55 protein-coding genes and 2 other annotated features are annotated in these 57,671 nt (G+C 43.0%); of the genes, 42 read left to right on the top strand and 13 right to left on the bottom strand.

Annotated elements, in window-relative coordinates; translation table 11 throughout:
* Window positions 1-167: 167 nt before the first annotated feature.
* From H9631_RS04585 to H9631_RS04535, 11 genes are all read left to right on the top strand, one after another.
* On the top strand, window positions 168-1,505 hold the full coding sequence (locus H9631_RS04585) for a hemolysin family protein (protein ID WP_191810363.1): 1,338 nt from the start codon (window positions 168-170) through the stop codon (window positions 1,503-1,505).
* A 193-nt stretch (window positions 1,506-1,698) separates the two neighbouring features.
* Window positions 1,699-2,247, top strand: a complete 549-nt coding sequence (locus tag H9631_RS04580) for a transposase (RefSeq protein WP_191810361.1) — start codon at window positions 1,699-1,701, stop codon at window positions 2,245-2,247.
* A 69-nt stretch (window positions 2,248-2,316) separates the two neighbouring features.
* The gene (locus tag H9631_RS04575; RefSeq protein WP_191810359.1) at window positions 2,317-2,988 is read left to right on the top strand and encodes a GntR family transcriptional regulator; all 672 of its coding nucleotides are present in this window, start codon (window positions 2,317-2,319) and stop codon (window positions 2,986-2,988) included.
* 355 nt (window positions 2,989-3,343) lie between these two features.
* On the top strand, window positions 3,344-4,267 hold the full coding sequence (gene hpaI / locus H9631_RS04570) for a 2,4-dihydroxyhept-2-ene-1,7-dioic acid aldolase (RefSeq protein WP_191810357.1): 924 nt from the start codon (window positions 3,344-3,346) through the stop codon (window positions 4,265-4,267).
* Between the two features lie 223 nt (window positions 4,268-4,490).
* On the top strand, window positions 4,491-5,978 hold the full coding sequence (gene hpaE / locus H9631_RS04565) for a 5-carboxymethyl-2-hydroxymuconate semialdehyde dehydrogenase (protein ID WP_404801715.1): 1,488 nt from the start codon (window positions 4,491-4,493) through the stop codon (window positions 5,976-5,978).
* A gap of 21 nt (window positions 5,979-5,999) precedes the next feature.
* Complete coding sequence (gene hpaB / locus H9631_RS04560) at window positions 6,000-7,475, top strand: 4-hydroxyphenylacetate 3-monooxygenase, oxygenase component (protein ID WP_160705978.1); 1,476 nt, start codon at window positions 6,000-6,002, stop codon at window positions 7,473-7,475.
* A 13-nt stretch (window positions 7,476-7,488) separates the two neighbouring features.
* Window positions 7,489-8,472 (top strand): 3,4-dihydroxyphenylacetate 2,3-dioxygenase, encoded by a 984-nt coding sequence (hpaD, locus tag H9631_RS04555; protein WP_191810355.1) that lies wholly within the window; start codon window positions 7,489-7,491, stop codon window positions 8,470-8,472.
* Between the two features lie 34 nt (window positions 8,473-8,506).
* Window positions 8,507-8,965 carry a flavin reductase family protein gene (locus tag H9631_RS04550; RefSeq protein ID WP_191810353.1) on the top strand — a complete coding sequence of 153 codons (459 nt, stop codon included), beginning with the start codon at window positions 8,507-8,509 and terminating at the stop codon, window positions 8,963-8,965.
* 295 nt (window positions 8,966-9,260) lie between these two features.
* Complete coding sequence (locus tag H9631_RS04545; RefSeq protein ID WP_191810351.1) at window positions 9,261-10,052, top strand: fumarylacetoacetate hydrolase family protein; 792 nt, start codon at window positions 9,261-9,263, stop codon at window positions 10,050-10,052.
* A complete protein-coding gene (locus tag H9631_RS04540) occupies window positions 10,052-10,837 on the top strand; it encodes a fumarylacetoacetate hydrolase family protein (protein ID WP_191810349.1) in 786 nt (261 codons plus the stop codon). The genes H9631_RS04545 and H9631_RS04540 overlap by 1 nt, the downstream gene beginning before the upstream one ends.
* A gap of 19 nt (window positions 10,838-10,856) precedes the next feature.
* Complete coding sequence (locus H9631_RS04535) at window positions 10,857-11,240, top strand: 5-carboxymethyl-2-hydroxymuconate Delta-isomerase (protein WP_191810347.1); 384 nt, start codon at window positions 10,857-10,859, stop codon at window positions 11,238-11,240.
* A gap of 168 nt (window positions 11,241-11,408) precedes the next feature.
* Here the strand turns inward: H9631_RS04535 and H9631_RS04530 are convergent, their stop codons facing one another.
* The 3 genes from H9631_RS04530 to H9631_RS22810 all read right to left on the bottom strand — a co-directional run bounded on the left by H9631_RS04530 (window position 11,409) and on the right by H9631_RS22810 (window position 14,828).
* On the bottom strand, window positions 11,409-12,917 hold the full coding sequence (locus H9631_RS04530; protein ID WP_191810345.1) for a glycine betaine uptake BCCT transporter: 1,509 nt from the start codon (window positions 12,915-12,917) through the stop codon (window positions 11,409-11,411).
* A 220-nt stretch (window positions 12,918-13,137) separates the two neighbouring features.
* Window positions 13,138-14,724: a sodium:solute symporter family protein gene (locus tag H9631_RS04525; protein ID WP_191810343.1), complete on the bottom strand. Its 1,587-nt coding sequence runs from the start codon at window positions 14,722-14,724 to the stop codon at window positions 13,138-13,140.
* A complete protein-coding gene (locus H9631_RS22810) occupies window positions 14,721-14,828 on the bottom strand; it encodes a symporter small accessory protein (protein ID WP_404801714.1) in 108 nt (35 codons plus the stop codon). Before H9631_RS22810 ends, H9631_RS04525 begins: the two co-directional genes overlap by 4 nt.
* A 471-nt stretch (window positions 14,829-15,299) precedes the next feature.
* Between H9631_RS22810 and pxpB the strand changes: the two genes are divergently transcribed.
* The 6 genes from pxpB to H9631_RS04495 all read left to right on the top strand — a co-directional run bounded on the left by pxpB (window position 15,300) and on the right by H9631_RS04495 (window position 20,617).
* Window positions 15,300-16,007 (top strand): 5-oxoprolinase subunit PxpB, encoded by a 708-nt coding sequence (gene pxpB, locus H9631_RS04520; RefSeq protein WP_191810341.1) that lies wholly within the window; start codon window positions 15,300-15,302, stop codon window positions 16,005-16,007.
* Between the two features lie 2 nt (window positions 16,008-16,009).
* Window positions 16,010-17,023 carry a 5-oxoprolinase subunit C family protein gene (locus H9631_RS04515; RefSeq protein WP_191810339.1) on the top strand — a complete coding sequence of 338 codons (1,014 nt, stop codon included), beginning with the start codon at window positions 16,010-16,012 and terminating at the stop codon, window positions 17,021-17,023.
* Window positions 17,024-17,797, top strand: coding sequence for a LamB/YcsF family protein (locus tag H9631_RS04510; RefSeq protein WP_191810338.1), 774 nt, complete (start codon window positions 17,024-17,026; stop codon window positions 17,795-17,797).
* A 166-nt stretch (window positions 17,798-17,963) separates the two neighbouring features.
* Window positions 17,964-18,332, top strand: a complete 369-nt coding sequence (locus H9631_RS04505; protein ID WP_191810336.1) for a Na-translocating system protein MpsC family protein — start codon at window positions 17,964-17,966, stop codon at window positions 18,330-18,332.
* A gap of 120 nt (window positions 18,333-18,452) precedes the next feature.
* On the top strand, window positions 18,453-19,475 hold the full coding sequence (locus H9631_RS04500) for a Nif3-like dinuclear metal center hexameric protein (protein ID WP_191810334.1): 1,023 nt from the start codon (window positions 18,453-18,455) through the stop codon (window positions 19,473-19,475).
* Between the two features lie 17 nt (window positions 19,476-19,492).
* A complete protein-coding gene (locus H9631_RS04495; protein WP_191810332.1) occupies window positions 19,493-20,617 on the top strand; it encodes a hypothetical protein in 1,125 nt (374 codons plus the stop codon).
* Here H9631_RS04495 and H9631_RS04490 read toward each other — a convergent pair.
* On the bottom strand, window positions 20,609-21,073 hold the full coding sequence (locus H9631_RS04490) for a hypothetical protein (RefSeq protein ID WP_191810330.1): 465 nt from the start codon (window positions 21,071-21,073) through the stop codon (window positions 20,609-20,611). The two genes, H9631_RS04495 and H9631_RS04490, sit on opposite strands and share 9 nt — an antisense overlap.
* Before the next feature lie 164 nt (window positions 21,074-21,237).
* Between H9631_RS04490 and yyaC the strand changes: the two genes are divergently transcribed.
* Together yyaC and H9631_RS04480 are read left to right on the top strand one after the other, a co-directional pair.
* Window positions 21,238-21,816, top strand: coding sequence for a spore protease YyaC (yyaC, locus tag H9631_RS04485; RefSeq protein ID WP_191810328.1), 579 nt, complete (start codon window positions 21,238-21,240; stop codon window positions 21,814-21,816).
* Window positions 21,817-21,898: 82 nt separating this feature from the next.
* Window positions 21,899-22,579 (top strand): GntR family transcriptional regulator, encoded by a 681-nt coding sequence (locus H9631_RS04480; protein WP_191810327.1) that lies wholly within the window; start codon window positions 21,899-21,901, stop codon window positions 22,577-22,579.
* A 59-nt stretch (window positions 22,580-22,638) separates the two neighbouring features.
* Here H9631_RS04480 and H9631_RS04475 read toward each other — a convergent pair whose 3' ends face one another.
* On the bottom strand, window positions 22,639-23,436 hold the full coding sequence (locus tag H9631_RS04475) for an aspartate dehydrogenase (protein ID WP_191810325.1): 798 nt from the start codon (window positions 23,434-23,436) through the stop codon (window positions 22,639-22,641).
* A 268-nt stretch (window positions 23,437-23,704) separates the two neighbouring features.
* On the opposite strand from H9631_RS04475, the gene H9631_RS04470 reads away from it, so the two are divergent.
* On the top strand, window positions 23,705-25,153 hold the full coding sequence (locus tag H9631_RS04470; RefSeq protein WP_191810323.1) for a hypothetical protein: 1,449 nt from the start codon (window positions 23,705-23,707) through the stop codon (window positions 25,151-25,153).
* 224 nt (window positions 25,154-25,377) lie between these two features.
* Here H9631_RS04470 and H9631_RS04465 read toward each other — a convergent pair whose 3' ends face one another.
* Together H9631_RS04465 and H9631_RS04460 are read right to left on the bottom strand one after the other, a co-directional pair.
* Complete coding sequence (locus tag H9631_RS04465) at window positions 25,378-26,751, bottom strand: hypothetical protein (protein ID WP_191810321.1); 1,374 nt, start codon at window positions 26,749-26,751, stop codon at window positions 25,378-25,380.
* A 487-nt stretch (window positions 26,752-27,238) separates the two neighbouring features.
* On the bottom strand, window positions 27,239-27,571 hold the full coding sequence (locus H9631_RS04460) for a hypothetical protein (protein WP_191810319.1): 333 nt from the start codon (window positions 27,569-27,571) through the stop codon (window positions 27,239-27,241).
* Window positions 27,572-27,883: 312 nt separating this feature from the next.
* On the opposite strand from H9631_RS04460, the gene H9631_RS04455 reads away from it, so the two are divergent.
* The 10 genes from H9631_RS04455 to H9631_RS04410 all read left to right on the top strand — a co-directional run bounded on the left by H9631_RS04455 (window position 27,884) and on the right by H9631_RS04410 (window position 35,676).
* Complete coding sequence (locus H9631_RS04455) at window positions 27,884-28,216, top strand: 2Fe-2S iron-sulfur cluster-binding protein (RefSeq protein WP_191810317.1); 333 nt, start codon at window positions 27,884-27,886, stop codon at window positions 28,214-28,216.
* 36 nt (window positions 28,217-28,252) lie between these two features.
* A complete protein-coding gene (locus tag H9631_RS04450; RefSeq protein WP_191810315.1) occupies window positions 28,253-29,026 on the top strand; it encodes a creatininase family protein in 774 nt (257 codons plus the stop codon).
* A 150-nt stretch (window positions 29,027-29,176) separates the two neighbouring features.
* Window positions 29,177-29,905 (top strand): TenA family transcriptional regulator, encoded by a 729-nt coding sequence (locus tag H9631_RS04445; protein ID WP_120117355.1) that lies wholly within the window; start codon window positions 29,177-29,179, stop codon window positions 29,903-29,905.
* Between the two features lie 367 nt (window positions 29,906-30,272).
* Window positions 30,273-31,739: an aldehyde dehydrogenase family protein gene (locus tag H9631_RS04440; RefSeq protein ID WP_191810314.1), complete on the top strand. Its 1,467-nt coding sequence runs from the start codon at window positions 30,273-30,275 to the stop codon at window positions 31,737-31,739.
* Window positions 31,740-31,759: 20 nt separating this feature from the next.
* Window positions 31,760-32,263, top strand: a complete 504-nt coding sequence (locus tag H9631_RS04435) for a GlcG/HbpS family heme-binding protein (RefSeq protein WP_191810312.1) — start codon at window positions 31,760-31,762, stop codon at window positions 32,261-32,263.
* A gap of 111 nt (window positions 32,264-32,374) precedes the next feature.
* A complete protein-coding gene (locus H9631_RS04430; protein ID WP_191810310.1) occupies window positions 32,375-32,725 on the top strand; it encodes a 2Fe-2S iron-sulfur cluster-binding protein in 351 nt (116 codons plus the stop codon).
* Between the two features lie 310 nt (window positions 32,726-33,035).
* A complete protein-coding gene (locus H9631_RS04425) occupies window positions 33,036-33,296 on the top strand; it encodes a ferredoxin (protein ID WP_191810308.1) in 261 nt (86 codons plus the stop codon).
* Between the two features lie 12 nt (window positions 33,297-33,308).
* A complete protein-coding gene (locus H9631_RS04420; protein WP_191810306.1) occupies window positions 33,309-34,073 on the top strand; it encodes a TerC family protein in 765 nt (254 codons plus the stop codon).
* 86 nt (window positions 34,074-34,159) lie between these two features.
* Window positions 34,160-34,624, top strand: a complete 465-nt coding sequence (locus H9631_RS04415; RefSeq protein WP_191810304.1) for a RidA family protein — start codon at window positions 34,160-34,162, stop codon at window positions 34,622-34,624.
* 5 nt (window positions 34,625-34,629) lie between these two features.
* On the top strand, window positions 34,630-35,676 hold the full coding sequence (locus H9631_RS04410) for an NAD(P)/FAD-dependent oxidoreductase (RefSeq protein ID WP_191810302.1): 1,047 nt from the start codon (window positions 34,630-34,632) through the stop codon (window positions 35,674-35,676).
* Window positions 35,677-35,885: 209 nt separating this feature from the next.
* On the opposite strand, the gene H9631_RS04405 is transcribed toward H9631_RS04410, so the two are convergent.
* Both H9631_RS04405 and H9631_RS04400 read right to left on the bottom strand, forming a co-directional pair.
* The gene (locus tag H9631_RS04405) at window positions 35,886-36,512 is read right to left on the bottom strand and encodes a class D sortase (protein WP_191810300.1); all 627 of its coding nucleotides are present in this window, start codon (window positions 36,510-36,512) and stop codon (window positions 35,886-35,888) included.
* Window positions 36,512-37,567: a processed acidic surface protein gene (locus H9631_RS04400; RefSeq protein WP_191810298.1), complete on the bottom strand. Its 1,056-nt coding sequence runs from the start codon at window positions 37,565-37,567 to the stop codon at window positions 36,512-36,514. Before H9631_RS04400 ends, H9631_RS04405 begins: the two co-directional genes overlap by 1 nt.
* A 192-nt stretch (window positions 37,568-37,759) precedes the next feature.
* Here H9631_RS04400 and yhfH point away from each other — a divergent pair, with 192 nt between their 5' ends.
* Window positions 37,760-37,888: a protein YhfH gene (gene yhfH / locus H9631_RS04395; protein WP_191810296.1), complete on the top strand. Its 129-nt coding sequence runs from the start codon at window positions 37,760-37,762 to the stop codon at window positions 37,886-37,888.
* A 193-nt stretch (window positions 37,889-38,081) separates the two neighbouring features.
* Here the strand turns inward: yhfH and H9631_RS04390 are convergent, their stop codons facing one another.
* On the bottom strand, window positions 38,082-39,203 hold the full coding sequence (locus H9631_RS04390; RefSeq protein WP_191810295.1) for an IscS subfamily cysteine desulfurase: 1,122 nt from the start codon (window positions 39,201-39,203) through the stop codon (window positions 38,082-38,084).
* A 104-nt stretch (window positions 39,204-39,307) separates the two neighbouring features.
* Here H9631_RS04390 and nadB point away from each other — a divergent pair, with 104 nt between their 5' ends.
* The 4 genes from nadB to H9631_RS04370 all read left to right on the top strand — a co-directional run bounded on the left by nadB (window position 39,308) and on the right by H9631_RS04370 (window position 44,474).
* A complete protein-coding gene (gene nadB, locus H9631_RS04385) occupies window positions 39,308-40,897 on the top strand; it encodes an L-aspartate oxidase (RefSeq protein WP_191810293.1) in 1,590 nt (529 codons plus the stop codon).
* Window positions 40,866-41,702 (top strand): carboxylating nicotinate-nucleotide diphosphorylase, encoded by an 837-nt coding sequence (gene nadC / locus H9631_RS04380; RefSeq protein ID WP_191810291.1) that lies wholly within the window; start codon window positions 40,866-40,868, stop codon window positions 41,700-41,702. The genes nadB and nadC overlap by 32 nt, the downstream gene beginning before the upstream one ends.
* Window positions 41,703-42,126: 424 nt before the next feature.
* Window positions 42,127-43,233: a quinolinate synthase NadA gene (gene nadA, locus H9631_RS04375; RefSeq protein WP_120119358.1), complete on the top strand. Its 1,107-nt coding sequence runs from the start codon at window positions 42,127-42,129 to the stop codon at window positions 43,231-43,233.
* 401 nt (window positions 43,234-43,634) lie between these two features.
* Window positions 43,635-44,474 carry an SAM hydrolase/SAM-dependent halogenase family protein gene (locus H9631_RS04370; RefSeq protein ID WP_191810289.1) on the top strand — a complete coding sequence of 280 codons (840 nt, stop codon included), beginning with the start codon at window positions 43,635-43,637 and terminating at the stop codon, window positions 44,472-44,474.
* Window positions 44,475-44,693: 219 nt separating this feature from the next.
* Here the strand turns inward: H9631_RS04370 and H9631_RS04365 are convergent, their stop codons facing one another.
* Window positions 44,694-46,688 carry a penicillin-binding transpeptidase domain-containing protein gene (locus H9631_RS04365; protein WP_191810287.1) on the bottom strand — a complete coding sequence of 665 codons (1,995 nt, stop codon included), beginning with the start codon at window positions 46,686-46,688 and terminating at the stop codon, window positions 44,694-44,696.
* Window positions 46,689-46,786: 98 nt separating this feature from the next.
* Here H9631_RS04365 and H9631_RS04360 point away from each other — a divergent pair, with 98 nt between their 5' ends.
* The 4 genes from H9631_RS04360 (at window position 46,787) to trpE (ending at window position 52,032) form a co-directional block, all read left to right on the top strand.
* Entirely contained in the window at window positions 46,787-47,716 is a 930-nt protein-coding gene (locus H9631_RS04360; protein ID WP_191810285.1) for a manganese-dependent inorganic pyrophosphatase, read from the top strand.
* 578 nt (window positions 47,717-48,294) lie between these two features.
* Complete coding sequence (gene pheA, locus H9631_RS04355; RefSeq protein WP_120119363.1) at window positions 48,295-49,116, top strand: prephenate dehydratase; 822 nt, start codon at window positions 48,295-48,297, stop codon at window positions 49,114-49,116.
* Between the two features lie 46 nt (window positions 49,117-49,162).
* Complete coding sequence (locus H9631_RS04350) at window positions 49,163-49,891, top strand: DsbA family oxidoreductase (protein ID WP_191810283.1); 729 nt, start codon at window positions 49,163-49,165, stop codon at window positions 49,889-49,891.
* A 64-nt stretch (window positions 49,892-49,955) separates the two neighbouring features.
* Window positions 49,956-50,200: a binding site (T-box leader), on the top strand.
* A gap of 43 nt (window positions 50,201-50,243) precedes the next feature.
* Window positions 50,244-50,500 (top strand) — a binding site (T-box leader).
* Window positions 50,501-50,634: 134 nt separating this feature from the next.
* Complete coding sequence (gene trpE / locus H9631_RS04345) at window positions 50,635-52,032, top strand: anthranilate synthase component I (protein WP_225220857.1); 1,398 nt, start codon at window positions 50,635-50,637, stop codon at window positions 52,030-52,032.
* 177 nt (window positions 52,033-52,209) lie between these two features.
* On the opposite strand, the gene H9631_RS04340 is transcribed toward trpE, so the two are convergent.
* Window positions 52,210-53,232, bottom strand: a complete 1,023-nt coding sequence (locus H9631_RS04340; protein ID WP_191810461.1) for a YeiH family protein — start codon at window positions 53,230-53,232, stop codon at window positions 52,210-52,212.
* 226 nt (window positions 53,233-53,458) lie between these two features.
* Between H9631_RS04340 and H9631_RS04335 the strand changes: the two genes are divergently transcribed.
* The 3 genes from H9631_RS04335 (at window position 53,459) to H9631_RS04325 (ending at window position 56,494) form a co-directional block, all read left to right on the top strand.
* Window positions 53,459-54,346 (top strand): LysR family transcriptional regulator, encoded by an 888-nt coding sequence (locus H9631_RS04335; protein ID WP_191810281.1) that lies wholly within the window; start codon window positions 53,459-53,461, stop codon window positions 54,344-54,346.
* A 213-nt stretch (window positions 54,347-54,559) separates the two neighbouring features.
* Window positions 54,560-55,282 (top strand): WecB/TagA/CpsF family glycosyltransferase, encoded by a 723-nt coding sequence (locus tag H9631_RS04330; RefSeq protein WP_191810279.1) that lies wholly within the window; start codon window positions 54,560-54,562, stop codon window positions 55,280-55,282.
* Between the two features lie 144 nt (window positions 55,283-55,426).
* Window positions 55,427-56,494 (top strand): glycosyltransferase family 4 protein, encoded by a 1,068-nt coding sequence (locus H9631_RS04325; RefSeq protein ID WP_191810277.1) that lies wholly within the window; start codon window positions 55,427-55,429, stop codon window positions 56,492-56,494.
* 113 nt (window positions 56,495-56,607) lie between these two features.
* Here H9631_RS04325 and H9631_RS04320 read toward each other — a convergent pair.
* A partial coding sequence (locus H9631_RS04320; RefSeq protein ID WP_191810275.1) for an SH3 domain-containing protein occupies window positions 56,608-57,671 on the bottom strand: 1,064 nt, incomplete at its 5' end.

Below are 57,671 nucleotides of genomic sequence, written 5' to 3'. Positions count from 1 at the left end.
ACTTCAAGCCAGCCAAAAAAAACGGATGATAAGTGGCAGGGTAGTTCACTATATGCACTTGAGAAAACGTATAGTATAATATTTTATAAAAGGTGTGTTCGGCCGTCAGGTCGACAGGCAATCTTAATTCTTGGGAGGTGTACGCCTTTCTTTGAAAGGCGAACTATTTGGACGTTGCCAGTTTACTCTTAATCGCACTATTAATTGCAATGACCGCTTTTTTCGTAGCAGCAGAATTTGCTATTGTAAAAATTAGAAGTAGCCGTGTGGACCAGCTGATTGAAGAAGGAAAACCGGCGGCTAAGGCAGTAAAGCATGTTATTACACATATGGATGAATATTTATCAGCATGCCAGCTTGGGATTACGCTTACAGCCCTTGGAATCGGCTGGTTGGGTGAACCAGCAGTTAAATCATTGTTCGATCCATTATTTGAAAAGTTGGAGCTCGGACCGTCTGTCACTCAAATGTTGTCAATTACAATTGCTTTTTTGATCATCACTTTTTTACACGTAGTCGTTGGTGAATTAGCTCCAAAAACAGTGGCTATTCAAAAAGCAGAGGAAATTTCCTTGATGACTGCCAAGCCGTTGATTTGGTTTTACCGAATCGCGTTTCCTTTCATCTGGGTACTCAACGGTTCTGCTCGCTTACTGGCGAAAGTATTCGGCCTCCATTCGGTATCGGAACATGAAGTCTCCCATTCCGAAGAAGAGCTTAGAATCATACTGTCTGAAAGTTTTAAAAGCGGTGAGATCAATCAATCTGAGCTGACATACGTAACAAATATTTTTAAGTTCGATAACCGGGTAGCCAAAGAAATAATGGTACCGCGGACAGAAATGATCTCTTTTTCAACAGAAGAAGAAATTGAAGACTGGGTAAATGTCATCCAGGATGTAAAATTCACACGTTATCCGATATATGAGGGTGATAAGGACAATATTATCGGACTGATTAATATTAAAGATATTTTGCTGGAGCAAATTAAAAATAGGGATTCGGACAGCGAATTAGAAATATCGGCATTTATCAAGCCTGTGATTCATGTGATTGAGACGATCCCAATTCGGGATTTGCTGCTTAAAATGCAGAAGGAACATACACATATGGCGATCCTGCTTGATGAGTACGGTGGAACTTCGGGTCTTGTTACGGTCGAAGATATAGTAGAAGAAATTGTCGGGGAGATTCGGGACGAATTTGATACAGATGAGGTGGAAGATATCACAAAAGTAGGGGAAAACCACTTCATTTTCAGCGGAAAAGTCCTGATTCCAGATGTCAATGACCTTCTCGGGACCCATCTGTCTGATGAAGACGTTGACACACTTGGCGGATGGATCTTATCTAAGAAATTTGATGTAGTAGAAGGGGAAACTCTTCATTCGGATGACTTTGCTTTTAAAGTCACAGAGCTGGACGGACACCAAATCCACTTTATCGAAGTCTTCAAAGAAGAAAAAGCCGAAGTGGAAGAAGAAGCAGAACTGAATAAACAATGAAAAAAGCGCTGAGGCGCTTTTTTTTGATGTCTTAAGGGGGTCATCTTAAGGGGGTCTCTTAAGGGGGTCAGACCCCCAGTGCGTTAATGCGTCACAGTGTAGAAGAGATTCAAAAATAAAGCAGGAATTAGTTGAAAGGTGTCGAATAGCCTTAAATAGCAATAAAAAATTAAAGTAATAAGGGGTGTTGCCTATGGCGAGAAAAATAAGAGTTTGGTTTCCTGGCGCTGTCTACCATATAACCAAACGTGGAAATCGACGTACTTCCATTTTTTATGACGATTGGGATCGGCTTACCTATTTGAGAATGTTTAAAGAAGTCCGCTCTGAGTTTCCTTGTATACTCCATTCTTATTGCCTCATGTTTAACCACATTCATCTCCAGTTGGAAACAATAGACCACCACCCAAAGTATATCATGCAAAGACTCAATTCTCGTTACGCTATTTACTTTAACCAAAGACATTCACTGGATGGCCATTTATTTCAAGGTCGTTATGGATCAAAGCTGATACTTTCAGAAGATTATTTCCTCAAAGTGAGCAAGTATATTCACTTAAATCCTGTTGAAGCCAACATTGTCTCATCCCCCGAAAAATATAAATGGAGCAGTTGTTCAGCCTATTTTGTCCCTCAGGATAACCCATACATCGACAAAACTCGCACGCTATCGTACTTCCCTGCCCCTCCTGAAAAACACTACCAACGCTTTATTGAGCGGGAACAAGAGGAAAACCTTTAACGCGTTAAAGTGGTGGGGGTCAGACCCCCTCTTGACTTCATATATGATTTTACATATGATGTATGTATGATGAAGAAAGAGAATAAACAACAAAGAGCTTATCGAATTATTAAGTCAAGGATTGTAGAGAAGGTTTTTGGACCCGGACAAAGGATTGTGATTGATCAGCTGGCAAGGGAATTACAGACGAGTTCTATCCCGATCAGGGAAGCGATCCGCCAGTTGGAGGCGGAAGGACTGATTGAGTATAAGCACAATATTGGACCTGTTGTTTCCTCTATCAATGAGTCCGAATATTACGAGAGCCTGCAGGTTCTTGCTGTGCTTGAGGGCTATGTAGTGGCATCCTGTTCACAAAATTTCCCGGCAGCCAAGATCATGAAGCTGAAAGAAAAAAATAAACAGATGAAGGAGGCTTTAGAGGATTTTGATATTATTGCGTTTGCTAAATTGAATACTGAGTTTCACCATCTGATTTATGAAGAAAGTACGAATAAGGTTTTGGTTGAAAGTATTCAAACACTATGGAAACGTTTGGACTCCATCAGAGGGATCGGATCAACGCTCTATTCTGTTAGGGTAAAAGAGTCAATCAAGGAACATGAAGAAATCATTTCATTGCTTGAAAAGAAGGCAGATCCGCAAAAGATTGAAGAATTGGTTCGCATGCATAAATTCCGCACAGCGGAGGATTTTGAAAGACGTCGTTCGATCAGAATGGAAAATACATCAGAGAGTTAAGAAACAGAACGCTAAAAAACTGTTTCTTGCTTTTAAAAAAATGAAAGCGGTTACTAAATTTAACTTCATTCAATAGAAGTCTTCTGCTTCTGTAAGTGGTGAGATGAATGTGTATTGGTATTTCATTCAGTGGAGGTTCAAATCCGGCAGAATGAAGTTAAAACCTCTGGCAGATGGCACCTTATTTTCAGAGGAAATGTATCGACTTTATCTTGATAAAATCTGGGCGCAAAATATGAAAAGGAGAATTTGATTCCAAAAAAATATTTGACATAATATATATAATCATATATGATTTAATTGTTCAGAAAATTAATCAGTATTTAAATAACTTTTATATAGGAGGATTATGAATATGTCGTTTAAAGAAGCCAAAGAAAGATTCAGAGGGTCGATTGCTCCGGTTATTACTCCATTTAATGAAGATGAAAGCTTGGATTTGGAAACGTTTAAAAATTTAATCGACTGGCAGATCAAAAATGGGAGCCACGGAATTTCTGTTACTGGAACAAGCGGTGAGCCGAGCTCCTTGACGGTGGATGAAAGAGAGCTTGTCATGGAGACTGCAATGAAAGCGGTTGCTGGACGTGTCCCTTTCCTTCCGGGAACAGGATCCGTCAATCATAATGAAGCCATTAGATTGACAAAAGCTGCTCAAGAAATGGGGGCAGACGGTGCAATGGTCATCGTCCCTTATTATAATCGACCAAACCAGCAGGCGCTTTATAAGCACTTTAAAACGGTTGCTAACTCTGTTGATATTCCAATCATCCTATATAATATCCCTGGTAGAACAGCAGTAAACCTTGAAGTTGAAACGATCAAGCGTCTCGCAGAAGACTGCCCGAACATTATCGGGATCAAGGAGTCAAATAAAGACTTTGAACATGTGAATCGTGTGCTTTTAAAAGTGGGTCGAGACTTCAACCTGTATTCTGGAATCGAGCTTCTTTGCTACCCAATGCTTGCGATCGGCGGAGCTGGACACATTAGCGCTACTTCCAACGTTGCACCAGGACCTGTAGCTGAAATCTACAATGCATGGGCGGCAGGCGACGTGAAAAAAGCACAAGATATGCACTTTGAAATGATGGAACTGAACGATGTTCTATTTAAAGATACAAACCCTGCAGTGGCAAAAGCTGCTCTTGGCATGATGGGTAAAATCAAGCCGGTACTACGCAAACCAATGGATATCCCTTCAGAAGCTCTGCAAAAAGAACTGCGTGAAGTCCTTGTAAACTATGGAATTGAACTGAAAGACGAAGTAAAGAGCTAAAAGCGTTTTGAGCTTAATAGATCTAAACGAAAAGCTAATTTTATAGATTAAAAACGTCTTGCACAGCACGGGAAAGTAGGATGACTACAGGATTCGGCTTGTGAGGGGTTGCTTGCCTCCAGTGAGCCGAAGCTAAAAGCGGGTTCCTGCGAGCCCGCCCCCGAAACGGGAATCTTAAAGGAAGGTGACTATTTTGGCACAAAATACAGCAGAACAGGCTAAAATTCGTGAACATACCCAGCAACCTGATATCAGTCTATTTATCAATGGAGAATTCACAGAGGCTGAAAGCGCGGTCTATTACGATAACCCAAGTCCATTCACAAACGAGAAGATCAACCGTGTAGCAGAGGGAAGAAAAGAAGATATAGAAAAGGCTGTTCAAGCAGCTAAAAAAGCGTTCAAGGAAGGCCCTTGGGGTAAAATGAAAGTTTCCGAGCGCATGAAATATATTGAAAGAATTGCAGATTTGATTGATGAAGAGGCCGAGGAGCTTTCTTATCTTGAATCGCTGGATACAGGACTTCCAATCGCACAGACACGGAACATGGCGGCGCGTGCTGCGGAGAACTTCCGATTCTACTCTCGCATGGTGCAAATAAAACTTCACGGGGAAGCTTACATGCAGGGAAGCGAGTTCGTCAACTACACAGTGTATAATCCGCTTGGTGTTGTTGGACTGATTACACCATGGAACGCACCATTCATGTTAACAACGTGGAAAGTTGCCCCAGCGCTTGCGACTGGGAACACAGTTGTTTTAAAACCGGCAGAGCTTTCACCGCTTACAGCAAATAAACTGGCTGAAATCATTCAGAAAGCAGGCCTCCCTGAAGGTGTATTCAATATTGTTCACGGATTTGGGGAAACAGCAGGAGCTTCACTCGTAGCTCATCCTGACGTGGAAGCGATTTCCTTTACTGGGGAAACAGTGACAGGATCTGTCATTATTAAAAATTCGGCCGATACGTTGAAAAAGACTTCCATGGAGCTTGGTGGGAAATCACCGTTGATCGTGTTTGACGATGCTGATTTTGACCGCGCTCTTGATGCGGCTGTATGGGGATTGTTCTCCTTTAACGGCGAACGCTGCACAGCGAACTCTAGAGTATTCTTGCACAAAAACATCAAAGACAAATTCGTCGAAGCGCTAAAACAAAGAGTACAAAATATCAAAGTTGGCGATCCGATGGATTCTTCTACCCAATTGGGGCCACTTATTGATAAAGGCCACTTTGAAAAAGTGAAAAGTTATATTGAAATTGCCAAAGAAGAAGGCTGCGAAGTCATCCAAGGTACAGTTCCAGAGGAGTTCAAAGCCGGAAACTATGTACCTCCAACACTGCTCTTAAATGCTACCAACGATATGAGAGTTGCTCAGGAAGAAATTTTCGGACCGGTTATGGCTGTCATTGAGTTTGAAACAGAAGAAGAAGTGATCGCAGCAGCAAACGACGTCAAATATGGGCTTGCGGGCTATGTCTGGACGAACGACATCAAGCGAGGACATCGCGTAGCGCAAGCAGTCGAAGCAGGAATGCTGTGGATCAATGCCCAAAACGTACGCGATCTCAGAATCCCATTCGGAGGGACGAAAGCCAGCGGTATCGGGCGTGAAGGCGGCCATTATGCCATCCTGGAATTTTATACAGAACCGAAAGTCATTCATGTAGCCATCGGCGATCACCACATACCGCAATTTGGGAAATAACGATAAGGAGAGTGAATCTAAATGCCAGCAAAAACAGGGAAAGAATACTTAGAACGACTAAAAAAAGCAAACAATAACATTTACATTCATGGGGAAAGGGTTGACGACGTAACGGAGCACCCTGCATTCCAGGGCGTAACAAAATCGATGGCAAGATTGTATGACCTGCAATATGAAAAGCCTGAGAAAATGCTCTATACTTCACCAACAACTGGAAATAAAGTCGGCATGACTTATAAAATCCCTGAAACAATTGATGATTTAATTGCACGCCGCGAGGCCATTCAAGAGTGGGCTCGCACTTCAGGAGGGATGATGGGACGCGCTCCAGACTATATGAATGCTGAAATCATGGCAACTGGTGCTGCCGCTGACTTCTTCGCAGAAGCAGATCCTCGATTTGCTGAAAATTCAAGAAAATACTATGAGTATGCTCGGGAAAACGACTTGAGTTTAACTCATACCTTGATCCATCCGCAAGTTAACCGTGCAAAAGCGCAGGCAGAACAGAAAGATGCGAATGTTGCTCTTCACCTTGTAGAAAAGAGGAGCGACGGAATCATTGTTGACGGTGTCCGTTTGCTGGCAACACAAGGCGGTATCACAGACGAATTAATCGTCTTTCCATCCACTGTGAACAGATCTGATACGAAGGACGACCCATATTCTCTTGCATTTGCAATTCCGAACAATACGGAAGGCTTGAAATTCCTAAGCCGTGAGGCGTTTGACTATGGCAAGTCGAGCTGGGACCATCCACTTGCTTCCCGCTTTGAAGAAGGGGACGCGATCGTATCATTCGATAACGTATTTGTTCCTTGGGAACGTGTGTTTGTTTGTGGAAATGCCAGCCTTTGCAATAGGACCTTCAAAGAAACAAACGCTGTTGTCCATATGTCACACCAAGTTGTCTCTAAGAACATCGTGAAAACAGAGTTCATTCTGGGTGTTGCCCTTAGCATCATGGATGCCATCGGAATCGATCAATTCCAGCACGTACAGGATAAGGGTGCTGAAATTATGCTTGTACTCGAAACAATGCGCTCACATATGTACAAAGCAGAGCATAATGCACAAATCGATAAATGGGGCATGATGACGCCTGACTTTGCGGCACTTGATGCAGCACGGAACTGGTATCCACGTATCTACCCACGCCTTGTTGAAATCGTCCGAATCCTTGGCGCATCTGGTTTGATGGGAATACCGACACAGTCTGACTTCGAAAATGAAGACATAGGAGCGATTCTTGACCGCGGACTTCAAGGCAAAAACCTCAATGGTTACGAGCGTGTCCAACTGTTCAGGTTGGCGTGGGATATGACCTTGAGTGCATTTGGTGCAAGGCAGGCACACTATGAGTACTACTTCTTTGGTGATCCGATTCGTATGGGTATGACATACTTCGATGGTTATGAAAAAGACCAATACAAAGATTTCATCTCAGAGTTCCTGAAAAAGGAACCTTCCTCCAAGCCGCATTTTATAAAAGCATAAGGAGGCAAGTCTGATGGACTTTAATATCATTCGTTGCGCACGTATAGTCCTACATGTGACTGACCTAGAAGCATCCAGAAAATTTTATGTTGATACACTCGGTTTTATCGAGACAGAATCAGATTCAAACAATCTGTATTTAAGAGGATTGGAAGAATACAATCATCACAGCATCCATTTGAAAAAAGCTGAAAAGCCAGCTGTGGAAGCTCTTGGCTATAAAGTAGCCTCTGATGATGACCTGGACGCATTGGATACATTTTTTACAGCAAAAGGATTTCAGACGAAATGGACGAAAGAAGGAGAACAACATGCCCTGCGACGTACACTTCGTGTACAGGATGTCTCGGGCCTGCCTCTCGAATTCTTTGCTAAAATGGATCATGTGGAACGCCTCCTTCAGCGTTATGACCTGTATAAAGGGGCGCGTGTTCAAAGAATCGACCATTTTAATTGCATGGTAGAAGATGTGGAAAAGGCACAGGACTTTTACATGAAAGATTTGGGCTTTGCCTGCTCAGAGTATACGGATACGAAAGAAGGCAAAGTATGGGCAACCTGGCTCCATCGCAAACAGACTGTTCATGACCAGGCATTTATGAACGGCGTAGGTCCGCGACTGCATCATATCGGTTTTTGGCTTCCCGATCCACTTGCATTAATTCATGCATGCGATGTGCTGGCAGCTTCCGGGTACGGAAAAAGCATCGAGAGAGGGCCAGGACGTCATGGATTGTCCAACGCATTTTTCTTGTACTTGAGAGATCCAGATGGACATCGAATTGAGTTTTACAGCGGTGACTATTTGACAAGTGACCCAGATTTTAAACCAATCCGCTGGGATATCGATGACCCGATGCGTCAGACATTCTGGGGGCACGCAGCGCCAGATAGCTGGTTTAACGAAGCGTCTATGGTCTTGGACGTCAACAGCGGCAAGGAAGTGCCGACGAAGAAGCCGAAACTTGCCCAGCGAAAGCCTGAGTTTGTGATATAAAACATAGAGAAAAAGAAAAAAGGGGGAGAGCGGAATGGACGATCGTCTGTTTAGAACAGCAATGGGGAAATTCGCAACGGGAGTTACAGTCATTACAACAAAGACTGGGGAAAATGTTCATGGCATGACAGCCAACGCATTTATGTCAGTGTCCCTGAACCCGAAGCTCATCCTCATTTCCATCGGAGAAAAGGCGAACATGAACCAACTCATCAAAGAATCAGGAAAATTCGCCGTCAGTGTGCTAAATGAGGGGCAGCAGGACCTGTCCGCTTATTTTGCCGGCCAGATCAAAGAAGAAAGAGACGTGGGGTTCGATACATTCAACGAAATGCCAGTCATCAAAGATGCGCTTGTGAACCTGACGTGCAATGTTCATGAATCCGTGATTGCAGGAGATCACACACTATACATTGGCGAAGTGACTGACCTTCGCGTGACAGATGGGGAAGCGCTCGGATTCTTCGAGGGTAAATATAGAAAAGTTGTTTAATTTTATCCAACAGAAGCCGCCACTTCTCTAAGTGGTAAAAGATGTAGATATTCCATTCAGTGGGGTTCAAACCTTATCTGAATAATGTTAAAGCCCACAGACTTTCAGTGGAAATGTAATGAACGGAGCTCGATAAAATCTGGGCACATTTGATAAGGAGTCCCGCCTGTCTTCACGATTTTTTGGAAGACGGACGGGATGTTTCTGTCGGAGGCTGTTGGTCTCCTTATGTGGTGAATCATAAAGGGGTAAAGAGAGCAGCTAGTATTTTTTTAAAAAAATAAGGAGTGAGAATATGAGTCTTGTCAAAGCAAGCCTACCAGGGCTTGCCGTTTGGGATGAGATCCAGGCGAATCCTGCTGAAGCAACGGTTGAATGGCGTGGTCAAAAACAGTCTATTGCACACGTATCTTGGAATCCTCCTGTAACCGGAACCGTTTATGGCGTGCTGTTGAACTACCAGGGAGAATACAATGAATTAAAAGGGCAATTCAATGAGGCACCTTATAAACAGCCTCCGAAAGCTCCGATTTTATATATCAAGCCTGCGAACACATTGTCAGGCTGCAATCAGCCGATTCCGCTTCCGAAAGGGGAGGAAGAGCTTGCGGTCGGTGCAGCGCTTGCGGTCGTGATTGGAAAAACAGCCACTCGCATCAATGCGAAAGATGCGTACGATTATATTGAGGGTTATACGATTGCGAATGATGTCAGTATTCCCCATGAAAGTTATTATCGCCCTGCCATCAAGCAGAAGGCGCGCGACGGATTCTGCCCAGTCGGGCCGTGGATCGTTTCCCAGGACGACGTGACGGACCCGGGGCAGTTGGAAACCCGCGTGTACATCAATGGAGAATTGAAGCAGCAAAATAATACAAAGAATTTGATTCGCTCAATTTCGACTTTACTAGAAGACGTGACCGAATTTATGACTCTTCGAAAAGGCGATGTCTTGCTTGTTGGTGTTCCGGAGCAGCAGCCACGTGTAAAAGACGGTGATGAAATTCGCATTGAAATTGATGGGGTCGGTGTTTTAGTGAACCAGGTTGTATCTGAGGAAAAGCTGGCTGAAGGAGGTCATGCATAATGAAACAGGCACGGGTAGCTTGCTTTGGTGCAGTGCACGATGCTGTTGAAAAAGATGGGAAGCTTGAACTTATGGATGGCCGGATTGTTTTTGAAGATGAGGTTGTCTGGCTTCCGCCAATCGAACCGAGAACCACGTTTGTTCTGGCATTGAATTATTCCGACCATGCCGGCGAGCTTGCTTTTAAAGCTCCTGAAGAGCCGCTGGTCTTTTTAAAGGGACCAAATGCATTCATTGGCCACAATGCACAGACACGACGGCCAGCAGACGTTACATACATGCACTATGAGTGTGAGTTGGCAGTAATAATCGGGAAAAAAGCCAAAAATGTGAAGCGTGAAGATGCCTACGATTACGTGAAAGGCTACACCATTGCAAACGACTACGCCCTCCGGGATTATCTCGAAAACTATTATCGTCCAAATTTTCGGGTGAAAAACCGCGACACATGTACACCTTTGGGACCTTGGTTCGTGGATGCAGCGGATATCGAAGATCCAATGAACCTAAAGCTTCGTACCTATGTGAATGGAGAATTGAAACAGGAAGGAACAACAAAGGATATGATTTTCGACGTTTCTTACCTGATTGAGTACCTGAGCAGCTTTATGACATTAGATGAAAATGACATCATTTTAACGGGAACTCCGAAAGGAACAGTAGATGTTGTTCCTGGGGATGAAGTCATCACAGAAGTTGAAGGGCTGGGCCAACTGAAAAATACAATTGTTGGAGATGAAGTTTTTTCCATCAAAAGCAGCTCTGAAAAAAGCACAGTCAAATAAATGAGGAGGTGGATTACAGATGCCTCATGTCATTGTTGAATACACGGACAATATTAAAGAAGAAGCCCAAATAGGCGTCCTGTTGAAACAAATAAATCAGTCTCTTATCGATAGCGGTGGCGTGTTCCCAATTGCAGGAATTCGTTCGCGGGCCATCGAATTGAAGGATTATGTTGTCGCGGATGGATCGGATGACGATGCGTTTGTTCATGTTGCATTGAAAATCGGTGGCGGCCGTTCCGAACAAGAACTGAAGCAAGCGTGCGACAAACTGTTTGAAATGATTAAAGACCACTTTGCTGACCTGTTTGCAAAAAGGTATCTTGCTTTATCCATGGAGGTAGAAGAATTTTCTAGACCTACCTATAAACAGAATAATATTCATAAGCGATATAAAAAATAGTTTTGAGTGAAGTTGGAGCGCAGGCAGCTGAAATGGCGGCCCTGTGCTCTATTCTTTTTATCAAGTTTCTTAGCCCAGCATCAAAAAAGAGTACACTGCCTTCATAACTTCTGGCAAACAATGGATTTGCATTTAAAAAGACCGACTGCGTGACAGCCGGTCTTTACTTCAAGCTCTTTTTCTTCGGTGAAGTCCCAATTCTCTTCGCTCTTGGCGAAGTGCTTTGTAAATGGATAGCATCATTAATATCATGATCATTGAAAAAGGGAACGCTGCAATAATGAGCGCGTTTTGCAATGCTTGCAGTCCACCACTATATAAAAGAATAGAAGCCATCGCCGCGAGGAAAAATCCCCAAACGACTTTCACACTGTTTGGCGGTGTCAAAGAGCCATAAGATGTCTGCATACTAAGCACGAATGTGGCTGAATCGGCAGATGTAATGAAAAAAGTTCCGATTAAAATGACAGCGACCACTGATAGAATGGTCGAAAATGGCATTTCGTTAAAGACAGCAAAAAGCACTTCTTCTGTTGCATATTTGGTCAGGTCGACGGCTCCGGCCAGCTGAACGTCAATGGCCGTTGTCCCAAAGACAGCAAACCAGATGAAACTGACGATGACAGGGAGGATTAAGACACCGATCATGAATTCCCTTATCGTCCTTCCTTTGGAGACACGGGCAATAAAGATGCCGACGAACGGAGCCCACGAAATCCACCAAGCCCAATAAAAGATTGTCCAGCCATTGATCCATCCACGATGGCTCTCATTAAGCGGTGCAATCCTGAGACTCATTTGAATAAGGTTTTGTACATATGCTCCAATTGTGTCCGTAAACAGATTCAAGATCAACAAGCTGGGGCCCAGAATGAAAACGAGCGCCAACAAGACAATGGCCAGAATCATATTTGTATTGCTCAAATATTTGATTCCTTTGCTCAAGCCTGACCATGCTGACATGAGAAACAAGGCGGTGACGATGAGGATAATGAACAGCTGGACTGTGAAATTGTTCGGGATTCCAAACAAATAGGCAAGTCCTCCATTAATTTGCACAGCCCCGAATCCAAGGGTTGTTGCCACCCCGACAACGGTCGCAGCAACGGCGATAATGTCGACGAGCATGGCAAGCCTGCTGTGAGCATATTTTCCTAAGATGGGGCTGAGCGTCGCACTAATCAGACCTGGGCGTCCTTTACGGAAATTGAAATAGGCGAGACAGAGACCGACTAAGGCATAGACAGACCAGGCATGGATCCCCCAATGAAAGAATGTGAAACGCATGGATTCTTTGATTGCGGCATCCGTTCCTGGATCAGCCATAGGAGGGGCAATCGCATAATGGGAAAGTGGTTCAGCTGATCCCCAGAAAACAAGCCCGATTCCCATGCCTGCGGAAAACAACATGGCAAACCATGTCGGCTTTGAATATTCGGGTTGATCCTCCTGCTTCCCCAGTTTCACGGATCCCACTGGGCTAAAGATAAGAAATAGACAGAATGCAACAATGACCGTGACTAAAATTAAATAATACCAGCCAAAACCAGAGGTAATCACTGACTCAACTTTTGATGTAGCTGCCTCAAACTGGTCAGGGGCGGCCACACCGAAAACGACAGCAACCATCAAAATGGCAGCCGATACCCAAAAAACACTTGAGACTTTACTCCACAAATTAAATACTCTCCTTCCATAAATGGAGATCGATGCGATAATTTTTCAACATGCCTAACCATAACAATGATAACGAAATGATTCAAACATTTAACATACCTTTTAAAAAATAGTCATAAATTAGCATGCCCATGAACCAGTAAAAATAAAGGGGTCTGACCCCCATCACATTAAAACGTTAAAGCTTTAACGCAACGGGGGTCAGACCCCTAGATCTTTTTTAAGAGGCTGTATGGTCCGAGACTGAAGAGTCTGTTTTGAGTTGGTGTTTTTTGCCTGTCGCGAAGCTTACCGCAATAAAGACAAGCGCTGATAAGGGAAGCGCGTAAAACATTGGGTCTACAAATGTCCATGGAAATCCGAGCAAAGTGGTTTTGCCGAAAATGGCTTTGGAAACGCCAAGTGCCGCAGCTTCTTTTTGATGTAAAAACAGAAAGCCCAAAACGCTAACAACAAACCCTGTAATTGTGCTGGCCACCGCGCCTTCCTTGGTTGATCTTTTCCAAAAAAGAGCTCCGATCAATGTAGGCAAAAACCCAGCCGCACAAATCCCGAACCAGAAGGCCGTTGCCTGGGCGATGACCCCAGCGGGCATGATGTAGGCAAGGACGACCGCCGCCACAATACCAATTAACACACCCAGCCGAGAAAGGCTCATTCCAAATAGGGATTGAAAGCCCATATTTTTTAAAATATCTTCTCCAAAAGCCGAACCTTGCAAATGGATCAATGAACTGATCGTGGATATAGTCGCCGAGAGCAATGTCAAAGTGAACAAATAAATAAACCAATCAGGCATCAGTGAGTTGATGAACGTTGGAATGACCAAATCAACATTTCCTTTTGCTGCGTCAATGGCCAGCATTCCAGCTGTTTCCTGAAAATAAACATTTGTCAGCGGTCCGATCATATAAGCTGCACCCGTCATGAAGAATATGAAAATTCCCCCGACAAGGACAGAACGGTAAAGTGAACGGTTGTCCTTGACTGTCATGCTGCGCATAGCCAGCTGTGGCTGAGCAAGAACCCCGATACCTACACCCATGATAATGGTGCTGACAATTGTCCACCAAAGTGGAGAACCGAAAGCAGGCATCGAAGTCCAGCCTTGGTGGCCCTGTTCAACAAGATTTTGCGGAACCAAATCCTTCATTGCAGTCAAAGCATTGTGTGCTACCTCAACTCCGCCTAGGGTTTTGTATGTTGTCACTAGGAAAATGATCATTCCAAAAAGCATGACAATAGCAGCAAATGCATCTGTATACATTACGGCTTTAATTCCACCTGTAATGACATACACACCGACAATCATGGCAAGAACCAGAAGGGCCACATTGAAATTCATCGAAAGAGTCTCTTCTAAAAATCGTCCGCCGCCAATTAAAACAATACTTGTATATGCAGGCATGAACAGGAAAATCATAGCTCCGGAAAAAATGGTCAAAAACTTCGAGTTGTATCTTTTTCCGAGCAAATCTGAGAATGTGTATGAATTCAATTCGAGGGACAGCTTTCGAATCCTTGTCCCAAAGACAACAAACGCAACCCCGACTCCAAGAACAATATTTAAAAGTGCCAGCCAAAGCAGGCTGAAACCATAAAGAGAAGCAACGCCGCCAAACCCGATGATCGAAGATGTACTGATAAAGGTTGCTCCATAAGAAAGGGCCATGACTGTCGGACTAATGTTGCGCCCGCCAACAAGGTAATCAGATTCCGTCTTCGTCTGCTTATAGCCGTAATAAGCAAGCGCTGACATAATCCCGATGTAAACAAGAAACAAGGCAGCAAGAACAGGATAATTCATTCTGAATCCGCTCCTTTATTCCACATGATGACTCCAAATACAACACAGCCGACCATAGAAATCACAGTACCAATCCACCCCAAAACAATCATAAAATCTTCCATTCCTAACACAGTTGTCTCCTCCTCACAGTCAAAAACGCTTACATTCCATTAATTGCAAAATGGGAAAAATAGAGAAATGACTGAAATATCATATAAACTATAGTATATATTATCGTATATGATTGTCAACTCTCCCTGAATATCAATTTTGATAACGACAAGGTCTGGTGATAAAATAGGTTCAACAAAGGTATCAGACATCATCATTTTAACTTCATTCAGCGGAAGTCTCCCTTTTCAGTAAGTAGTGAGATGAAAGTATATTGGTATTCTGTTCAATAGGGGTTCAAACCACGGCTGAATAAACTCAAAGCCTTCGGCGGATGCCATAGATTTTTAGAGGAAATATATCGAGCTAAAGCTCGATTAAATCTGGGCGCAAATACGTCAGGGCGCACTTGATTGCTTGGTATCCACACAAATTGAACACTCGGGTGGTCTGGTCCCCGAACAATTCACTGAGGTGAAGACATGGATTACAAACTGTGTATGCTCGGAGACAACGCAGTGATGATAGAATTGGGAGTAGAAATCAATGAAGAGATACAACAGAAGGTTCAAACAGTAAGCTGCCTGTTAGATGAAAATAATGAAGAATGGCAGATCGAGTATATACCGACTTTTACAAGCGTCACTGTATATTACGACCCTTATCAAGCTTACAAACTCGCAAATGGAAACAAATCTCCATACAAAGCTGTTTCCGATAGAATAAGGGAAATTTTATCAGCGAGTTCAGCAGGAACAAAAATCAAGCAAAGAGTCGTTGAAATTCCAATTTGCTATGGAGGAGAGTTCGGCCCGGATTTGTCTTTTGTCGCAAAACATAATGGGCTGACACCCGAAGAGGTTGTTCATATCCACTCAAGCAGGGAATATCTCGTCTATATGCTTGGATTTGCCCCTGGTTTTCCATACTTGGGGGGAATGTCTGAGAGAATTGCCGCTCCAAGACGTGCCACCCCAAGATCAAAAATCCCGTCCAGATCATTAGGAATTGCAGGCACTCAAACTGGCATTTATCCAATCGAAACACCGGGAGGCTGGCAATTGATTGGCAGAACACCTCTCAATCTTTTTCAGCCTGAAAAAGAAGAGCCGTCATTGCTGAAGGCTGGCGACAAAATTAAATTTAATCCTATTAACGCAAAAGAGTATTATCATTGGGAGAATCCATAGTCATGATTCGAATATTGAAGTCCGGGCTGCTAGATACAATTCAGGATTTAGGAAGAATCGGTTACCAAAAATATGGTGTCATCGTCAGTGGGGCAATGGACTCGTTCTCTCACCGTCTGGCGAATGTTCTCGTCGGTAACCTTGAAAAGGAAGCTGCGCTTGAAATGACTTTATCAGGACCAGAAATGCTATTTGAAACAGATGCCCTGATTGCCATTTGCGGCGGCCATTTGAGTCCAGTAATAAATGGGGAGTCTGTACCTATGTGGCGTCCTGTGTTGATAAAAAAAGGGACAAAATTGCAATTTGGATATGCACAAAAAGGCTGCAGAGCCTATTTGGCTGTTGCTGGAGGGTTTGATGTTCCGCCTGTCATGGGTAGTAAGTCAACCTATTTACGGGCTAGTCTTGGAGGTTATCAAGGCCGATCCTTGCAGACCAACGATACGCTTTTATTTGGAAAGCCCTCTGAAGCTTCAGAAAAACTGATAGCCGGATTGTCTGCTGGGCATAATGACAGGTCTTTTATTACAGGCAGCTGGTGCATTGCTGAGGATATGTATCTTTATCGGAAGCATCCTGCTGCCATTAGGGTACTAAAGGGGGCCCAATTTGATTGGTTCGACAACAACAGCCAATTGGAGTTTTATCAAAAAGAATTCAAAGTTTCTTCTCAGTCCGACAGAATGGGGTATCGGCTTGAAGGGCCGAGTTTGGCGCTCGAACAGTCGAAGGATATGATCTCCGATGCCATTAACTTTGGCTCGATCCAGGTTCCGCCTGATGGAAGACCTATTGTTCTTATGGCAGACCGTCAGTCAGTGGGCGGCTATCCAAAAATCGGACAAATTGCATCGGTCGATTTGCCTTCAGTAGCACAGACGAAACCGGGAGAGATAATATCTTTTACTGAAATCACTACTGAAAAAGCGCAAGCTTTATATATTGAAAGAGAAAAGCTAATCGCACAAGTGAAACTCGGAATTTCTTTAAAATTAAATCGGGAGGACAAGTGAATGCACAAGGTTGACCTCAACTGTGACATGGGTGAAAGCTTCGGAAGCTTTGTAGTTGGAAATGACGATGCTCTTCTGGACTTTATCACATCCGCCAACATCGCTTGTGGGTCTCACGCGGGAGACCCGTCAACAATGAAAAAGACTGTGAGAAAAGCATTAGAAAAAAATGTGGCTATCGGAGCACATCCAGGATTTCCAGATCTGCAAGGATTCGGGCGTAGAGAAATCAAGATTTCCCCTGAGGAGACCTACGATCTAGTAGTCTACCAGATTGGGGCATTACAGGCATTCGTCAAATCTGAGGGAGGAAAGCTGCAACACGTCAAACCCCATGGCGCTCTATTCAATATGGCTGCTAAAGACCCAGATCTCGCGGAAGCCATCGCCGAGGCGGTATACAAAATCGAGCCAGAGCTTATCTTATTCGGATTAGCCGGTGCGGAGCTTGTCAAGGCTGGAAAAAAAATCGGCCTCAGGTCCGCAAACGAGGTTTTTTCCGACAGAACCTACCAACATGACGGTTCGCTCACCTCCCGGCTTGAAAAAAATGCATTGATTACCGATCATGGGATGGCTGTTGATCAAGTAATCCGGATGGTTAAAGAAAACAAAGTGAAAACAGTACAGGGACTGGACATTCCTATCCAAGCGGAAACCGTCTGTATTCATGGCGATGGAGCGACTGCTCTGGAATTTGCAAAGTCGATCCCGGAAGCGCTAAAGAAGGCAGGAATCCAAGTAAAGCCGATTGGGGAATTTCTAGGAAGGTAGTCAACAGTAAGGATTGTTTGTAAAGGACATCCTTACTGAAAAAAATGGTATATAAAATACAATTTTTTAAAAAACAACTATGTAAGGGTTTACAATAGACAAAGAGTATGGTAGATTACTGTTTAAGTATTTGGAATCTTCTTATTGAAAAGAAGGAGAAAATTGGATGAAACTGGTTGTAGGCCATTTTAAACAGGAGTTGATAAAGGATTACAATGAGCTCAACTTGCGCATGTTCGATATCGGCGTTAAAAGTCAGAAAGTAGAAATTGTGGGAGATAAGATATTAATCTTCGCCAATCATAAAAGAATTCCTTCTCTTAAACATTTGGACGAGTTTAATCGCTTAATAACCCGCATGACGGATGTCGCCATCATTGACAGCCATAAAGAGCATTTTAAGAAATTAGTTGAAGGTAAGTACGGGATGCATGTCATTTCTATTTTAAAGGACTACGATCCATCTATGGAACTGGCAGTAACCATCATTGTACTTGATAAAGATGTTAGCCAATATTTATCCAATCAATTATAAATGACTGGTCAAATGAACTCATTTGAGCGCATAAAAACCGTCAGTACTAATCAGCAGATGTTTATCTGTCCGATTTGTGCTGGCGTTTTTTTATATTAAAAACAAAAGGGAGGAAAATGTATGCATACAGTTGAGGATGTTTTAAAGGCGTTAGATGAAATTACTGGAGGGAGAGTGATTCATTCACTCGATGAAGTGTACAAGCAGGAGCATCCATTTGTCATAAAGAAATCTTCCAATCTACCGGGAAAGGATATTATCGAAACTCCGGGACTAGTTTATGGTGAGCGTAATAAGGAGGTGAAAAAGATTGCAGTAACGATGACAATGACAGAGGGATCGATTGAACTTGCCGGCGCAACCGGGGTAGATGCCATTATTGCACACCATCCAATTGCAGAGGCAGCGAATTCCGGTGGTGTTACCTTGAAAAACTATCTCGATTTATATGATATTTCAGCATTTGAACTTCATGAAGCGTTTCATGGATTGCATCCCGGAATTTCTTTTTTACACGGGCATGAGGTGTATCGTACCGACATTTCATACGGGGGACTTGAAGGGAATGTCCTATTTGTCGGAAAGGCTCTGCCCGGCGTAAACACGCTCGGTGATATTTTAAGCCGCCTGCATTCCTTTATGGGCTTGGAAGAGGAAAATAATTTGCTTTTCGTAGAAAAAGAAATTCGAAAAAATTCAACTATGACGGAAACAAGTGTAGTCACACATGGAAGGATTCTTCGGGGTGAAGCAGAAAGCCCAGTGAACAATCTTATTCATATTTTTCCACATACCGGCTTTACACCTGACCATTTAAGGCAGGTAGCGAACGAGCATCCAGAAGCTGATACTGTCCTAGCTTCCATTAGCCGTGTGTATGATGGGCATGAACTGATCCGGACAGCGGAAGAATTGAATTTGAATTTTCTTGTTGGAAACTGTCATGTACTAGAAATACTTGAAAATGGATTGCCGCTTGCCTACGCTCTGGACATGCTTCTGCCTGATGTGGAAGTAATGGTTTTCAGGGAACGGGTGACTAGTCTTCCAGCAAGAGCAGTTGGAACGCCGCAAATGATGGAGTATGCAGAAAAAATGGCGTCAACGTATTTGGTGAAGAAAAAGCTTGCTGAGCTATCCTAATAAAGGAGTGAATGAAAATGGGTGAAATTAAGCCTCTTGTGAAAAATGAAGTTTCTCTGGAGGAAGCTGTCAGCCAACCAATTCTTCGGAAAAAGAAGTGGGAAAAAATTGAATTGGTAGGTCTTGCCTTAATTATTGCCTCCTTGTCAGTCATGATGATCTCCCCGGGTACATTGGCAGGTTTGTTTACTGCGATGGTTGATAAAGTCTTTCCGGTGGTCGTCGAAGTATTTTTAACAGGAACTGTTGGAGTTACAATCATCGTTAGTGTTGTAATTGGGCGGACACTGGAAAGACTCGGATTTACTGATGCCTTAATCCGCGTGTTTCTACCAGTAACCAAACTGCTAAGAATTAACTCAGCTGTTCTGATTCCAAGTATTTATAATATCCTTGGAGATATTAACGCCGCCGGAAAAATATCAGGTCCAATACTTGTCCGATCAGGTGCCACAAAGGCTGAGCAGAAAATAGCGGTTGCTACAATGGTACAGTCGCAGCAATCCTTCTCCACCTTCATGTTGGGAATGCTCGCGTTGACTGCAGTTGGCGTCAATGCATTTATAGTTGTCATAGTTGCTGTATTCCTGCCTGTAGTGGTCGCACCCTTTATTTTGTCAAAGACCATTTATCGTGATACGAAAGCGGTAGATATTGAAAATTTGCCAAAGTTCACTCCCAAAACAGGCCCTTTGCCTACCTTGTTCAATGCTGCCCGTGAAGGAGCGGAGTTAGTTTTTCTTTTGATTATCCCTGCAGTGGCTGCAGTGTTCGCCGTAATTGGAGTTCTCGAATATATTGGTGTATGGAAACCGATCGAGTCCACGTTATCAGCAGGTTTGCTTATGTTGAATATTGATCCGGAAACCGGTATTCTTTCCATACTGGCAACCCCCACATTAGCTATGGCTCAATTATCGGAGACCGCTGCTACAATGGACCCGCGTCTGGTAATTGGATCTTTTGTACTGGCATCTTCAGGATTACCGCTGTCATCGATCCTTGGTCAAATTCCTGTTATTTGGGCGGCAAATTCTGATTTAAACGAAAGAGAAGCTATGACGGCAGCCGTCATTGGAATAGTCATGCGTTTGATTACAGCATTCTTGGTCGTTTATTTTTTAACGCCTCTATTAGTCTAATTTAGTTAGTAAGTGGGATAAATCAATCTCAAATTGGTTTTCCCGGATATTTTGAACAGAGAGTGGATCAAAGTAAAGATTGGTATCCTGAGTTTCGCTATCTTGTCTTTTCCACATTTTTAAAAAACTTGTTTGGTATATTGTATTTGCTATACCGGAATTTGGAACGGTAATGTTTAAATGAAGGGTTGACGGAGGATCTTTTGGACAGGAAATAAGACGGCATTTTTGGGATTGTAGAGGGGCGAAGTGGTTTATTGTATCAACCGATATATGATGAATCCTTCCGGTGCCAGTAAGGATTTTATTAGGGAGAACCATACCAGCTTCATAAAAGATATCCTTGCCGCTGGAGGACGGTATTTTTACTTGGTTCCACAAGATGGCGATTGAGAAAGAAGAGCCTGGCATAATAGTCCAAGTCCTTTGTGTCATTAATTCAAAACCAATTTTCATAAGTACGAAACCTCCTTTAATCAACTATATGAAAAATGAAGTACGAGAAGACCGGCTCCCTGGCTGGTCTTTTTTTCTTGAAAAAACGCGCACCTAAACTCGTAATCTCTAAAGGTGAGAACTGCTCCAGTTCTTGGGTATAATATTTAGAGGAGGGGAATCGGGTGCGCATTTTATTTGGACAAAGAAAAAAGAAGACATCAAACAAGATGCTGTCCATATCTGTCGATGGTGACGGTATCACTACAATGGCAGATATGATTAGTGAAATTCTAAATATCTCCACCTCCAAAGACGTTATCTTCCTTTGTGTTGGTTCCAGTCGTTCAATAGGTGACTCCCTGGGACCTACTGTTGGGACCTTGCTGAAAGAAAAAGAGGTGCCTTTTCATGTATTGGGTACATTGGATTCTCCTGTTCATGGATTGAACTTAAATAGTACCATGAAAAAAATACAAAACGAATTTACTTCCCCGCTCGTTATTCCCATTGATGCCAGCCTGGGAGATTCTTCTCAGGTAGGGAAGGTCCACTTAATAAATGGTCCACTGATTCCTGGAAGAGCCACCAATAAATCTCTCCCACCAATTGGCGACTATCATTTAAGGGCGGTAGTGAATGAACTGGATCCATTGATGCCGGTAAAATCCTTAAATGGAGCAAAAGCCGAAGTTGTTGAACAGCTAGCAATGTTAATCACAAAGGTACTTAGCCAAGTTAAAGTAAAGAACGGCACTATTTGATATTTACAGAAAAATCAAGTATAATTTGTATATAGTATACCGAACAGGGTGGATAAATTGGATAAAGAAGGGAGGGTACGCTTTGACGAGCTGGACAGAAGAAAGCCTGCTCTCTATTCGAGAGAGAGCCTACAGGCATCTGAAAAATCTGATTTTAGAGGGAGAATTGAAAACGGGGGATCGTCTGATTGAGCGTGAGCTTGCTGAGAAATTAAAGATAAGCAGGACGCCAATCCGTGAAGCGTTATTTCGATTAGAATCCCAAGGCTTTGTGAAAACCATCCCAAGAAAAGGGGTAATGGTTGCAGATATATCTGAAAAAGAAATTCTAGAAACGTTCACGATTCTGTCTTCTTTGGAATCTTTGGCAGCTAAACTAGCGGCTCAAAAGCTGGATGAAGCAACGGAAAAGAAATTTAAAGAGTGTATCGAAAGAGTGGAAGAACAGCTGAAAAGCCCAGATGTCGACTACGCTGAGCTGCATAGCGAACTGAACTATCTCCTATACAGTGCTGCGAAAAATTCCAAGCTATATGAAATCTTAGGTGGACTCACAGATTATATCCGTGCCTTCGCAAAGACAGGTTTTAAGAAGGAAGGCTGGCCAAAGCAATCGATGGAGGAACATTTGGCCATCATGAGGGCAATCTGTAACAGGGAAGTGGAGATGGCGGAGTATTTGACGAAAATTCACATTGAAAACTCCAAGAATGCATATATCGAAGCGACCACTGGTAAAAAAGAAATTTCAACAAGTATATAAAAATAAGGGATCAGATCCATTGGGGTCTGACCCCTTTCTTTTTTTAAAAATACTAATCCTTAAATGCCAACAACGATTTCCTTCGTCAAATTCCTGAGAACTTTGGCGACACTCATAGCAACAATCGGGCTAGATTTAGGATTGGTTTTTGCCGGGTTATTTTGAATTGACAATTCCATTTTTCCAAATTCTCCCACCGCTATAATTTTATGTACATTCTGCTGAATGGTAGGATCAACGAATACCTCCACCTTGGTATTGTCAAGGCCTATGCCGGCAAAGCTCAAGGTAGCTGCAGCATTGACACTTTCAGGGAATAACTTGGCTGCATCTCTGGCGCTTCCTGCAAAAAGACAATGGGGCTTATGAATAGTTTCTAAGTTGACTTGCTCTTCAGCAATCGTACCATACCAGCTTTTCGTTGGCTTGCTAGTAACCAATTTGATTTCGTCAATTTTTCCTAAAGTGCCTGAGGCAATTCTATCCAATCCAGCAATGGCTCCAGATGGAATATAAATTTTACAAGCATTCGCCTTTGCAGTTTGAGACATTTTTTCATAAAGCTCCGTATCTGCCAGCGCTCCTGTAGATAAGAGGAGAAGGTCTGTTCCTAAGGAAAGCACCTTTGTTCCGTATGCTTTTAACGCATCATGTCCAGCAGCTTCTATGATCATATCAAACTCCTGATTAAAAAAAGTATCAGAGTTATTCGTCATCAAAATGCTGGGTAAAGCTGCATGATATTCGCTTCTTGTAAGAATTGCTCCTACACTAATATTACCTGCTCTTCCTTCTGAAATATGAGAAGCGATTTCCTTACCAATGGTTCCGTATCCAATTAATCCTACTTTCAACATATTCGATCCACCTTTTCAATTGTTATAAAAGAATTTTCAAAATCATTTGACTTAGTAAAAATAGGGTGCTATATTAATAACCATTATAACGAGTATTTCAAATTGTTTAAAGTGGTATACAATATATTATATTTTGGATGCCATAAACACAATTGATCGTTTATCTTTTTCATTATTTGAAGCGCTTACAGAAAGGGGGCAATTAATAATAGCTATCAACAGCCATTGGTAAATCCAAATTTTAAATAAACTTGGAGGGGGAAGGTTGATGGAAATGTCATTAGCTCATTGGCTCTATTTGCTAGTAACTATCATTGTGATCGGGACCATGCTTTTCCGGCGCGGTGTTGTATTGCCTATTATTGTTGGAACGTTTCTTGTAGCAGCCGTGTATAAGGGAAATGTCGTCAGTGGATTCCAAGCTGTGTTTAACGCAAACCTCGTGGCAGCAAAGGAACTGTTCAGCATTTTTCTCATCATATCCCTGATGATCGCTTTACTAAATGCTTTGAAAGGGCTAGGTGCGGATCAAAAGTTAATCATGCCGATTCAAAAAATAATGGTTAATGGGCATGTATCTTTTATTCTGCTGTTTGCAACCACCTACATTATTTCACTTTTTTTCTGGCCTACTCCCGCGGTCCCGCTAATCTGTGCATTATTAGTGCCAGCAGCAGTACGTGCGGGTGTGCCGGTTATGGTGGCAGCTATGGTTGTTGTTATATCAGGGCAGGGGATGGCATTGTCATCAGACTATATTATTCAAGTGGCTCCTGTCATTAGTGCAGCTGCAGCAGGTGTGGACAAGACATTGGTTACTGATAAATTAATGGTTCTTTCCTTGATTACAGGATTTGGTGCACTTTCTATTGTTTACCTATCTGCAAGAAAAGTGATGTCAAGGAAAACAGCCCAGTCTGCAGATGATATGAAGATGCAAGAAAGTCTTTTTGAAGAGGCAGGAGAACTGGCTGCTACAATAGAGGAAGACGCAGAGATTGTTCAAAGAAAAGAAAAATGGGGCAAGGTGTTTGCGGTTATCGTTCCGTTATCCATGCTTGCAGTCATGATTTACATGTTTCAGTTTAAAATAACCGGAGGATCCGGTTTTGAGGGGACGGATGGGGCGGCATTCGTTGGCGGCGTAGCGACAATTTTGTTGGTGCTGGCAACGATTGCGTTGAATCGCATCCATGCCCTTGACCAAATAAGTGAACATATAACTGATGGGTTTGTCTTTGCTTTTAAGGCAATGGCTCCTGTTATTCCGATTGCGGGATTCTTCTTTATGGGCAGTCATGATTTCACGCCAGCTATTCTATCATTGGGTGAAGATGCCGCGATACCGGCGTTTCTGTTTGATGCGATTCAAGCCGGACAAGTTTACATACCACAAACTTCGATCTTTGCGGGATATGGGATTCTGATCATCGGAATCATCACAGGGTTAGACGGATCAGGATTTTCAGGACTTCCATTAACTGGGGCTTTATCAGGAGCTCTGGCTCCAGGTACCAATATTGATGCATCCACTATGGCAGCCATAGGGCAGATGGGAGCCATTTGGACAGGTGGCGGAACACTCATTGCTTGGTCATCGTTAGTTGCAGTCGCTGGGTTCTTAAAAATATCGCCGATCGAACTGGCGCGCAGAAACTTTATTCCAGTCATGGTGAGCCTCTTTATCGCAACAACTGTTGCTATTTTAATATGGTAAAAGAAACTTGCTGTTATAGGTGCCTGATTCCATCAATTATGGGAGGCATCTTTTTTAGTTGAAATAGTTTTTGATAGATATTCAGGTTTAAGGAGTAAGCTCGCATCAGAAGAATGGGGTTTACGCAACAATGTGTTAAGAAACTCAGCTTTCGGCATCCCCTAAAGGTGAAGCTGAATGAAAAAACGAAAGCCCATAAGTTAGGGCTCCCGTCTTCAGTTTTTTTATGTGAACCACTGAAGTGATAGCAAATAGACAATGGTGCATCCGATGTATACGAAAGTGAAAGGCATGTTCCAATTTGATACTTTATAAGAGCTCTGCTTGACGATATTGGACATCAAACCGATGGTTGCGTTATAAGGCCCAATTAAAAATGCAGCTGATGCTCCTGAAAGCATGGCGACAGTCAATATATGAGCAGAAATGTGCGTAATGTCCGGATTCAATGTTTCAGCGATAAGTGCAAGTGTAACGGCAGGATGAAATCCAAGAAATGCAAAGGCTAATGGAATGAGAGGCAACAGCATCAAAAAGAAATTTGCTCCTATTACATTAATCAAATCGACAATCCACTCATTTACGACTTCGTTGCTATGGGATGTTTTTATTGCGGAGATAAAAAAGCCCGCAGATAAGAATAAGAAAAATTGGTCCTTCATCTTATTAGAAAAGGATCGGAAATGATTTTGAAACGCTTGTCCGAATTCTTTGTCCTTTCTCAAAAAAAGAGCCCAGATAAAGGAGAATGGAATAACTAACAATGACACAATTGTCAAAAAGGAATATGAGAGCATTGACTCAGCAACGGATACGATTATGATAAAAATGATGATAGCCAGTAATATCTGAAAAATCCGTTTGGGATTACTTGGCTCTTTTTCAATTGTTGTGGCAGCCATTTCATTCGTTGAAAGGGGGGCTTGCAGACGTTTCTGCGAAATACGCGACCCCAGATACCAATCCAATAGTAAACCAAAGATACTGAGAGGAATAACGTAGGGTAAAATGGAAACCCAACTGACTCCGGTCACCCCGATAACTATTCCCACGATTGGTGTAACGGGCGCCCAAATGAGTGGCATGGCGAACCCCCTTGTGATAGCCCGGCTCATGAACCGCTCAGAATGTTGGATTGAATATCCTTCCAAAGCCGGCTTAATAGAATAGTAAGTCATTGGCAAAGTAGCCAAGTTCATAAAAATACTGAAAAAGTAGGAAATTCCAGAAGTCAACATGTATAAATGTTTGTTCGTCTTTATTTTATTATGTAAGATGGCTTGAATATCAGAGCTATATTTTCCAATGGTGATGGGAATGCCCAATATCGGGATCAAAGTGAACATCATCAGCAGGTCCAGCATAGGCCCGAAGGATAAAATGTACTCTGGCCAGCTTACTCCACTATTTAATAGTAGGAACAGCCCTGCTGCTAAAAAAACACCCCCTAAAACTTGCACAAACCTAGATACTTTAAAAAAAGTCACCAGAACAGCAATCATGCATAGTACAGATATCACGGCGGATAAGCCTGACGAAGGGACAAGAATGGAGAGAAAGTATAAAATCAAAATAAAAATAAATAAAGGGTTTAACATCTTGGAGCCTCCTTAATTAATTCATTTGGTATACCAAATGGAGGGTTTATCGAAAAATAAACGAATTAATTACGTATATTATACAATAGATTTGGTATATGGTATACCAAATTAGAGTAAAATCTGATATAATAACTATCATATCAGATGAAGGAGAGTTGAAGTATGATGAAATTTTTGTTCGACTCCAAGCAAGTAAAGGAAAAGGCAGATAAAAAGTTGGCACGTTTAAGAAAGATGATTGGATTTTAACTTCATTCTGCAAAAGTCTCGCACTTTTGTAAGTGCTGAGATAATGCGTATTGGTATTCTACTAAAACCCGGTTGAATGAAGTTAAAGCCTCCGGCGAATGCCACAGGTTTTCAGAGGCAATGTATCGAGTGGAGATCGATAAAATCTGGGGACAAATATGCCAAGTCGCATTCGATAATCAAGAAAAACAGCGATCCCCCCTCATTTATTTGAGAGGGGGATCGCTGTTTGCAGTTAAGCCGATGCGTTTTCCAGTTTTACAAGCCTCGAATTGGAAAATTTGTCCGAATCGTTTTTGTCAGCAATTTCGTATAATTCTTCCCGTACTTCTTCGATTGTGTCAAAGTGCTCGAAAAACTTTACTCTAATATAGTTCACATATTCCTTGCCATGATATTCCTCAGACATTTTTATTTTTGCTTTTTCATCTAATACCTTGGCAATTGTATACTTCGCCCTCAGTTTGTTAAAAAAATAGAAGTTGTACGTTTCCACAATCTCTAATCCCTCATTGTTAAGATCTGTCTGAAAAGTTTCCTTGTTGGTCAGTAAAATAAATTTTGTCACTTGTTAACCACTCCTTTATTAATTTTCCTGAAAATGGCAACTTTTTGGTGTATTGTATACCATTTGTGTGATTAATAGTTTATATCAAAGTATATAAAAATTCAACAGTATATTTAGAATATTTGATTTTAAAAATCAACTTTCATATATCACTTGACACATCAGTGTATGAACAGTAATATAAAATTCAAATCATCATGAATTGATAATTCCTATTTATTAGATTCTTTTAAAATTTCCTTGCCTTCATCATTTTATTGGTATACAATGTACCTAAGCTGAAATTTCAATTTAAGGGGGGGATGTCTTCAAATGCCTAAAGTGATTCTTCATGTGGATGGGACAACTGTAGAGCAAGAAGTGAAAGAAAATGCTAATTTGGTCGTTTTAGCCGGAATTAAAGAATTTCCGAAATTAAAGTTTGGGTGCGGAATGGGGAAGTGTACAAGGTGTACATGCCGCGTGATCAATGGATCTGAAGGGCTTGACCCACCAAACTGGAAGGAACAAAATATACTGGGGGAAAAGCTCGAAGAGGGTTACCGGCTTACTTGTCAGTTGTATATTCAAAAGGATATAGAAATTTCCCAGGAGAATATCAAAATAAAGCCTCCTAGAAAACGTGGTACGATAATGACTAAGTGAAATGAAAGCGGTGACAATGTATAGAAGGTGAAGCGAATGAATTGTTATGAACTGGCAAAGATGACATGGGAAGAAGTCGAAGCCGCTTTGGAAAAAGCAAGACTTGCTATTATACCTGTTGGGGCACATGAACAGCATGGCCCGCATATGGTAGAGAGCTGCGATGCGGTTTTGGCAGAAAAGATGGCTGTCAAACTAGGTGAACGATTATTTCCATACGCACTTATCGCACCGACGGTCAATATGGGTGTTTCTTCACATCACCTGAATTTTCCAGGGACGATTTCCCTTAAACCGACCACACTGATTGCTCTGCTGAAGGACATAGTTTCATCATTGAAGTGTCATGGCATTCAGCAGTTTTTATTTCTCAATTCACATGGGGGCAATCAATCAACACTGGATGTAGCCGTCAATTTGATAAACGAAGAAATGGATGTCGAAGTATTTTATGCGAAAACAACTGCTTCAGCCAAAAAAGCGATAGCTGAAAATGTGAAGTCATCCTTATTTGGTCATAGTTGTGAAAGAGAAGTATCAGAGGCATTTTACCTGGCTCCGGAATTGATTCGCACTAACAAGCTTCAAAAAGGTGATATACAGGAGTCGGGAAGGTGGCAGCACTTAAGGCCGGGATGTGCGCTGCAAGGTTTTTATCACTATGAAGAAATGACTGCAAATGGATGTATTGGGGACGCATTGCAGGCTGATTTTGAGATTGGCAGGAAAATAGTTGAGGAAGCCCTGGATCAGCTTTCGAATGAGCTGATAAAAGTATTAAAAATAGAAAAAGATGCTATGCTGCACTAAAAACTAGTATTTATACACTAATAAAAGCTTAGTTTACAAGTTATGAATCTGTGAATCCCCTTTAAGTTAAAAATGCCAATGGTTCAATTCGTTTTTTAACTTAAATGGTATACAAAATAATAAATACAAATTAACAAGGAGGATTTTACAATGGCAGAACTATTATCAAAAGAGGACTTTCGTAAAGAGTTGGAGATTGCAATCGCAGGAAATCACAGCCAGAAAGCTCCATTTACAGTAGCTTGGGCAGAAGGAAAGCTTGAAAGAAAACACTTTGCAAGGTGGGCAGAGAACCACTACCATTACGTTGGACCGTTTGCAGACTATTTGGCGTACATCTATCACAATACTCCAATGGATGAGAAGTTCGTAAGTGCGAAGGATTTTACATTGCAAAATATGTATGAAGAAGAAATTGCAGGTGACCGTCATACGGACTTATTGATACGTTTTGCTGAAGCCTGCGGCTCATCCGCCGAAAGAGTTGTAGATCCTAACAATATGGCCATCACAACACTTGGACTTCAAAGCTGGTGCTATGCAGTGGCGGCACGCGAAAACTTCGTAGTAGCTACGGCTGCACTTGTTGTAGGTCTTGAATCTCAGGTGCCTGATATCTATAGAAAGCAGACACCTGCATTAAGGGAAAAATACGGATTCACAGATGATGAGATTGAATTTTTCGACCTGCACATTGTCTCAGACGAAATCCATGGCGAGCGTGGATACAAGATTGTGTTGGAGCATGCAGACACTCCGGAATTGCAGCAAAGTTGCCTTGAGATAGTACGCACTGGTGCCAAAATGCGCCGCATGTATATGGATGGCTTGTGGAGAGAATACATCGAACAGGATCTTGGAGAACTGATTAAGTCGTAAAAAATGATTAAATTTGTTAGGTCAAGCCCAAGAAAGCTTTGATTTTGGTGACCAAGATACTTTTAACTTTATTCAGCAGAAGTCTCTGACTTCTGTAAGTGGTGAGATGAAAGCAGATTGGTATTTATTCTGGTGGGGGTTCAAATCTGACTGAACAAAGTTAAAGCCTTCGGCGGATGCCGCAGATTTTCAGAGGAAATGTATCAATTGGGGATCAATAAAATCGGAGCGCAAATACGCTAAGGCGCATTTGGTACGCGTAACTCCTATTAGAAGAGCCTGTCAAGACGGATCGCTGTTACTTTCAAATTGATGAAACAATAGCGGTCCGTTTCATTGGGAAAAACATAGGAAAAGGTGATAAATATTGCTGACTACAACAAAGGTAGACACATTTAAAAATTTGATAGACGGCAACTGGAGCGAGACTCAAAGCGGGCAGACATTCTTGAGCATCAATCCGGCAAATAAGGAAGAAATTGTAGGAGTTTTCCAGGCCTCTAATGAGGAAGATGTCCGTCAGGCAATCGATGCTGCTTCCAGAGCTTTTCCGCAATGGGCTGCCACCGCGCCATCCAAGCGAGCGACAATCTTAAATAAAGCAGCAGACATTTTGGAGCAGCGAGCTGATACATTGGCTGAAGAATTGACAAGAGAAGAAGGGAAGCATGTCAATGATGCTAGGAACGAAGTGCTGAGATCTGCACAGACGCTGCGCTTTTATGCTGTAGAAGGTCAGAGTTTCACAGGAGAGACATTTCCGCACGACGATCCGAACATGAAGGTATCTACTGAGCGTGAGCCGCTTGGAGTGATTTCCGTCATTACACCTTGGAACTTTCCGATCTCTATTCCGGCCAGAAAGATTGCACCGGCTTTAATCACTGGAAACACAGTGGTATTCAAACCTTCATCGGACACTCCACTCATCGCTTTCAGATTGGTTGAGGCACTGCAGAATGCAGGACTACCAAAAGGAGTTATCAACTTTGTGACTGGAAAATCATCTGACATAGGTGATTTGTTAGTAACCCATCAAGCGATAAAAGCTGTTACCTTTACTGGCTCGACGGCTGCGGGAGAAGATATTCACAGCAAAGCCTCCTTTAACACGAGGACACAAATGGAGCTTGGTGGAAAAAACCCCATCATTATTATGGATGACGCGGATATGGATTTGGCTGCAACATTGACGGTCAATGGGGCCTTCTCTCTGAGCGGGCAGGCTTGCACCGGAACAAGCCGTGTCATCGTCCTTCAAAATGTTAAAGATGCTTATATGAATAGACTGATTGAAAAAACGAAGAATCTTAAGATCGGTAATGGCTTCGAAGAAGGAGTCAAAATCGGGCCAGTAGCTAACGAGCGTCAGTTGCAAAACATCTTGAATTATATTGACATCGGTGTTAAGGAAGGTGCAAATCTCGTGTACGGTGGTAATCAGCTCGCTGATGACCAGTATGCTAAAGGCTATTATGTGGAGCCGACTATTTTTACAGGTGTAAAACCAAACATGCGGATTGCGCAGGAAGAAATTTTTGGACCAGTTGTTGCCGTCATTGAAGTGTCTACATATGAGGAAGCAATGGAAGTGGCAAACAGATCAGATTACGGACTTTCCGCTTCAATCGTGACGAATAGCCTTCATATTGCAAACGATTTTACGAAGAAAATTCAGGCAGGTACTGTAAAAGTGAATAGGACCACAACAGGAAACTTGATGAATGCCCCGTTTGGTGGGTTTAAAAAGTCCAGTACAGCAACATTCCGAGAATCCGGAAGAGTTGGATTGGAATTCTTCACACAAGTAAAAACAGTCTATGTCGGTTATTAAATGAGAAGGAGAGACACATTATGTCGATCACAGAGAAGAAGGTTTTTAAAACAGTCGTTAAGCTTGAGTTAGAGGCAGCTAAGTTGATGATTGAAGCTGCGAAACAAAAATCGGAAGAGATTAATGTGGCGGAAACAATTGCTATCGTGGATGATGGGGGCAATTTAATCGCTCTTGAAAGAATGAACGAGGCACGGATTACAGGACCGGAAATTGCGATGGCTAAAGCTTATACAGCTGCGGGTCACAAGCGTTCCACTCATTTATTTAATACGGAACCGAATGGGCCGGCGCTTCCAGGAAATGAAGCATTTGGTATCCAGCTTATGATTCCGGGCAAATTCGCCATATTTGTCGGTGGCTTTCCAATTGTAGTCGACGGCGAAGTAGTTGGAGGAATCGGAATCAGCGGCGGGAATGGCGAACAGGATACTGCAGTCGGAACTGCAGCATTGGAAGCATTGAAAAATCATTTGGAAAAAGAAGGAATGGCAGTGGAAACAAAGGCAGATATTAAGAAATAATCAGAAGGAAGAAACTGTCGAAGAGATGTTTAAAGGGCTCAATGCAGGTTGAGCCCTTATAGAACAGTTCAAATGGTATACCAAATACCAAATATGGGGAGGAGTAATAATATGCCAAAAATTCATTTCGTGAACAGTGACAAAACCTTCGATGTCCCGGACAATTCTAATATTCTTCGGATGTCCCTTCGATATGATGGTGAGCTTCCGAATCTTTGCGGGGGAGGAATTTGTGGAACTTGTGTTTTTAAGCCAGTGGAGGGAGAGGAACATCTAGATAAGATAACGAGGCAAGAACAAAGAAAACTGGGGAAAGAATGGATTGAAAAGGGGTATCGCCTTGGGTGCCAGACGTTCATAAAAGATCAGGATGTAGCTGTTGCCTGGGACATGGAAGTCACGAAACAGGTGAAGAAAAGGAAACCGGATAAACTGGATAAGAAGCCTTCTAAAGTGAAGTAATCTGCGGATGGCAAAAAGAATGTGGAGGGAGCAAGATGTGGGTCTGTATCGATCATTTAAAAGAAGCTGTCGAGTTTGCCAAAGCCCCTCATGTTAGTAAGCCTAGATGCCGTATGAAATGTTCCCTTTGTGAAAGGGATGCAATCGTTAAATTGCATTTTGAATGTAGAAGGTTTCATCATGAAGAAAAGAAAAAGGCCAGGGTTAAATAATATGTGAGGGTTACGATGTCACTGTGAAAAGACTATTTGCCAAAATAACCCCTCATTTCGCAGCCGAAAAAATCATTGATTACAGGAGGAGACAGGTCATGCCTTTATTTACAATTGTCAATAGAGAAACTTGTATTAGCTGTGGTTCATGCGGTGATTTAGCACCGGACGTATACGACTACGATGAAGAGGGATTGGCCTTTGTGATGGCAGATGATAATCGAGGGTGCGTCCAGGTAGAGGAGGATTTCATAGAAGATGTTCAGGATGCATTTGAGGAATGTCCATCCGGCTCCATTCGTATTGCCGAAGAATCATTTGAAGGAGATCCGGACAAATATGAAAAGGTTACATCATAGGGGGCCATTTGTTTGGATATTACCATTCTATTGGAATACGGATGGACCTTATTGATTCTAATAGGGTTGGAAGGAATTCTGGCAGCGGATAACGCAGTTGTGATAGCAGTAATGGTAAAACACTTACCCAGAGAAAAACAGAAAAAAGCACTGTTTTACGGTCTGGTGGGTGCCTTCATATTCAGGTTTGCAGCGCTGTTTATCATCGTAGCATTGGTAAACATTTGGCAGGTGCAAGCAATTGGTGCGGCCTATTTAATATACTTATGTATTAATCATTTTATAGAGAGAACAAAGGGAAAGGACAATCTGAAGGAGGGAAAAGGCTCTTCGTTTTGGATAACCGTTATAAAAGTGGAATTAGCTGATATTGCGTTTGCCTTGGATTCCATGCTAGCTGCGGTTGCTTTGGCAGTAACATTGACACCACTTGGAAAATTTACAGTAGCCGGTATGGATGGAGGGAAGTTTCTTGTTGTATTTATAGGTGGTGTCATTGGAGTGATCATGATGCGGTTTGCGGCAGTAGCCTTTGTTCGGTTGCTTCAAAGATTTCCGGTTCTTGAATCCGCAGCCTTTCTACTTGTTGGTTGGGTAGGTGTAAAGCTGGCGGTACTAACACTTTCACATAAAAATGTCGGCATACTGGATGTCTATTTCCCGGAATCATTTACATGGACAGCCATATTTTGGACAGTGTTCATGGGAATTATAGTGAGCGGATATTTGGTGGCGAGGAAACAGAGTCGCGCGGAGGAGAGAGAATTTTACAATTAGGAAGAATGGGGTCGGTAGTTGTTGCCGCCTGTTATAGCAGGGGCTCGAAAAAATCAGTAATTTTATAAAAAAACGGAGGAACAGGAATGTCGATTGAAGCCAGATTGCAGGAATTAAATATCACTTTACCCGAACTAAATGATGATGCCATGTCTTATGCGTTGGGCGTTGTCTCAGAAAAAACTGTTATATTATCAGGACAGACTCCCAGGGTTAATGGTGAACAAAGATACACCGGAATTTTGGGCACACCTTCGATTAATATCGAGGAAGCTCAGGATGCAGCTAGGATTTGTATCATCAATCTATTAGGTGCTTTAAAAGTGCTAGTTGGAGATCTGAATCAAGTCGAGAGAATTGTCAAGATCAATGGCTATGTAGCCTCGACCAATAACTTTACTGAACATTCGAAAGTAATCAATGCTGCTTCGATGTTGTTAAATGATATTTTTGGAGAAGTAAGGAAGCATGCCCGTGTAGCAATCGGATTGGCCTCCTTGCCAGGCGGGGCGCCCGTCGAGATTGAGATGATTGTTGAATTAAAGGGGTGAAGTGAGTGATACAAGATAAAGAAGTATTTGATCTAACGATTATTGGTGGCGGGCCTGCTGGGCTTTTTACAGCTTTTTACGCAGGAATGAGGCAGATGTCAGTGAAAATTATTGAGAGTTTGCCACAGTTGGGCGGTCAGTTAGCAGCTCTTTATCCTGAAAAAAATATATATGATATTGCGGGGTTTCCAAAAGTGAGTGCGCAGGATCTGGTTGACAATCTGTGCAGGCAAATGAATCAATTTGAACCTGTTATTTGTTTGGGGCAGTCAGTCGAACTGGTCGAAAAACAGAGCGATGAAAACTTTAAAATAACAACGAACACAGAGATTCATTATACGAAAACAATCATTATTACAGCAGGAAATGGTGCTTTCCAACCAAGGAAGCTGCAGTTAACAGGGGCTGAAAAGTATGAAGATGAAAACCTTCATTATTATATAAAAGATATGAATCAGTTTGCTGGCAAGCGGGTCATTTTGTTTGGGGGAGGCGATTCTGCGGTCGATTGGTCGCTGATGCTTGAGTCCATTGCCAACAGTGTAACGATAGTACATAGGCGGGATAAATTTCGGGCTCATGAGCACAGCGTTGAACAACTGCGAAATTCAAAAGTGGAGATTCGAACGCCGTATGTTCCAGTGGAAATAATCGGTGGGCATAAAGTAGAGCAAATAATCCTGGAGGAGATAGGAAGTGACCACAAGGAGGTGGTCGAAGTGGATGATGTGATTGTTAATTATGGCTTTGTTTCTTCTCTCGGCCCTATCAAGGACTGGGGCCTGGTTATTGAAAAAAACTCAATCGTAGTCAATTCAAAAATGGAGACAAATATTAGAGGAATTTACGCAGTCGGAGATATCTGTATGTACGAAGGAAAGGTAAAATTAATTGCCACCGGTTTCGGAGAGGCTCCAGTCGCAGTAAGTAATGCGAAAATGCACATAGATCCAAAAGCCAGGCTCCAACCGCAGCACAGCACTTCAATCATGGGGGAATCGCCAGGAACAAAATCCTCAACGAAAAAAGAAAAACAGACGATTCATACTTGAGAGCACAATCCACACTTTAGAAATGATGATGTTTGGGTTCATATAAGCACTAGATCAGTGTCAATCTACTGCATATAGAAAATAGCAATCCTCCATCATCCAGGAGGATTTTTTACTGAGTTTGAGTTGGGAGCAGCCGGGAAGGGATACCCTTCCTCCGGCTGATCCCAACTCTCTTATAAAAAAGCCGCACCAACCGGCGCGGCTCTTTATCCTTCAGATTTTTTACTTTCAATCAGATCACCAATCAAGATATAGCGGTCTGGTGCATCACCAATATAGCGAAACGGATAGCAGGTGGTGACGGTCAATGTGGCGCGAGGCTTCGGAACGATCACAGTTCGATCGTCCGCATCCACAATCCGGACTTTCCGAACTTTGTAGGTGAATTCACCTTTGGAGGTAGTGACAATCAGTAGATCACCTTTTCCCACTTCTCCAAGCCTTCGGAAGACTGTATCTCGGTGTCCGGACAGGACTGAGTTATCTTTTTCTCCGGGAAGTACGCTGCCGGCATAATGGCCGACACCTTTCTCCAGCTCGTCTTCATCTGTTCCGTGATAGATTGGCAATGTTGCATCCAACTTGGGGATGATCAAATCGCCTATGATCTCGCCTTCTTCAGGGCGTTCGTCATAAATAACTGTTTTTGTATCCCGCTCAACTTTTACGGGAGGAGGTGTTTCTTCTTGTTTGACGGGTGCAGGTTCTGAACTGGCTTTATTCACGGTAAAAATCATATACCCCGTCAAAAATTTAAAGGCATTCGTCCCGGAAAGCCAAGTACCAAATCCAATCAATCCAACTGCCGCTGCAAGAAGAATAAATCGTTTCATCATGCACCTTTTACTATAAATTTACGGAATAAGAAGGCACCTAAGACAATAAGTGCAAGTCCCGCAACAGCCTGAGGAAGGTAGCCCCCTGCTGTATTTGGAAGTTTTCCGCCATTAATGGTCTTAACTACAGGCTTTTCGCCCTTAACGGTGTTGATTACAGGTTTTTCACCTTTAATCTTTTTGGCTACTGGCTTTCCAGAAGAAGTTTTTACGGCCGCTTCTACTTTGTTTATTTTTTGGCCGGTATTATTTAGAATGTCAGAACCGAACATCTCTTTTGTGATCAGTAGGTCGGCTAAGAATTGACCGTCTTTGGAATAAATTTTTATAAGCAAATCAGCACCGTCAACTGTATCCATTTGGATTAATGCTGATAAGGAAACCGGTGTTTCAACACCATCTTTAACTAAATAGTAATCTACTTTTAGTTGAAGGAGATTTAAGAGGTCATCCCAGATGCTGAGCAGTTCAGCGATCTGACCTGGAGTTAACTCAGAAGCACTATCAAATTCTGGAAATTCCATCAAACGATCCCCTACGTTCAAAAGTTTGGCTAAAAAGGCTTCTTCATCAGTGTTTTCTACTACTTTGTCCAGGTGGGCCTCCAATCTTTGCATTTCGTCAGTTGTAAGACCAAAGCCAGCAAGGGCTTCAATGATCATCTCTTCGTCGATTGAGTCAACAGCCAAATAGAAGATTTCAATCTCTAGATCTTCTATAAAAACAAAATCATTCAAAGACATTCCGTTTTCCGCAAGAAGTTGTTCCAATTCTTTCTTTGTCATGCTGTAATCAGCAAGTAGGGCGTTCAAGTTCTCTTTATTTATTGGTTCGCCCAAGTATTCTTCTATCTCTTTAACAGAATCGAAATCTTCTAGCGTGAAATCATGGACATCCTCAAAGTATGTAACAAAATCTTTCTCGGACATTCCGATTTCTTTTAAGTATTTTTGAAACTCTGGATCTTTCGGATCCACCGCCGCGAAAGCGGATAATGGCAGTGCCCAAATAGCAAGGATAGCCGCAAGCACTGCAGGCAATAAACGCTTCAAAGATAATTCCCCCTAAAATTCTCATATCGCAAACAATTATATTAGAAAACTTGCTCTGTGGATAGTGCCTTTCTAATTAAGTTTCTGCTCATATCTTTTAGAATGTCATAAAAATAGATATATAACAGGTGTTGACATTATTAATCTGTTATAATACAATGTATTCAACAACAACAAAGGAGGCCATCAAAAATGATGCCAATTGAATTTTACAGAAACATTTCTGCTAAACAGTGTTGCCAGTGCGGTGAAGAAATGAATGAAATGCATGAATGCTATTTTAATGAGTGTGAGCGTTGCCTAAGTAAAACAGAGGAGTAATAAAAATTGAAAAAACTATATAAAAAATTCCCATAATCTGCCTGTTTCAGTTGAGACGGTGCAGATTATTTTTGTTTTAAAAAAGAAAAAGCATTCGGAAAGGCCGAATGCTGTCATTGTGATATATAACAGAATGATAAAACTGAAGTTCCGAATCATCGACTTCAGAAATACTTTGCATCAACATGTGATGCTATAAGTTTTCACGAACAATTTGTACAAGTGCCTCGCCAAGCTGTCTTACATCCTCAACTTCCGTTTCTCGTCCCAGCGTAATTCGGATGAATTCTTTTGCTGCTTTCCCTTCAACTCCAAGTGCGACCATTGTCTTTGATGGTGTCTGCATGCTCACTTGGCAGGCGCTTCCTGTCGAGATAGCAAATCCGCGTAGGTTTGCCTCATTCATGATCAACTGACCTTCCAGTCCAGCCACTCTCATGCCGATCGTTGAAGGCAAGTCCGCCTCATAGATGGTGCACTTTTTCAGGATAGAATCAAGCGATTTTATAAATTCTTTCCTTAAGACCTTGTAGTGCTCACTGAAAACATCCAATCGACTAACCGCTTTTTCTGCGGCTGCTGCCATGGCTGCAATTCCTGGCACGTTCACTGTTCCAGGACGAAATCCACCTTCGTGCGTAGTACCAGGAACATAGGGGTCCCATCGCAAAGCAGGATTCAAATATACTGCTCCAACTCCTTTTGGTCCGTAAAATTTGTGGCTGGAGATCGTCAGGGCATCAACCGAATGAGCTATCGTACTCAAGTCCATCTTACCGAAAGATTGGACACAGTCACTGTGAAAAAGTATCCCGTTTTCCCGACACATCTGGCCGATTTCTTCAATTGGATGTAGCGTTCCAATTTCAGGATTGGCATGCTGTATGCTCACTAGGACTGTATCTTCGCGGACAGCATCTAGGAATGCATCAACGTCAATCCGGCCGTCCGAAGCCAAGGGGAGCATTGTGATGTCCCACTCTGCCTGTCGTAGTTTTTCCAGTGAGTTTAAAACAGAGGAATGTTCTGCCATCCCAGTGATGATGTGCCTTCCTTTTTTTTCCTTGCTTGTCAATAATGTTTGGATGGACAAAAAGTTTCCTTCAGACCCGCCGCTTGTAAAAAAAACTCCGTCTTTTGATACGCCGAAAAATCGGGCGAACTGTGCCCGGCTGTATTCCAAAAGCTCATTTGCCTGATCACCTATATCATGAAGGCTGCTTGAATTTCCGTAGTACGTGGATGCGGCTTTTATATAGACTTCCGCTGCTTCCTGATCGAGCGGACAAGAGGCTGCATAATCGAAATATTTCATCTGGCAAACCTGCTTTCTTTTAATTTTAAAAATAACTCTTGTCATAAGTGTAATTCTATGTAAATATAGGTGTCAAGACACCTGTAAATACCAGGAGGCGTATGATGAAAAAAGCGGATGTTCTTATTATCGGAAGCGGAGTGGCCGCTTTGCAATTGGCGAAGCGCATTCGTGACGAAAAGAATGTGATAATCATCACAAAGTCGTTTTTAAAGAATGGAAATTCCAACCTGGCACAGGGAGGAGTAGCCGCTGCTATTGGAAAAAATGATCATTTTGACAGTCATTATGCCGATACACTAGAAGCCGGACGATTCCATAATGACCGGACCGCAGTGTTGAAGGTGACAAAGGCTGCGCCTAGATTGGTGAATGAGCTTTGGGCTGAAGGCTGCCGGTTTGATATAGATGAAGAAGGCAGGTTACTGCTTGGAATGGAAGGTGCCCACAGTGAACATCGAATCGTCCATGGAGGTGGAGATGCAACAGGTCAACGCATCATGGAGCATCTTGAGTCCGCTGTAGCAGATAAATTTACAATCATCGAAAATACAATTGTATTTGATCTAATCATAGATTCCCGTAACCGATGCATCGGAGCAAAAGGAAAAAGCGCAGATGGAAGCATCAAATCGTTTTTTGCGGATCATATTGTTCTAGCAACAGGAGGGTGTGGCCAATTATACCATCACACATCCAATGCCGAGACTGTAACGGGTGATGGTATTGCACTGGCATATAAAGCGGGGGCGGAAATCGCCGACATGGAATTTATCCAATTTCACCCGACTCTTCTTTATTTAAATGGAAAAACTCATGGCTTGATTTCAGAAGCTGTCCGAGGAGATGGCGGGAGTCTCGTTACTGAGGATGGCATCGCGATTATGGAAGGCGTCCACCCAATGGGAAATCTTGCGCCGCGACATATTGTTGCCCAGACGATTTACGACTATTTACGTGAAGAAAAGCAAATTTATTTGGATGTATCTACAATAGAGCATTTTGCTGAGCGGTTCCCGACGATTACCACCTTGTGTGAAAGAAATCACGTAGATTGGAAGAAGCGGATACCTGTTGCACCTGGAAGTCACTTTTTAATGGGTGGTGTGAAAACCGATCTCATTGGACGAACAAGCATCAAAGGATTATATGCTATTGGTGAGGTGGCCTGCACAGGCTTACATGGGGCAAACCGCTTAGCGAGCAACTCATTGCTGGAAGGACTTTTTATGGGGGGGAAATTGTCCGAATGGATAAATGAGAGCGGCGAACAAGATGAAATGGACCTTAGGACCGCTGAATTTCCGGAAAATAGGCGTCCGATCGGCAAGGTCAATAATCATGACATGCGGCTGCCGGAAATCAAAGATATCAAACGAACCATGATGGACAATGCAGGGATTGTCCGGACTGAAGAGGGTTTGCTCAAACAAAAGCATTGGCTGGAAGGCTTTCAAATAGAAGAATGGCTGAATATGGACCTTGGGCACTTCACGTTCGAAGAATTGATACGGGTGTCCATGTTGATTACATCATGGTTGATTACAGATGCAGCAATAAAAAGAACGGAAAGCAGGGGAGGGCATTTTCGCAGTGACCACCCTTGTGAAAAAAATCATGACTGGATTGGTAGGCAAATCATCCAGAAAAGGAATGAAAACAATGAACAAATTGAAACTGCGGTTGCAACTTGAGCACTTTTTTCTTGAAGATATTGGAGACCGTGACGTCACGAGCCAAATATTTGGAGATGGGCAGCGAGGCGAAGTCCATTTTATTGCAAAAGACAACGGCATATTTTGTGGAGAAGAGATCATCCGGACAGGTTATCCGCTTCTTGATTCAGAACTGCAATATGAAATCTTTGTCTGTGATGGAGAGAAAATTGAGAAAGGGCAGGTGCTTGTAACCGTAAAAGGATCGGTATCCAGTTTGTTAAAGGGGGAACGAGTTATTCTGAACCTAGTTCAGAGAATGAGCGGTATTGCAACAAAAACGAAGCAAGCCGTTGAAGCACTGGGCAGTGAGCATACGAAAATTTGCGACACAAGGAAAACAACCCCAGGTTTGAGGATGCTCGAAAAATACGCTGTCCGTTGCGGCGGGGGACAAAATCATCGCTACGGTTTGTACGATGGGGCCATGCTAAAAGACAACCACATCGCATTCGCTGGATCAATTGCTGGCGCGGTGGCAGCCGTTCGGGAAAAGTCGGGACATATGGTCAAAGTCGAAGTCGAAACCGAAACGAAGGAAATGGTGCTCGAAGCCGTAGCTGCAAAGGCGGATGTCATCATGTTCGACAATAGGACCCCAGAAGAAATTCGGGAGTGGATTGAACTGATCCCGGAAAGTATTGTGACAGAGGCCTCCGGTGGAATCACAATGGAGAACCTCGTATCGTATCGCGACACGGGCGTCGATTATATTTCGCTTGGATTTTTGACCCATTCCGTTTCTGCGCTGGATATAAGCGCAAAGGTAAAGATCGGAGATTGAGCGGTGGAGCGAGATTTAAGGGATGAAAAAACTCGGTGATACACAAATTACTCTTCGGAAATCAGAAATACTCCTGAGTTTGTGTAAATACTATCCGAAGTATAGAAATCTATCCAGTTTTCGTAAATACAATCCGAAATCCAGAAAAACTGTCGAGTTTCCGGAATGACTATCCGGAGTTCGAGAATACTGTCTGGTTTTTGTAAATACAATCCGAAGTTCAAGAATACTATCCAGTTTTCGTAAATACAATCCGAAATCCAGAAAAACTGTCGAGTTTCCGGAATGACTATCCGAAATTCAAGAATACTATCCACTTTGTGCACTTTACTATCCGGCAGAACCGCCGGACCGTTTCAGGGGAGCAAACTACTGCGGAGCAGCGAAGCCTGCTTATTTTATAATGAGGGAGGAATATAGAGGTATGAGTATTTTTCAAACGTTGGAAAAGCAGACAAATGTGCTGTCGGAAAAGTATCGAAACATGTCAACGGAGGAGCTTGAGAAGAGGGTGCGCGCCGTGAAGGCTGCACTTGGAAACAAGCTTTATATTCCTGGACATCATTATCAAAAGGATGAAATCATCCAATTTGCCGATGCTACTGGCGATTCGCTGCAGCTTGCACAGCTTTGTGAAAAGAACGAAGAAGCGGAACACATCGTATTTTGCGGCGTCCATTTTATGGCGGAGACGGCGGATATCCTGACAACAAAGGAACAAAAAGTCTATTTGCCGGACATGCGTGCGGGCTGCTCAATGGCGGACATGGCCGACATTTATCAGACTGAGCGTGCGTGGGAAAAGCTGACTGCCATATTTGGAGATACGATTCTTCCACTCACTTATGTCAATTCGACCGCTGCAATCAAGTCATTCGTTGGGGAAAATGGCGGTGCAACTGTCACTTCGTCCAACGCCGAAGAGATGGTTCGCTGGGCTTTTGAGCAAAAAGATAGAATCTTGTTTTTACCGGACCAGCATCTCGGACGAAACACGGCATACAACTTGGGCGTAGGTCTGGATGAAATGGCCGTCTGGAATCCGATCACGGATGAACTGGAGTTCGACGGACCTGTTGAGAAAATAAAAGTTCTGCTATGGAAAGGGCATTGCTCTGTTCATGAGAATTTTACAGTGAAAAATATCGAAGATGTTCGGAGCAAACATCCCGAAATGAAGGTACTTGTCCATCCGGAATGCTCACGTGAAGTCGTCGCACTTTCAGATATGAATGGGTCAACAAGCTATATTATCAAGGTGATCGAAAATGCGGATCCAGGATCTGCCTGGGCGATTGGAACAGAAATGAATCTGGTGAATCGTCTCATTAAGGATCATCCCGACAAGCATATCATTTCATTGAATCCGCATATGTGCCCGTGTTTGACGATGAATCGGATTGACCTCCCGCACCTTGTTTGGTGTCTCGAAACGATTGCCGAGGGCGAGGAGCACAATGTGATTGAAGTAGACGATAAAACAGCAAAATTCGCAAAGTTGGCGCTCGATCGTATGTTGGAGCTTTCATAAGCCGAAAAAACGCTGGAAGGCGTTTTTTCTTTTTTCCAAAGGAAATGAAATAGAGGTACCTGATAGGAGAAAACGTGGAGTAACGAACTTGCTTGTGGAATTCGCACACCCTTTCTGGGAGAGTGGACTATTTTTCCACAGACTTGTTTGAATGGAAACTCGCTTTTTTCATAAGATTCCCCCGCATTGCGGTAAAAGGTTTCGGCTGATGTAACCGAAGGAAGAACAGCGGCAAACCCCCGTGTCTTTGTCGCTTATTTGTTATTCCCCTTCCAATTCCGGATGAAACTACAGAGAGCTTTGACAAAGAGCGATGTGTGTATTAAGATAGCGTATTATTCGTATCAATATTTTTCAACCAAAAATTATTCGAAATTTCATAATAAGAGAGGAAGAAGACGGTGGGCAACCCTTTAATACTTCAATCGGATTTTGGCTTAGGTGATGGTGCGGTCAGTGCCATGTATGGAGTGGCTAATTCTGTAAACCAGAACCTGAAAATCTATAATCTCACTCATGAAATTCCCCCATTTGATATATGGGAGGGTTCTTACCGGCTGCTGCAGACAATTGCTTATTGGCCGGAAAACTCAGTCTTTGTTTCGGTCGTGGATCCAGGAGTGGGAACCGACCGCAACAGCGTTGTCGCTCGAACTGCATCCAATCACTTTGTCGTTACGCCGGATAACGGGACGCTCACGCATATCAATAAAGAAATCGGGATCACTGAAATGAGGATGATTGATGAAAAGGTCAACCGTCTGCCGAATTCTGGCGCATCCCATACGTTTCATGGTAGGGATATTTATGCCTACACAGGTGCGCGGCTAGCTGCGGGAGTCATCAGCTTTGAACAGGTGGGGTCGCAGATTGATCTGGAAAACCTCGTTATGCTTCCTTCCATGGATGCCAACATGTCGGATGGAGTGCTGCATGGAATCATTGATGTTCTCGATGTGCGTTATGGAAATGTATGGACAAACATCAGTCGCTCTTTACTGATCGACCTGCAGGTTCAGTATGGTGATTTAGTAAAAATTACGATCGAACACGAATCCGCCATCGTATTTGAGAGGGAGATGGTCTATGGGAGATCCTTCGCCGCGACTGAAAAAGGGGAGTCGTTGATTTATATCAACTCGCTTGACAACGTAGCAGTCGCTATCAACCAGCAATCCTTTGCCAAAAAATACAAAATTGGAACTGGTGTCGATTGGAAAGTTTTTATAAAAAAATCATAGATCGAAAAAAGAGGAAACCGGACGCGGGGCGTCCGGTAATTGATTGTTTCGTATTTTTGGGGTCTTATTTTTGGGGTCTGACCCCCAGAACATTAAAGTGGTAACGCATTAACGTAGTGGGGGTCAGACCCCCGCATCCAAGCCCCCCGCATCCATCCTTCGTTTCATATTAAATAAAGGCAGTCCCCAAGGACTGCCTTTCGCGGTCGTACCACCCTCTTATTTTTCGAACACTTTTTTCACTCGATCTACTGCCGGCTTTGAACCACCCCGGCCCAAAACGTCTTCGACCATCATGGCCACTAGCATGTCTGGTTTTTCTGTATCATAAGCTACGAAGAAGCCATTCTCTTTTCCTTTTTCACCTTGTTTTGCCTTTAACTCAGCAGTGCCGGTTTTTCCAGCAATTCGCTTACCAGCGATTTTGGCACCGCGTGCCGTTCCTTTCGGGTCCTCGACGACTTTCAGCAAGGCATTCTGAATATCTGCTGCAGTTTTTTCACTCATGACGCTTTTTTTCCAGATAGCACCATCCGTCTCACCTTTTACTAAGGTAGGCTGGATCATATTTCCTTTATTCATAAGGGGGGTATATGCTGTTGCCAAATGGACGATGGTCATTTCAATCTGTCCCTGTCCATAGGAAGAATCAGCCAATGCAATGTCCGTATCAATTTTACCAATTTTCGATTGTTCCAGCGGGAAAGCATAGTCTGGGATATCCTCTTCAAACCCGAAAGTCTTCAATCCTGCCACAAACTTATCTTTACCAAGGTCTAATGCAGTCCTTGCAAAGAAAATATTATCTGAGAGTACGAGCGCTTTTTCCAGATTAACCGCTCCGTTCGTGTCAGAGACTCTTGTTACGGAATAACCCCCCCACGAAGAATCTTTTTGCCAGGACAATCCCTTGATATCATATGTTTTGTTCCAATCAACCGCGCCCGCTTCAAGTGCGATCGCCGTCGTGATCGGTTTCATCACAGAACCTGGTGCGTAGCCATTTTTGAATCTGGTCATTAACGGTTCTTTCTTATTCTTTTCGATTTTCTCCCAATCCTTTGCCGTCGCACCCAATGACAATGTATTAGGGTCGAAGCTTGGGCTGCTCACCAACGCGAGTGTTTCACCGCTTACTGGGTTAAGTGCGGCAGCCGTTCCTGTTTCGTCTTTTAATTCGTTAAAAATTTTATTCTGAACACCGGCATCAATTGTCAGCTGAATGTCTTCCCCATCTTTGACTTCTTTTTCCGCTAACACTTCTTCCGTTCCATCTTTCTTGTTGATGACAATTTTAACGCCACTTTCGCCTTTCAGCTTCTTTTCAAAAACCTGCTCCAAACCTCTTTTTCCAATCACATCCGAGCTTTGGTATTGACTGTCTGCTTTTTCCAGCTCTTCGGCTGTAATCGGCCCCACATACCCAATCAAATGGGCAGCTGCTTCACCAAGCGGGTACACCCGTGCTTGGACAGTGCGATTATTGACAGAAGGGATGGCTGTAAGTTTTTCCAATAAATCATTGGCATCACCCGGAATTTTTTTGATGGGTACAAAGTGTTCCGGTTCAACCCAGGAGGCAGAGAGGTCTTTTGTGATCTTTTCCTCGCTCAACCCAAGCAAGTCGGCAACTTTCTTGATGATTTTTTCCTCATCGTCGCCCATCTCGCCAGGGATAATACCGATTTCGGTCACTTTTCCAGTCGCAGCAAGGTCTGCCCCGTTTTTATCAACGATATCGCCGCGTTTGGCTGGAGTAGTCGGGAGACTGATTTTGTCGCCTTCTTCCAGATTTGGAAAAATAAATGCCGTATCCCAGTTCACAAACCAGCTTTTAGCATCGTCCCGCTCTTCTTTTTTCAACACAGCGGTATGGTCAAACGCGATTTCGCCTGCAAGACTGTCCATTTTTACATGAAAAGGAAATTTGACGATTCCATCCTTTTCCTCCACTTCTTCAGGAGCCTTGAAGTCCACTTTTAAGTTTTTTATCTGCAAATCGCTGTAGATTTTTTTATATCTATCCGTAAAATCTTTCTTTGAAACCTTTTCCTGCGCCTCTTCGGAGAGATAATCATACATCTTATCAAAATTCTGCTTATTCCATTCTTGAACATAAGCTGTGAAACGTTCTTCAGGCTTCGGCTCCTTGTTGCAGCCGGTGATTAACACAATACTAATCAGCAATAACAACATTCCGAACCATTTTTTCATATGTACACGCCTCCTCACCTTGTCATTTTAACACTAAGATACCTTGATATGTTAAAATAGTTATCATAAAAAATCATCAGAAAACAAGGAGTAGAGTCATGGAAAAAATTCTCATTTTCGGTCATAAAAATCCTGATACAGATTCCATTTGTTCAGCGCTTGTCTATGCTGATTTAAAAACAAAGTTAGGAGAAAACGTAGAACCGGTCCGCCTCGGAGCTGTGAATGGTGAAACGGAATACGCGCTTAAGACGTTTAACGCGGAAGCGCCGCGTGAAGTGAGCACAGTGTCGAATGAAGTAAGCAAGGTCATTCTGGTTGACCACAACGAACGCCCGCAAAGTGCAGATGACATTCAAAAAGTCCAAGTAGTCGAGGTCATTGACCACCACCGTGTCGCTAACTTTGAAACAAGCGAACCGCTTTACTTCCGTGTGGAGCCTGTTGGCTGTACAGCAACCATTTTGAAAAAAATGTATGAAGAAAACGGTGTGGAAATCGAAAAAGACATTGCAGGGCTCGCATTGTCAGCGATCATTTCAGACTCTCTTCTTTTTAAATCTCCAACTTGCACGGAGCGCGACGTTCAGGCTGCCCGCGAGCTTGCTGAAATCGCAGGTGTGGATCCAGAAGAATATGGAATGAACATGCTGAAAGCGGGAGCGGACGTTAGCGACAAAACAGCGGAAGAATTGTTGTCACTGGATGCGAAGCCATTCCAAATGGGACAAGCCAAAGTTGAAATTGCACAAGTGAATGCTATCGGTGTTGAGGAGATCCTTGCACGCAAACCTGAAATTGAAGAGGCGATGGAGCGTGCAGTGGAAGAACGCGGATTGGACCTGTTCCTGTTTGTCGTTACAGACATTTTGACAAACGACTCTACAGCAATTGCCAGCGGAAAAGCGGCACAAAGCGTCGAGCAGGCATTCAACGTATCATTGGATCAAAACCTATGCGTATTAAAAGGTGTCGTCTCTCGCAAAAAACAGATCGTCCCAACTTTGACAGACGCATTAAGCAAATAAAAAAGTGGTAAGTTCCGGTTGTAAGCCGGAACTTCTTTCTAATAAGGAACTATTTCGAGATAGAGATGGAGCGCTTAGAGATTAAGCGCAGGCAGTTTGCAACGTCGTGTGGAATTATTTTCACAGACCGGGAAGGGAAGCTGTGAGTTGCTTGTTCAAGAAATGCATACGTCGAGTTACCTTGTGCATAGAAGCATGAACAATTACAGGGAGAACCCGAGCATAACCTGCGCAATTTTACCCAGGAATCCGAGTGGCTGAGGAAGCCCTTGATCACGAGTATGAACATATGTAATCAACTAAGCGCAGATTTGAAGAACTCCCGCATAAGTACTCGTGGATTTCGAGGTTCAGTATGACTGCATCTTGCTCAACTTCTGGAAGAACTCATACATAAAAGTATGAATTTTATAAAATTCTCTGGTTGAACGCTTGCATTTGTCTCACCTCTTGATCATGTAATTAGCGGATGCGCTAGTCACTTTTTTTAAGGATCACAGCTTAATCAGGTTTCGTAAGACGAAGGAGCTTGAGCAGGAGGTTTCTCCATTCAATTTTTCATTAAAGGGGTATTTAATTTGAAGGTTGCGTATTTAGGTCCGAAGGGGACTTTTTCAGAAGAAGCTGCGTTACGCTTTTTTCCGACTGATGGCACGGAGCTCGTGATGTACGACGGGATTGTCGATGTGCTCGAAGCGGTGGCGGAGCATGAAGTGAATAAGGGGATTGTACCGATTGAAAATGCGATTGAAGGCACAATCACAATGACAACGGACGGCTTGATTAATCATGATGTATGGATCGAAGGAGAGGCCATTTTACCGATTGCCCTTCATTTGTTAACGGTAGAAGGGGCGGATGTCGATGATATCAGTGAAATCTGGTCGATTGGCCCGGCTCTTGCCCAGTGTAGGGATTTTACCCGGAAGCTCCAGGCGAAGACGAAGCATTTCAGCAGCACGGCGAATGCGGCGGAATCTCTTGTTAAAGCTAATAACAAAAACGCGGGTGCCATTGCGTCAGAGCTGGCGGCTGACACATTTGGACTTGAGATTGCTAAAAGAAATATCCAGGATTTCGAAGGCAATTCAACTAGGTTCCTAATCGTCACGAACGAAAAACCTGAAGTTTCGAAGTCCCTCAAATCGATGCTGCTTATCACGCCTGGGGAGGACAGACCTGGTTTGCTCGCAATCATTCTGAACGTCTTTTCATCGTTAGATATCAACTTGTCGTGGATCGAATCGCGTCCTACGAAGAAGAAGCTTGGAACATATCGCTTTTTTGTTGAAGCTCAAATGGGCGTGCAAGAGGTCAATATGCAGAAAGCAATTACTATTTTGCGTACATACGGCCACAATGTGCGTATTCTGGGAAGCTACGATGCAAAAAAATTGTAGGCGGACTATATTTAAGATACTCTTCTTATAAAAAGGGGTGCTAAATATGAAAATTGAAATCTGGTCAGATTATGCCTGTCCGTTTTGTTATATCGGGAAGCGTCGGTTGGAGCAGGCTTTGGAAAAATTTCCTCATCGAGAGCAAGTAGAGGTCCAATTTAAAAGCTATGAGCTAGATCCAAACTCTCCGCGTGATTTAAATCAAGATATTCACGAAATGCTTTCAGATAAATATGGCGTAAGCGTTGATGAGGCGAAACGAATGAACCAGGGTGTTGGTCAGCAGGCTTCAGAAGTAGGATTGACATTCAATTTTGATAAGATGATTCCAACGAATACATTCGATGCACACCGCCTGACTCATTTTGCAAAAACAAAAAATATGGATAAGCAACTGGCAGAAAAGCTACTGTATGCGCATTTCACTGAGTCCAGACATTTAGGTGACCATGAAATGCTTGCAGATATTGCTGAGGAAACAGGCATCGACCGTAATGAGGCACTGTCTTTTTTAGCGGATGAAACAGCTTTGGCTGATGAGGTTCGCGGAGATGAACAGGTTGCTCAGCAAATGGGCGTTCGGGGGGTCCCATTTTTTGTTATTAATCAAAAATATGGAATTTCCGGTGCGCAGCCGACTGAAACGTTTCTGAGTGCACTTGAAAAAGTATGGCAAGAAGAACATTCAACACCTGTTCTGCAGGATCTTTCGGGGAGCGATTCACAAGGTGCAGCCTGTTCGGATGGAAGCTGCGATCTTCCTGATAAGAAATAAAAAAATATATTGACATTACGGACAAATTTTTATATTATCAATACAATCAAAATGAACTTTCGAAGATTCAGCGTCGACGAAGAAGAGTACCCTCCGTGAAACAAACAGAGAGCTGGTGGTTGGTGCAAACCAGTGTGGAGCGTCAGGGGAATGGGCTTCCGAGCTTTCAAACCGAACCTGATCCGTTCAGCAGTAGGCTTTGACGAACATCCCGTCGTTATATGGGAACACGCATGGAAGTTTCGTGCGTACTTGAGAGAGCTTTTTATGAAGCTAAAAAAGGTGGCAACGCGGTCCCTCGTCCTTTCGGATGAGGGGCCTTTTTGTCTTTTAACGAACAAAATTCAATACAGCAATCGCGTTGAGCAAGAGGAGTACGTCTGAGCATTTTCGCATACAGAGAGCCGGTGTTGGTGTGAATCCGGTGCGCAAAACTCGGGCAGAATGGACTTGCGAGCTGTTTCCTGAACAGTAGTAGGGAAACACGGAATTCCACCGTTATATGGATAGGACATCGGAAAAGTATGGGCATTTTTCCCGTGTCTGAATAAGATGGAGAGAATTCATTCTCCAATACGAGGTGGTACCGCGGTTATGATCGCCCTCGAGCAAGCAACGATGCTTGTTCGAGGGCTTTTTTCATTGGGGATCATCATTGGGGGGTCTGACCCCCAATACGGTACCGCGTTAATGTACTGGGGGTCAGACCCCAAAAAAGCTTAAAAAAGAAAGGAAAATGGACATTGAATACAACAGCAAAAAATATAAGCATGAAAATGACAAAGTTAAATGCAGACGTGTTAACGCCAATCACAGTCTTTTTGCGGCTGGAAGGAACGAAAAAGTTCTTGCTGGAAAGTTCTCTCAAACATAATGAACAGGGACGCTATTCATTTATCGGCGTCAATCCGATCAAGGAATTTACAGCGGAAGGTGAGATTGCAAAGGTCATTTCTTCAGATGGAAAGGAACTGCTAAAAGAAGCTGGCCTGCCGCTCAAAACACTGCAGAAGGTCCTGCCGAAAGTTAAAGCGGATCTCCCGTTTCCGTTTTACGGAGGAGCCGTTGGTTATGTAGGGTATGATGCGATTCGGCAATATGCAGATATCGGTGGAGTCTTGGAAGACGAGATCGGGATGCCGGACATCCATTTTCTAGTCTACGAAGACGTCATTGTATTTGACCACCTTGCACAGTCTATCTATATCCTTGCCATTGATTTGGATGGAAAGCGTTCGGAAGAACAGCTCGAATTACGGGTCGCGGAAATCGAGAGCCAAATTTTTAAAGGGAAAGTGGATGAATCCTTGGAAGCATATGAAATTGAATTCCAGCCGCAGTTAGAAAAAGAAGAATTTATGGCAAGGATCCAAAAGGCAAAAGATTACGTCTTGGCTGGCGAAGTGGAGCAAGTTGTCCTTTCCCAAAGGATGAGCGGAAAAGTGAAGGCAAATCCATTTCATTTTTACCGGGTACTCAGAAACTCTAATCCCTCTCCATATATGTTCTTTGTCGATTTTGGAGAGTATGTTGTGCTGGGCGCTTCGCCCGAAAGTTTCATCAAATCGAAAGGACAACAGATGAGCACCAATCCTATTGCGGGAACTCGGCGGAGAGGACGGACCGAGGAAGAGGATAAGGCGCTTGCCGTAGAGCTTTTGTCCGATGAAAAGGAGCTATCTGAGCACCGCATGCTCATTGATTTGAGCCGTGAGGATATGGAGAAAATTTGCGTACCCGAAACCATTCAGGTTGTCAAGGAAATGAAAATTGAATTCTATCGCCATGTCATGCATATCGTCTCTGAATTAGAAGGAACCCTGGCCGAAGGAAAAACCGGACTTGATGCATTGATCTCATGTTTGCCAGCCGGAACTGTCTCTGGTTCACCAAAGGTGCGGGCTATGCAAATCATCAACGAATTGGAAGACGTAAAGCGAGGCGTTTACTCCGGCGCACTCGGATACGTCAATGCCAATGGGGACGTCGACTTCGCGCTCGCAATCCGCTCGTTGGTGATCAAAAATGACCGTGCTTATTTGCAGGCTGGTGCCGGAATTGTTCATGATTCAAAAGTGGAACTGGAATATAAGGAAACAATCAACAAAGCGAATGGGCTGCTGAAGGCGCGCCCAATGTAGGAGAAGGGAGGGGCGGCCGAGCTCGCTCCTCTTTCATTTGTGTTGTAAAAAAATAGTCCAAATGTTGGCTGACTATTGGAGAGGAAATTTGTCTGTGATGCAATGTGTGTGCAATTTTATAAAGATGCTTCTATTCTCGTCCATACACAAACAAGTTCGCCCCCGCTAAAATCCTCTTTACACTAACACAAACGCCATGATTGACAACACAACTGACGCGATGCCCATCGCAATCAACGGTTTCAAAGCTTTCTTCTTTACATCCATTAAACTGACGTTTAAACCCAGCCCCACCATCGCGGCGGTCAACAGCCAGGTCGTGCCGCTTTCAACTGCCTCCATCACACCATTCGGAACAACGAAAACAGATCCGATCACATAGGTGCCAATCAAGCTCATCGCAATGAACCCCAGCAAAAACATAGGAAAGCCCACCTTTGCTCCGTTCGTCGCCTTGGCTCCCGCTTTTGTTTTCATCCAATACATTAAAATAAAGCAGAGGGGTACCAATAAGAAGACGCGTCCCAACTTGGCCAACAGTGCGATTCCAAGCGCTTCCTGTCCGCCGGGCGCCCCAGCCAAGACCACATGAGCGATTTCATGAAGACTCATCCCTGTCCATGCGCCGTACTCTGCTGGCGATAACGGTAAAATCGGGCGTAGAATCGTATACACAATCCCGAAAATCGTTCCCATCAAAGCGATGATTCCGACACTGATTGCTGTATCATCGTCCTCAGCATTGATAATGGGCGCCACCGCCGCTATGGCGGCCGCTCCGCACACACCGGTTCCAACTCCGAGTAGCAGGGAGATTGTCGGATTCGCCTTCAATTTTTTCGCCAACCACATGGTCAGCAAAATCGCAACGATGATAATTCCAACATCACGTACTAGTAATCCGAGCCCATCTTCCAAGACTGTATGGATATTCAATTTTAACCCATATAAAACGATTGCTGCACGCAACAATAATTTAGATGAGAAATTGATTCCTGCCTTCAAAGCGTTCGGATACCCGAACAACTGCCTGTAGGCAACCGCAATCATAATCGCTGATGCCATCTGTCCCACCAAGCTGAAACCAGGAGCCTTCGCTAATAAAAAGCCAAGGAACGCAATGAAAAAAGTAAAAGCGATTCCGCCGATCCACAATCCGGTTGAATGATTCTTAGGTGAAGGAGCTGCTTTCTCAGCCATTGCTCTGCTTTCATCTCCTTTATCTTTTAAAATGCCCAAACCGATCATCCTTCCATTCAGTCTTTTGATTTTAGAATAAAGGATTTAAGTGTATAAGAAAAATAAATCATTATAATAGTAATGATAAGTAAATTATATAAGGGGTCTTATAAGGGGTCTGACCCCCACTACGTTAATGCGTTAACGTGTTGGGGGTCAGACCCTCGATAAGGAGAGTGATTAAAATATGGATCAGCAACTGGCAGTGTTTATTGCAGTGGCAGAAAAGAAGAATTTTTCACGGGCTGCGGAAGAGCTGCATATGACTCAGCCTGCAGTAAGCCAGTACATCCAAGCCTTTGAACGCGAAGTGGGGACGCGGCTTCTGGAGCGGACAAATAAATATGTTAAGCTGAACAAGGCAGGAGAGGTTGTTTACGACCATGCAAAGGAAATCATTGGTCTTTACACAAAAATGCAGCGACTTGTCGATGACCTGACGAACAAGACGAGCGGCCCGCTCGCAATTGGAGCGAGCTACACATTCGGGGAATATATTCTGCCTCACGTCATTGCAAAAATGCTTGAGGACCATCCGTTGGTTACACCGACCATTTCAATTGGAAATACTCGTGACATTGCTGAATTAGTATCGAAGCATCAGATGGACGTGGGAATCGTGGAAGGGGATTTTCAGCATGATAAGTTGGTGATCGAGCCATTCGCAGAGGACAACATGTTCATAGTGGCGGCGCCTGACCATCGTCTTGCCAAAATGAAAAAAATCATTCCCCAGGACTTGGAAGAAGAAAGATGGATTGTTCGCGAAGTGGGCTCTGGCACAAGAAAGGCGGCGGACAACATGTTCGAGTCGTTAAAAATATCACCTGAACATTTGATGGAATTCGGAAGCATTCAACTCATCAAAGAATCAGTAGAGGCAGGCCTGGGTATCAGCCTGCTTTCACAATGGGCCATCAATAAAGAACTCTCTGCTGGGACATTAAAAAAGGTTCAAGTAGACGCTCTTCCTTTCACGAGGAAATTTTCCATTGTAACTTCAAGTCCCTACAGGACTAAGGCATTAGACACGTTCTTGGAATTCGTCCGGAAAGTCTCTTCTGAGGGGGTCTGACCCCCGTTACGTTAATGCGTTAACGTGTTGGGGGTCAGACCCCAGATGGAATAGTGATAAGCGGCACAAAAAGAATTGAAATAAAATTTTAACCTTTATATTTGACGGCCGTGGTATAATAATTGTTGATATTATAGAAAATATCAACAAATTATCTGCAAAATTTGATATAATAGATCATCAGTCCAGATGAATTTCATAATGGAGCAAATCATGTCAAAAAAAGTGGACGTACTCGGCATCAAGTTTGATCATACAACCAAAACAGAAACAGTCAACACATTAAAAAGCCTTATAAAAGAAAATAAAAAAACATTCATAGTCACGGCAAACCCGGAAATTGTAATGCATGCTCAACGTGATCCGCAATATAAAAAGATTCTTCAATCTGCAGATTACATAATGCCTGACGGCATCGGTATTGTAATGGGCGCCAAGCTTTTGAAAAATCCGCTTCCGGAGAGAATTCCGGGTTTTGATTTGATGAAGGAATTGCTTAACATAGCAAATGAGGAACACTTTCGAATTTTTTTTCTGGGAGCTAGGGAAGATGTGTTGAATAAAGCAATTGCCAATGTAAAACATGAATACCCCGGCATTCAAATTGCCGGCTGTCACCATGGCTTTTTTAACGAAAATGATCCAGAAATCGTAGATATGGTGAAAGGCTCAAATCCCGACATGGTATTTGTTGCATTGGGATTTCCTAGACAGGAGAGATGGATCAGCCAAAACTTCCATTTGTTTGAAAAAGGTATTTTTATGGGAGTGGGCGGGAGCTTCGATGTACTCTCGGGAACCGTTAAACGTGCACCTGGACTTTGGCGGAAGCTGAATGTTGAATGGCTGTATCGCTTGATCAAGCAGCCTCAAAGGTGGAAAAGGATGGCGTTCCTTCCACTATTTATCCTGAAAGTACTGCGCTCAAGAAGGTAGACTTCAAGTCTAGTTGAAAACTTGCTTTATGATGTATTTTAATATAGTAAACTAGCTATGCCTTATTTTGGCTGTTTTTCTTTAAAATGGCCTGGATAGGATGGATGAATTTTTGCAATCCTGTATATAAGGAGGGGTACAAAGTTGGAATTTTTAATCTTAATACTTTGTTTTATAGCCTCAGTTTTAATAACCCCTTTAGTAAAAAAATTTGCGCTAAAATTTAAAATAACAGATAAACCGAATTACAGGAAGGTGCATTCAACATTAATGCCCAGATTGGGTGGTTTGGCCATATATATTAGTTTCCTGATTGGGCTCTTAATATTCAGGCCGCAGGATCCTCATATGATTTATTTGGTCATCGGCAGTTTGATCATTATCGCAACTGGAATGTTGGATGACATATATGACATCGCCCCAAAATATAAGCTGTTAGGGCAGATATTAGCTGCAGTCGTGGCGATCATGGGTGGTTTTGACCTTGAATTTATCAACCTTCCGTTCGGAGGAGAACTGCAATTCGGTTACTTAACCGTCCCCATTACAATCCTTTGGATTGTCGGAATCACAAACGCCATCAATTTAATTGATGGATTGGACGGCCTTGCGGCAGGCGTTTCCTCCATAGCGCTTATAACGGTCAGCTTCATGGCTTTTTTACAAGGGGATTTATTTGTGTTGACCATTGCCATGATGGTTTTGGGAAGCACATTAGGTTTTTTGGTTTACAATTTTTATCCGGCAAAAATATTCATGGGCGATACAGGAGCATTGTTCCTTGGTTACATGATTGCCCTGCTTTCATTGCTCGGATTTAAAAATATCACTTTTTTCTCTTTGGTTATTCCGGTTATCATTTTGGGGGTTCCCATTTCGGACACTTTCTTTGCAATCATAAGAAGGTTGATCAATAACAAACCATTGCTGGCACCCGATCAATATCATATGCATCATCGCCTGCTGAAATCTGGCTTTTCACATCGTCAGAGTGTGTTGCTCATCTACGGAATTGCCGTAATGTTCAGCTTGGCAGCCGTCATCTTCTCCATGTCGACCGTGTGGGGATCGCTGCTATTGCTTGTAATATTGATCATCGCCATCGAAATTTTTGTAGAAGTTGTGGGCCTCGTCAGCAAGGATTATAAACCGCTCCTTCGCATCGTGGAAGGGAAACAGGCACAACGCGTAGAACGCAGAAAAAGAGCATGAGAACGGATATACCAATCCGGGCTTATGCTTTTTATTTTTGTGCGAAATGCCTTATGAAAAACAAAGACCTAACCTAAGTAGCAACTGCTGCTTAGGTTAGGTCTTTTAATAGTTCATCGTTTCAAATACTGACCACTGACAAAGCCAATTTTTCCTTTAAAGTTTATACGGTACCATCCGTTTGAAGTTTTGCCTGTTACTTTGACTTTATTTCCACGAGTTAAGCTTCCGATCTTTGAGTGGGAAGCAGTGTTTCCTGAACGCACATTTAATGTGCTAGCAGTGACTTTGTATGTCCCGCTAGCTTTTGACACCTTAATTTGATTAGTTTGCGGTGCGGGTTTTGATGCAGGCTTAGCTTTCAGATACGCGCCGTTAACAAATCCGTTTTTCCCTTTAAACTTAATTTGGTACCAGTTGTTAGAGGTTTTCCCAGTAACAGAGACTTGCTGGTTCTTTTTAAGAGACCCTAGTGAACTGTACGCTGTAGTGTTCCCTGATCGAACATTTAAAGAGTTAGCTGTAACGATAAAAGTGCCGCTGGCTTTTGCAACCTTAATTTGGTTAGTTGTCGATGTTGGCTTTGATGCAGGCTTAGCTTTCAGATACGCGCTGTTAACATAGCCCGTTTTTCCTTTAAACTTAATTTGGTACCAATTATTCGAGGTTTTCCCAGTAACAGAGACTTGCTGGTTCTTTTTAAGAGACCCCAGTGATCTGTATGCTGTAGTGTTCCCAGATCGAACATTTAAAGAGTTAGCTGTAACGATAAAAGTGCCGTTGGCTTTTGCAACCTTAATTTGGTTAGTTGTCGATGTTGGCTTTGATGCAGGCTTAGCTTTCAGATACGCGCCGTTAACATAGCCCGTTTTTCCTTTAAACTTAATTTGATACCAATTATTCGAGGTTTTCCCAGTAACAGTGACCTGCTCGTTCTTTTTAAGAGATCCCAGTGAACTGTACGCAGTAGTGTTCCCTGATCGAACATTTAAAGAGTTAGCTGTAACGATAAAAGTGCCGCCGGCTTTTGCAACCTTAATTTGGTTAGTTGTCGATGTCGGTTTTGATACAGGCTTAGCTTTCAGATACGCGCCGTTAATATAGCCCGTTTTTCCTTTAAACTTAATTTGATACCAATTATTCGAGGTTTTCCCAGTAACAGTGACCTGCTCGTTCT

The organism is Bacillus norwichensis, from assembly GCF_014836955.1.
Classification (GTDB): Bacteria; Bacillota; Bacilli; order Bacillales; family Bacillaceae_C; genus Siminovitchia; species Siminovitchia norwichensis.
This window is presented reverse-complemented; position numbering and strand designations above follow the sequence as displayed.

Excerpts from the sequence above, each read along its gene's own strand:
- H9631_RS04580 (WP_191810361.1), top strand. The coding sequence starts at position 1,699 with ATGGCGAGAAAAATAAGAGTTTGGTTTCCTGGCGCTGTCTACCATATA.
- H9631_RS04575 (WP_191810359.1), top strand. The coding sequence starts at position 2,317 with ATGAAGAAAGAGAATAAACAACAAAGAGCTTATCGAATTATTAAGTCA.
- hpaI (WP_191810357.1), top strand. The coding sequence starts at position 3,344 with ATGTCGTTTAAAGAAGCCAAAGAAAGATTCAGAGGGTCGATTGCTCCG.
- hpaB (WP_160705978.1), top strand. The coding sequence starts at position 6,000 with ATGCCAGCAAAAACAGGGAAAGAATACTTAGAACGACTAAAAAAAGCA.
- hpaD (WP_191810355.1), top strand. The coding sequence starts at position 7,489 with ATGGACTTTAATATCATTCGTTGCGCACGTATAGTCCTACATGTGACT.
- H9631_RS04550 (WP_191810353.1), top strand. The coding sequence starts at position 8,507 with ATGGACGATCGTCTGTTTAGAACAGCAATGGGGAAATTCGCAACGGGA.
- H9631_RS04545 (WP_191810351.1), top strand. The coding sequence starts at position 9,261 with ATGAGTCTTGTCAAAGCAAGCCTACCAGGGCTTGCCGTTTGGGATGAG.
- H9631_RS04540 (WP_191810349.1), top strand. The coding sequence starts at position 10,052 with ATGAAACAGGCACGGGTAGCTTGCTTTGGTGCAGTGCACGATGCTGTT.
- H9631_RS04535 (WP_191810347.1), top strand. The coding sequence starts at position 10,857 with ATGCCTCATGTCATTGTTGAATACACGGACAATATTAAAGAAGAAGCC.
- H9631_RS04525 (WP_191810343.1), bottom strand. The coding sequence starts at position 14,724 with ATGAATTATCCTGTTCTTGCTGCCTTGTTTCTTGTTTACATCGGGATT.
- H9631_RS22810 (WP_404801714.1), bottom strand. The coding sequence starts at position 14,828 with ATGGAAGATTTTATGATTGTTTTGGGGTGGATTGGTACTGTGATTTCT.
- pxpB (WP_191810341.1), top strand. The coding sequence starts at position 15,300 with ATGGATTACAAACTGTGTATGCTCGGAGACAACGCAGTGATGATAGAA.
- H9631_RS04515 (WP_191810339.1), top strand. The coding sequence starts at position 16,010 with ATGATTCGAATATTGAAGTCCGGGCTGCTAGATACAATTCAGGATTTA.
- H9631_RS04510 (WP_191810338.1), top strand. The coding sequence starts at position 17,024 with ATGCACAAGGTTGACCTCAACTGTGACATGGGTGAAAGCTTCGGAAGC.
- H9631_RS04505 (WP_191810336.1), top strand. The coding sequence starts at position 17,964 with ATGAAACTGGTTGTAGGCCATTTTAAACAGGAGTTGATAAAGGATTAC.
- H9631_RS04500 (WP_191810334.1), top strand. The coding sequence starts at position 18,453 with ATGCATACAGTTGAGGATGTTTTAAAGGCGTTAGATGAAATTACTGGA.
- H9631_RS04495 (WP_191810332.1), top strand. The coding sequence starts at position 19,493 with ATGGGTGAAATTAAGCCTCTTGTGAAAAATGAAGTTTCTCTGGAGGAA.
- H9631_RS04490 (WP_191810330.1), bottom strand. The coding sequence starts at position 21,073 with ATGAAAATTGGTTTTGAATTAATGACACAAAGGACTTGGACTATTATG.
- H9631_RS04475 (WP_191810325.1), bottom strand. The coding sequence starts at position 23,436 with ATGTTGAAAGTAGGATTAATTGGATACGGAACCATTGGTAAGGAAATC.
- H9631_RS04470 (WP_191810323.1), top strand. The coding sequence starts at position 23,705 with ATGGAAATGTCATTAGCTCATTGGCTCTATTTGCTAGTAACTATCATT.
- H9631_RS04465 (WP_191810321.1), bottom strand. The coding sequence starts at position 26,751 with ATGTTAAACCCTTTATTTATTTTTATTTTGATTTTATACTTTCTCTCC.
- H9631_RS04455 (WP_191810317.1), top strand. The coding sequence starts at position 27,884 with ATGCCTAAAGTGATTCTTCATGTGGATGGGACAACTGTAGAGCAAGAA.
- H9631_RS04450 (WP_191810315.1), top strand. The coding sequence starts at position 28,253 with ATGAATTGTTATGAACTGGCAAAGATGACATGGGAAGAAGTCGAAGCC.
- H9631_RS04445 (WP_120117355.1), top strand. The coding sequence starts at position 29,177 with ATGGCAGAACTATTATCAAAAGAGGACTTTCGTAAAGAGTTGGAGATT.
- H9631_RS04435 (WP_191810312.1), top strand. The coding sequence starts at position 31,760 with ATGTCGATCACAGAGAAGAAGGTTTTTAAAACAGTCGTTAAGCTTGAG.
- H9631_RS04430 (WP_191810310.1), top strand. The coding sequence starts at position 32,375 with ATGCCAAAAATTCATTTCGTGAACAGTGACAAAACCTTCGATGTCCCG.
- H9631_RS04425 (WP_191810308.1), top strand. The coding sequence starts at position 33,036 with ATGCCTTTATTTACAATTGTCAATAGAGAAACTTGTATTAGCTGTGGT.
- H9631_RS04415 (WP_191810304.1), top strand. The coding sequence starts at position 34,160 with ATGTCGATTGAAGCCAGATTGCAGGAATTAAATATCACTTTACCCGAA.
- H9631_RS04405 (WP_191810300.1), bottom strand. The coding sequence starts at position 36,512 with ATGAAACGATTTATTCTTCTTGCAGCGGCAGTTGGATTGATTGGATTT.
- yhfH (WP_191810296.1), top strand. The coding sequence starts at position 37,760 with ATGATGCCAATTGAATTTTACAGAAACATTTCTGCTAAACAGTGTTGC.
- H9631_RS04390 (WP_191810295.1), bottom strand. The coding sequence starts at position 39,203 with ATGAAATATTTCGATTATGCAGCCTCTTGTCCGCTCGATCAGGAAGCA.
- nadB (WP_191810293.1), top strand. The coding sequence starts at position 39,308 with ATGAAAAAAGCGGATGTTCTTATTATCGGAAGCGGAGTGGCCGCTTTG.
- nadC (WP_191810291.1), top strand. The coding sequence starts at position 40,866 with ATGAACAAATTGAAACTGCGGTTGCAACTTGAGCACTTTTTTCTTGAA.
- nadA (WP_120119358.1), top strand. The coding sequence starts at position 42,127 with ATGAGTATTTTTCAAACGTTGGAAAAGCAGACAAATGTGCTGTCGGAA.
- H9631_RS04365 (WP_191810287.1), bottom strand. The coding sequence starts at position 46,688 with ATGAAAAAATGGTTCGGAATGTTGTTATTGCTGATTAGTATTGTGTTA.
- H9631_RS04360 (WP_191810285.1), top strand. The coding sequence starts at position 46,787 with ATGGAAAAAATTCTCATTTTCGGTCATAAAAATCCTGATACAGATTCC.
- H9631_RS04350 (WP_191810283.1), top strand. The coding sequence starts at position 49,163 with ATGAAAATTGAAATCTGGTCAGATTATGCCTGTCCGTTTTGTTATATC.
- H9631_RS04340 (WP_191810461.1), bottom strand. The coding sequence starts at position 53,232 with ATGGCTGAGAAAGCAGCTCCTTCACCTAAGAATCATTCAACCGGATTG.
- H9631_RS04335 (WP_191810281.1), top strand. The coding sequence starts at position 53,459 with ATGGATCAGCAACTGGCAGTGTTTATTGCAGTGGCAGAAAAGAAGAAT.
- H9631_RS04330 (WP_191810279.1), top strand. The coding sequence starts at position 54,560 with ATGTCAAAAAAAGTGGACGTACTCGGCATCAAGTTTGATCATACAACC.